The sequence below is a fragment of the Rhizobium sp. 10PS4 genome (genome assembly GCF_032464805.1).
GTDB classification, from domain to species: Bacteria; Pseudomonadota; Alphaproteobacteria; order Rhizobiales; family Rhizobiaceae; genus Rhizobium; species Rhizobium laguerreae.
Window position 1 is genome coordinate 1 of record NZ_JAWDIW010000017.1, and the last position, 57,671, is coordinate 57,671.

Sequence of the window (57,671 nt, forward strand, 5' to 3'; positions counted from 1 at the left end):
TTCGGCTTGCATTTTTGTCGGTCGCTATTATCCACAGGGCGCCCCTTCGGGACGGATTGCCGAAAATTCCTTTACCGGCTGGTCAAAAATCCATCGCAACGCCGTTCTCAACGACCGAAATATAGCGAGAAAACAGGATCTTGCGCGAAATTATGGTTAACGGAGGATTAAAGCGCCTCCGACCGGCAAGCTTTAAATTTCCGTCACAAATCAGCGGCTGAGATTTCGGAACCTATCACCGAGTTGGGTGTTGTCTTTCCCATTGAAGGAAGGAGACCAACATGGCTGCCAATACCGATGATATCAGAGCATCTGTCAGCAAGGACATCGCCGCACTCCAGCAGGAAGTCTCGCGCCTGCAGAAGATGATTTCCGCTCAAGGCGCCGAAGCCTATTACGAAGTGCGCGGCCGCGCCGGCAAGGCTTATGACGAAGCCCTGCCCCGGGCAAAGAACGCCGTCGCCCAGATCCGGGCCGAAGGTGTGGCTGCCGCCGACGCCGCCCGCGAGCATCCGACCGCAACGACCACTGCCCTGGTGCTTGCAGGCGCCATTGGCTTCCTTGCCGGATACCTGCTTTCCGGCAGTCCGCAGCCGCAGCCTCGCCATTGGTGGCGCTGAACACGCCATATCACTCATAAACCAGCTTTTTGCGCACCCGCCGATCCGTTTTTCGGCAGGGTGCGTAAATGCTTATGTCTTAGAAAAACCAATTTTTAATGCCAGCTATGGGAACATAAAAAACGAAGGGAGGACTACCATGGAAAACAAGAGGGCCAACTGCATTATCGAAGTCAGTGTCGACAGCGCCGATGGCCGCTATGCGGTCGGCATCATGAATATGCGCCAGGCACTCGATCTGCCGGAAATGCCTAGTCTGTCCTATACACATCCGGACCCGGTCAAGGCCGCCGCCGGCATCGTCGTCAGCCGCAAGGAACTGGCCGGCTTCATGGCCTGCCGCTGAGGCAGCGCCACCCTAACAAAGCCGCGACGGCGCTTTGTCCAAAGCGCTGAGCGCTTTTTGCAGCGCCTGTTGTTCCCCTCGTTTTTTATTCACGCTGCTGGCATCCTTCTGTCGTTCATGCCAAGAAAACGGCATCAAAAGCAGGATAAGGATGACAGATGAGGGAGCGGCGCCCACCGCACAAGACGCGTGAACGGACAAAGCCCGCCGATAACGCCGCGGCCAAAAGGGTTACCCTTCCCCGTGCCCTTTCCAAGCTCGGTTATTGCTCCCGCACGCAGGCCGAACGCCTGATCGCCGAAAATCGTGTTGCGGTTGACGGTCGTATCGTCAACGATACCTCCGCATGGGTCGATCTTGCCACGGCAAGCATCAGCATCGACGGCCTCGTCATCGCGGCCGAAGCGAAAATCTATCTGATGCTCAACAAGCCTCGCGGTCTTGTCACCACCCGCCACGATCCCGAAGGCCGGCCGACGGTCTATGATTGCCTCAGGGATTTCGACATCCCGCATCTCTCTCCGGTCGGCCGGCTCGACAAGGCAAGCGAGGGCCTGCTGCTTTTCACCAATGACACCGAATTCGCCCAGATCCTGCTCGATCCGGTCACGCATGTGACGAAGACCTATCATGTCCAGATCGATCGCATCATGGACGACGAGGACATTGCCGCCATGACATCGGGCATCCGCCACGACGGCGAGCTGCTGACGGCAACCGCCGCGCGGCGCCTGCGCCAGGGCGACAGGAATTCATGGATCGAGGTCGAGCTCGACGAGGGCCGCAACCGCCAGATCCGCCGCATGCTGGAGGCGCTCGGAACCGAATGCCTGCGCCTCGTGCGCGTCGCAATCGGCGGGCTCGAACTCGGCGAACTGCCGAAAGGCGCCGTGCGTGCGCTGAGCGAATCGGAATTGCAGGCACTGCGCCGGAAAACCGGCATGGAAAGGACGAGACGCAATTGACTGCTGTGACGGAGATGGCGCCGCACGATTTCTGGCAGGAGCTTCACCCGCCCGGCACCTTTGCCGGCGATGGGGAATTTACCTCCTTCTATGTCGCCGTGCTCGAAGATGGCCGTCAGCTTCGCCTGCCGATCCGCGAGCTGGCGGATGGCGATCACGCCCTCGCCTCGCTGATCGTCAACCAGGCGAGCTTCGCCGTGCTTGATGCGCTCGCCGAAAGCCTCGCCGAAAAGATCAGGCCCATGCGCATTGACGTCGTCGCCGGCCTGCCGACGCTCGGCCTGACGCTGGCCGCTGCCGTGGCGCAGAAGCTCGGCCATAGCCGATACATTCCGCTCGGCACCTCGCGCAAATTCTGGTATCGCGACGAGCTCTCCGTCGCCCTGTCTTCGATCACCACGCCGACACAGCAGAAACGTCTCTATATCGATCCGCGCATGCTGCCGCTGCTGCAGGGACGACGCGTCGCACTCATCGATGACGTCATTTCCAGCGGCGCCTCGATCGTCGCGGGTCTTCATCTGCTGACAGGCTGCGGCATCGAACCCGTCGTCATCGGTGCCGCCATGCTGCAATCGGAGCGCTGGCGCGAAAGCCTCGCAGCCACCGGGCCGCAATGGAGCGCGCGAACCGTCGGCGTCTTCGCAACCCCCATTCTGGAGCGGAACGCCAGAGGCCGGTGGCAGGCACCACCAGCCTGGCGCGCGATATGAGGATTGTTCAATCTTTGGCTGAAGGCGCCTCTGTACAGCTTATGAGGAACGATTACAGTCCCGCCTGATCGATGAAACAAGGGACCCGCCCATGTCGTTCGAGCAAGCATCCCTGCTGATCCTTCTGCTGGCGATGCTCATTCTCTTCTCGTGCGATCGCATCCGCATCGAGGTAGTCTCGATCGCCGGCCTGCTTGGCGGCCATGCGCTCGGCCTTTATCCCGCCGAGCAGATCTTCACGGGTTTCGCCAGTCCCGTCGTCATCACTGTCGTCGAGATCCTGCTGATCGTTCAGGTGCTGGCGCGCGCCAGGCTCTTCGACAGTCTCGCCGCCCGTTTCGCGGCTGCAAGACCTTCGGGCTTCAAGGTCATATCAGGCACTTCCGCGCTCGCCGGCTTGATGTCCATCTTTATGAACAATATCGGCGCCTTTGCGATCACCTTGCCGGTCGCGCTACGCTTGGGCACGGTCCTGACGATCCCCCGCCGCCAGCTCGTGATGCCGGTCTCGTTCGCGGCCCTGCTCGGCGGCCTCGTTTCGCTGATCGGCACGCCGGCCAACCTGCTCGTCAGCGATGCACTCGCCAAGGCGACCGGAACCGGCTTTCACTTCTTCGATTTCGCCTATGTCGGCCTGCCGGTGGCCATCGCCGGCATTCTGCTCATCGCCTATCACGTGCAGCACCTGTTTCCGGAACCGGACGAAACACCCGCAACGATCTCCCCGGCGACGCGGCGCATCGTCGTCGAGCGTCGCATCCCTGACGTCTCACCGCTGATCGGCGTGCGGCTTTCCGATTGCCCGGCACGGTTCGCCATCAAGCCGTACGCGCTGATCCGTGACGACAACTTTGCGTTCGGTCCGCTCGACCAGTTGGTGATCGAACCCGGCGACGTGCTGCTTGTCGAAGGCGCCGATGCGACCTTTGCCGATCTTGCCGCCACACGGGCGCTGATGGCCGACGCCCACGCGCTTGGTCTGCAGCCGGATTTCACCCGTATCGAAGCCGTGGTCATGCCGGAAAGCACGCTGGTCGGTTCGCGCGTTCGCTCGCTTGAAGTCTTCCATTCTCGCGGCGTTGCTGTCACCGCCCTTTCCATGCGCGCGCCACGCATCGAAGGCCGCTTCCTCGACCTGCAATTGTCGATCGGCGATATATTGACGCTGGAGGGACCGCGCATTGCAATCGGCGAAGCGTTGGAGGAAAGCGAGTGCCTGCCGCTCGCCTCGACAACACCGAGCGAACCGGCGCTCCTATCCTGGCGGCCCTTCGCGCTCTTTGCCTGCGGCGTCGCCGCCTCGGCGGCCGGCCTGCGTCCCGACGTCGCTTTTGCCGGCGTCGTGCTCGTGCTCGCTCTGCTCAATCACCTCAATATCCGTCATGCGATGGCCGATCTCAATTGGCCGATCATCATCATGCTCGCGGCGATGATCCCGATCGGCCAGGCGGTGGCAAGCACCGGAGCGGCCGAAACCATTGCCGGCTGGCTCAGCCTCGTCGTGCCGATCACCCACCCGCTCTTCGGCATCGCCCTCATCCTCTTCCTCGCCATGGCATTGACGCCTTTTGTCAACAACGCGACGGTCGCAATCGTCCTGACCCCGATCGCACTGGAATTTGCAAGAGCCGGCAGGCATGCGCCGGACGCCTATCTGATCGCGGTGGCCGCCGGAGCGTCGCTCGATTTCCTGACGCCCTTCGGCCATCACAACAACACGCTGGCAATGGGCATCGGCGGCTACCGCTTCCGTGACTTCATGCGCGCCGGCTGGCCGCTTGCCGTCGCAAGTTATGGTCTCGCCCTGCTTCTTACCGGTCTGTTCTGGCTGTGATGCGATACTCGATCGGCTTGACTTCCCCAGCAATGAAACTAGAGCAGGAAGTCTTCACCCAATAATTAAGGACAGTCGAGCGCCGTGCGAATTCTTTCCGAAGCCCATTTCCCGGAATTGCCGAACTATTATCGCGGCAAGGTGCGCGAGAATTACGATCTTCCGGACGGACGCCGCATTATTATCAGCACCGACCGGCTGAGCGCTTTCGACCGCATCCTCACCTGCATCCCCTACAAGGGCGAGGTACTGACGCAGACGGCGCGCTACTGGTTCGAGGCGACGAAGGACATCTGCCCGAACCACGTTCTCGACTATCCCGATCCGAATGTCGTCATCGGCAAGCGGCTCGACATCCTGCCGGTCGAGATCGTCGTGCGCGGTTATCTCGCTGGCACCACCGGCACCTCGATCCTGACGCTTTATAAGAAGGGCGAACGCGAGATGTACGGCATGCGTCTGCCCGATGGCATGCGCGACAATCAGATCCTGCCGGAACCCGTCATCACGCCGACCAGCAAGGAATTCGACGGCGGCCACGATGAGCCGCTGACACCCACCGAAATCGTCACGCGTGGCCTTCTGACGAAAGAGCAATGGCAGACGCTGTCGACATATGCGCTCGCCCTCTTTGCCCGTGGCCAGGAGATGGCGGCGAAAAACGGGCTGATCCTGGTCGATACCAAATACGAGTTCGGCACCGATGGTGACGGAAACATTATCCTCGCCGACGAGATCCACACGCCGGACAGCAGTCGCTACTGGCTGGCCGAAAGTTATCCGGCAAGCTTTGCCGCCGGAAAACGCCCGGAAAGTTTCGACAAGGATTTCGTCCGCGCCTGGGTGGCGGAGCGCTGCGACCCCTATAAGGACGAGATCCCGGAAATCCCAGCCGAACTGATCGAGCAGACCTCAGCCGTCTACATCAAAGCCTACGAAGCGATCACCGGCGAGCGCTTCGTTCCCGATGATAGCGGCGAGACCCCGCTTGCCCGTGTCCGAAACAACCTCGCTCCCTATTTTCCTTGAAAAGGCGACAAGCGAAAGCCGCCTGCCCGATCATCAGCTTGCGGCATTCCTTCCAATCGCGTTAGAGCGCCGCGCGTCCAACAGGACGCGCTAAGGACGCTCTATCACTTTGAATTGGCGCATAATCCTTTCCGAAAATCGATTCCGATTTTCGGGGTTATGCGCTAGCATCGAAAAAAAGGGGTATCGGGCTCAGCCCGGCGGGGAACAGATGGTAAGAAGGCCAAGACGCAAGGCCGAGGAAACGCGGGAAGACATTCTTTCCATGGCGGAGATGCTGTTTCGCGAGCGCGGCTTTGTCGCGGTGTCGATCGCCGATATCGCCGGTGCGCTCCACATGTCGCCCGCCAATGTCTTCAAGCATTTCCGTTCCAAGGTCGCGCTGGTCGATGCGATCGCCGGACGCCATCTCGACGATGCCGCCGAGCGCTTCGCCGCCTTCGATGAGAAGCTGCCGCCGAAGGAACAACTGCTCCGCTTCATCCTGCGCCTGCTGGAAAGCCACCTGCAGGACATCCAGAAGAACCCTTATATCTTCGAAATGGTGCTTTCGACGATCGAAGCCAAACTCGAGGCCGGCAATCGTTATCGCGCTCGCATCGAGGCAAAGCTCGGCGAGATCATCCGCGAGGGCGTGGCGGAGGGAAGTTATCATTGCCGCGATCCCGAGAGCGCGGCGCGTACCGTTGCAGATGTCCTGGCCTGCGTGCTGCACCCTGTCCTGATCACTCGCGACGACAAGGAGACCCTTGTGCACCGCGCCGAAAAAATCGTGTGTTTCGTCGATGCCGCACTGCAAAATAGCGCTTGCTAAGTGATGATTGCTGAATTACGTCACTTCGTAAAGCTTTTCTTAATTCGGATAACGGCATTTGAAGCCAACCCAATCCTGACGCTTATATCAGCCTGCGCTCGATCAAGCCGAGCCCGCACGCCCGAGCTCGTGGATTGAACGGCGATTGCCACCGCACAGGAATTCAGCATGATACGGCGTGCCCTCCTCATCTCCTCGGCCCTGGCATTCGCAGCCCTTCTCGCCGCCTGCAGCGACAGTGGCTCCAAGCCCGCCGGCAATGCAGGCGCGGCGCAGCAGGCTGCCCCCGTCGGCGTCATCACGCTGACGAAGGGCAGCTTCCCGATCACCACGATCCTGCCCGGCCGCGCCGAGACATTTCAGACCGCCGATATCCGGCCGCAGGTTAGCGGCCTGATCCGCGAGGTCGCCTTTAAGGACGGCGGTGAGATCAAGAAGGGCGACCTTCTATACCAGATCGAGGATGCGCCCTATATCGCTGCCGTCGAGCAGGCCAAGGCAGCGATCTCCAAGGCTGAGGCCAGCGTGCCGAGCGCTGAAAGCAATCTCGACCGCTACCAGCGCCTCGTCGGCAGCGGCGCCACCCAGATCGAATTCGAAACGGCCAAGACGACGCTGCTCCAGGCCAAGGCCGAAGTCGAGTCGGCGAAGGCCGCGCTTTCCGCTGCACAGATCGACCTCGACCACACCAAGATCGTCGCCCCTTTCGATGGCATCATCGACCAGACGGCCGTTAATGTCGGCAACGTCGTCTCTGCCAACCAGACGGCGGCGCTGACGACGATCCGCCAGCTCGATCCGATCTACATCTCGCTGACGGAATCGAGCACCAACCTCTTGAAGCTGCGTGATGCGATGGCCGCCGGCGACATCAAGGGCGAAGCCAATGTCGTCTTCCATCTGATCCTCGAAAACGGCAAGGAATACAATCAGCAGGGCAAGCTCGACATGTCGAAGCAGGTGGTCAGCGAGACGACCGGCACCTTCATCATCCGCGTGCTCTTTCCCAATCCAGACCGTATCGTGCTGCCCGGCATGTATGTCCGCGCAACCGTCGAGCTCGGCGCCGAGGCCGGTTATGCGCTGCCGCAGCTGGCGACGAGCCGTGACGCCAACGGCCGGCTGACGGCACAGTTCGTTTCAGCCGACGGCAAGGTCGAAACCCGCGCCTTCGAGAACAGCTCGCCCTCCAACAATTTTTGGCTCGTGACCGAAGGCATCAAGGACGGCGATCAACTGATCGTCAGCGGCCTGCAATCGATCACCTCAGGCATGCCGGTGAAGCCGGTCCCGATGAAGATCAACGACACCGGCGTGGTCGTGCCTGCCGAGCAGCCCGCGGCCGGTGACGCGCAGAAGCCCGCAGCGAAATAATCGCCGCAGGCCCGCATCGTCACCGTCTCAGCCGCACAGGAACAACCGATGGCTAAGTTTTTCATCCGACGTCCGATTTTCGCCTGGGTCATTGCGATCACCATCATGCTCGCCGGCCTGCTGGCGATTTTCACGCTGTCGATCTCGCAATATCCCGACATCGCCCCGACGACGGTTCGCATCAACGCCACCTATCGCGGCGCCAGCGCCGAGACTGTCGAGAAATCGGTGACGACGATCATCGAGGACGGCATGACCGGCCTCGACGACCTCACCTACATGACCTCGACCTCATCGACGGGTTCGGCCAGCATCCAGCTCACCTTCGGGACAAGCGCCGACCCCGATATCGCCCAGGTGCAGGTGCAGAACAAGCTGCAGCTGGTTCAGTCGCAGCTCCCAAGCGATGTCATCGATGCCGGTATCAGCGTCACCCGCTCGACCTCGAGCATCCTTCTCGTCGGCTCGCTCGTCTCCACCGACGGCAAGCGCAATTCTGTCGACCTCGGCAATATCATGTCGACCTCGATCGAGGATCAGATTCAGCGCCTGGAAGGCGTCGGCAGCATCAATGTCTTCGGTTCGGGATACGCTATGCGCGTCTGGCTCGATCCGTTCAAGCTCTTGAAATACCAGTTGACACCGAGCGACGTGACATCTGCCATCCAGGCGCAGAACACCCAGGTTTCCGTCGGTTCGCTCGGTGCCCAGCCGACGATCCCCGGTCAGCAGCTCAACGTCACCATCACCGCCCAGAGCCAGCTGACCACCGTCGCCGATTTCGAGCACATCATCCTGAAGGTCGAAAAGGACGGCGCGACGGTGCGCTTGAGCGACGTCTCGCGCATCGAGATCGGTCAGGAAAGCTACGGCGGCAGTTCGCGGTACAACGGCCAGCCCTCGACCGGTTTCGCCGTTAACCTTGCAATCGGCGCCAACGCCATCGATACCGCCGCCCGCGTGCGCTCCGCGCTCGAGGTTATCGGCCGCGGTCTGCCGGCAGGTGTCGAGATCACCTACCCCTACGACACCACGCCCTTCGTGGAACTATCGATCGAGAAGGTGGTGCACACGCTGATTGAGGCGATCGTGCTCGTCTTCGTGGTGCTGCTTGTCTTCCTGCAGAATCTCCGTGCGACGCTGATTCCGACGATTGCCGTTCCCGTGGTGCTGCTCGGCACCTTCGGTGTGCTGGCGGCCACCGGCTATTCGATCAATACCTTGACGATGTTCGCCATGGTGCTGGCGATCGGTCTTCTCGTCGACGACGCCATCGTCGTCGTCGAAAACGTCGAACGCATCATGTCCGAAGAAAAGCTTTCGCCGCTCGAAGCGACGGAAAAATCGATGGGCGAGATCACCGGCGCCATTGTGGGCATCGCGCTCGTCCTCACCGCCGTCTTCATTCCGATGGCCTTCTTCGGCGGTTCGACCGGCATCATCTATCGCCAGTTCTCGATCACCATCGTCTCGGCCATGCTGCTGTCGGCGCTCGTCGCCCTCGTACTGACGCCCGCACTTTGCGCCACGATGCTGAAGCCGGTCGGCGAACACAGGAAGCACCGCGTCGGCGACTGGTTCAACCGCAACTTCACGCGCTCGACCAACGGCTATATCAGCGCCATCGGCTATCTGCTGAAGCGGCCGATCCGCGTCATGCTGGTCTTCCTTCTGGTCGGCGCCGGCTGCGCCTATCTCTTCACCCGCCTGCCGAGCTCCTTCCTGCCGCAGGAAGACCAGGGCGTGCTGCTGACCATTGTCACCACGCCGCCGGGCTCGACCACGCAGCAGACCCAGGCAGTCGTCGAAAAGGTCGAGAAATATTATCGTGAAAACGAGAAGGACGCCGTTGATTCAGTGTTCGGCGCGCTCGGCTTCGGTTTCAGCGGTTCCGGCCAGAACAGCGCCATCGTCTTCACCAAGCTCAAGGATTTCTCGCTGCGCACCGATCCGGCGCTGAGCGCCCAGTCGGTCGTCAACCGGGCGCTTGGCAATTTCTTTGCGATCCGCGAGGCGCAGGTCTTCGCGCTGCTGCCGCCGGCGATCCAGGGTCTCGGCGTGTCGAGCGGCTTCTCCATGTATCTCGTCGATACCGGCGGGCATGGCAACGACGCCCTGACGGCCGCCTCCAAGCGGCTGATCCAGATGGGCAATAGCTCGGGCCAGATCGTGGCGCTGCGCAGCAGCAATAAGGAAGTCGAGCCGCAGATGCGCATCGTGCTCGATCAGGAAAAGATCGGCGCCATGGGCGTCGACATCGCCTCGGTCAATTCGATGCTGTCGATCATCTTCACCGGCCGCGACGTCAACGACTTCACGCTGAACGGCGAAATCAAGCCGGTCTATGTCGAAGGCGATGCGCCCTTCCGCATGCAGCCGAGCGATCTCAACCACTGGTACGCCCGCAACAATGACGGCGAAATGGTGCCCTTCTCCGCCTTTACCCGGACGGAGTGGGTGAAGGGCGCGCCCTCACTTGCCCGCTTCAACGCCGTCAGCGCCATTCCGCTCGACGGCGCTTCCGCACCCGGGGTTTCCTCCGGCGATGCGATGAACGAAATGGAAGCACTCACCAATCAGCTCGGCGGCGGTTATACAGTCGCCTGGCAGGGCATCTCCTATCAGGAGCGGCTGTCCGGTTCGCAGGCACCAATGCTTTACGCGATCTCGGTTCTGGTTGTCTTCCTCTGCCTGGCAGCGCTTTATGAAAGCTGGTCGATCCCCTTCTCGGTGATCATGGCAGTGCCTGTCGGTATTCTCGGCGCGCTGACGGCGGCAACCCTCTTCGGCCAGGCGAACGACGTCTATTTCAAGGTCGGCTTGCTCACAACCATAGGGTTGGCGGCCAAAAACGCCATCCTGATCGTCGAATTCGCCAAGGATCGTATGGAAAGCGGCATGGGGCTCTACGAGGCGACATTGGAAGCCGCAAGATTGCGGCTGCGGCCGATCATCATGACATCGCTTGCCTTTATCCTCGGCGTCGTCCCGCTGGCGATCGCGACAGGCGCGGGCTCGGCGGCGCAGAATGCCATCGGTATCGGCGTTCTCGGCGGCATGCTGGCGGCCACAATGCTTGGAATTTTCTTCGTGCCGTCGTTTTTCGTCGTCATTCGACGCATCTTTGCCACACGCGGCAAAAATGCGGCAGGGCTGTGATATAAATGCACTGTGATAATGCAGTTCCCGTTGCTACATTGCGCCCGACTGCTTCGGTGTGTTTTTTTGGTATGACGAGGCGCGGCGGCGATAGTGAAGCATGAAGCTTCGGACAAGAATTGACTTGCTCGAGTACAGGATGAAATGAATGGTATCTCTTCGTTTTGCCACACCGGCATTATTATTATTGTTGTCGGGCTGTGTCGTAGGCCCGGATCATGCTCCTCCTGAAATGCCGCTGCCCGCCAAATTCGGAGAAGGCGGAACGAAGAGTGTAGGCGACGTCGCAACCGCAGCCTGGTGGACCGCCTTTAGCGATCCCAAACTGAATGGCTATGTCCAGGCCGGACTCGATCAGAACCTGACCGTCCAGCAGGCGATCGAACGCATCAATTCGGCTTCCGCCAACGTCATCGCCGCCGGCGCCGGCGGCCTGCCGAACCTGAACGTCGGCGCTTCGCACACGATCAGCGGCCAGAAGGGCGAGCTACGCAACCAGTTCGACACGCGCAACACCAGTGCCGGCGACGTCCAGCTGAGCTGGCTGCTCGACCTCTTCGGCCTCTACAAGCGCAGCACCGAGAGCGCGCTTGCGTCGCTCGATTCAGCATACGCATCAGCTGATGTCGCCAAGCTGACCCTCGTGCAGGATCTCGTCTCGAGCTATATCGACGTTCGCTATTATCAGCAGCGCCTGGCGCTTTCGAGGGCCAACCTGAAGTCTCGTCAGGAAACCTACGAACTGACCAAGTTCCAGCTTGAAGCCGGCGCCGCCTCGCGTCTCGACGTAGTTCAGGCCGAAGGCCTGGTGCAGTCGACGCTCGCCGAAATTCCCGGCCTGGAAACCAACATCCGCATATCGGCCCATCACATCGCCACGCTGCTCGGCCTGCCGGCCTCGGCTCTCGTCGATGAATTGCTGAAGGGCCGTGGCCAGCCGGTATTCCGCGGTGGCATCACCTCCGGCATTCCGGCAGATCTGATCCGCAACCGTCCCGACATTCGCGTAGCGGAGCGTGATCTCGCCGCCGCAACGGCCAATATCGGCGTTGCCCAGGCGCAGCTTTATCCGAGCATCTCGCTCAGCGGCTCGATCTCGCCGTCCTACATCAACCAGCGCGGCGTCCATGGCGGCCTGACCGGCTGGTCCTTCGGCCCAACCCTCAACCTGCCGATTTTCGACGGCGGCACCCTGCGCGCCAACGTCAAGACGGCACAGTCCAATGCCGCCAATGCCTATCTCAACTGGAAGTCGACGGTGCTGTCCGCCGTCGAACAGGTCGAGAATGCACTTTCGGCCGTCCGGCGTGACGCCCGCACGGTCGCAGCACTTCAGGCCCAAGTGAAGACCACGCAGGAAACGCTTGAGCTTTCCACAGCATCCTACAAGGACGGCGCCTCTTCGCTGCTCGACGTTCTCGACGCCCAGCGCCAGGTTTCGCTCGCCCAGGCAAGCCTTGCCGCAGCCGTCCAGCAGATGGCCAAGGACTATGTCTCGCTGAACATCGCAATCGGCGGCGGTTTCGCCCCCGGCGGCAAGACCACCGCACCGACTGTGAAAGCTGTAGCCGTCAAGAGCTGATCTGCGTTTCGCCCTTCTGGGAAATACAGAGCCCCGCGATCATCTCGCGGGGCTTTTTCGTAGGTGCCGCGTGCCGCCACCGATAACTGCGCATAAGATGAATTTGGATTCGACAAGCTTCGATCTGCCGGTTGCCGGCGCGGCAAACCTCAAACGGTTCGGGTGAAATCATGGGCGTCTGGATCGACACGGACATGGGCTTCGACGACATCGCCGCCATTCTGGTGGTGGGACAGTCGGAATTCGAGATCGACGGAATATCACTGGTCTTCGGCAATACGCCGCTGCCGCAGGTGAGGATAAACGCCGCCGGCGCCGCCAGCGCCTTCGGCTGGACGTTCCCGATCCACACCGGCCGAGCCATGCCCGTGCTCGGCAAGCTCGAAACCGCTCAGGCGATCCTCGGCGAAACCGGCATCCCGACATCAGGCAGGAGCCTGCCGCAGGCGGCTGCCCTTGCCGAAAGCGATGCCTTCGCAGCACTCTGCCGCTGGCTGGAGCGCAAAGGCCAGCACCGCATCCTGGCGCTTGGCCCGCTCACCAACATCGCCGCCGTGGCGCTTGCCCGGCCCGATCTTGCCGCCCGCATCACCGAACTCGTCTGGATGGGCGGCGGCGTCACCAGTGGCAACCATACGGCCTCCGCCGAGTTCAACGCGCTCGCCGATCCCGAGGCCCTCTCGATCGTCATCGCCCATGGCCTGCCGCTGCGCATGGTCGATCTCGACCTCTGCCGCAAGGTGCTGGCCAGGCCCGAAGACGCTGAGCCGGTGCGCAATGCCGGCGGCGCCAATGCCGAACTGATCGCTGACATGTTTTCGGGTTATATCCACATCGGCACCAGCCGCGGCCGGCCGGCCATGGCGATCTACGATCCCACGGCCGCCGTCGCCTTTGTGACCTCCGACGTCGTGAGCTTCCACCCTGCCCGTATCGACGTCGAGCTGCAGGGCGCCCTCACCCGTGGCCGTACCGTCGTCGAGACCCGTGCCACGCATGCGACCTTCAATGCTCAATTCGCCGCCGACATCGATGCCGACATGGCGCGTGTCATCATTCTCGCTGCCCTTGTTAACGAGGCCCGCAAATGAACGCCGTACCTCATCAGGAACCCGCCGATCTCAACGATCCTGCCTTGCGCGCCCGCGCCGTCACTGCTGCGCGCGGCGATGCCCCTTTCGACATGCTGATCACCGGCGGCCGGCTGCTCGATACGGTGACGGGCCTGATCCGGCAAGCCGATATCGGCCTCGTCGGCGCGCTGATATCAAGCGTTCATGCCCCGGCGAGCCGCACCGATGCCGCCGAGATCATCGATGCAGCGGGCAGTATCCTGACGCCCGGCCTGATCGACACGCACATGCATATCGAAAGTTCGATGGTGACACCCGCCGAATATACGAGCGCGGTCTTGCCACGCGGCGTCACCACGATCGTGTGGGATCCGCATGAATTCGGCAATGTCCATGGGCTCGACGGCGTGCGCTGGGCGATCGAGGCGGCGCGCAGCCTGCCGCTGCGTATGATCCTTCTCGCGCCCTCCTGCGTGCCCTCCGCGCCGGGCCTGGAACTTGCCGGCGCCGATTTCGATGCCTCCATGATCACCGAGATGCTGCACTCCTCCGCCGTCGGCGGCGTCGCCGAAGTGATGAATATGCGCGGCGTCATCGACGGCGATCCGCGCATGACTGCTATCGTCAATGCCGGCCTTGCCGCCGGCAAGCTCGTCTGCGGCCATGCACGCGGCCTCGAAGGCGCCGATCTCAACGCCTTCATGGCATCGGGTATCACCTCCGACCACGAACTTACCTCCGGTGCCGATCTCCTCGCCAAGCTTTCCGCCGGCCTGACGATCGAGCTGCGCGGCTCTCACGACCATCTGCTGCAGGAGTTCGTCGAGGTGCTGAACGGTCTCGGCCACCTGCCTGCGACCGTCACGCTCTGCACCGACGACGTCTTTCCCGACGAACTCCAGGAAGGCGGCGGCCTCGACGACGTCATCAGGCGCCTGGTGCGCTACGGCATGAAGCCGGAATGGGCCATCCGTGCCGCGACCTTCAACGCCGCACAACGTCTGAAGCGCTCCGATCTCGGCCTCGTCGCCGCCGGCCGCCGCGCCGACATCGTGCTCTTCGAAGACCTCGCGGAATTCCGGGCGCGGCTCGTCATATCAGCCGGCCGCATAATTGCCCGCAACGGCAGCATGCAGGTTGCCGTCCAGCAGATCGATACTGCACCGCTTGTCAATTCGGTGAAGCTGCCGCCGCTGACCGAGAATGATTTTCGCATTCCGGCGAAGGGCGAGCGCGTCCGCGTCGCTACCATCAACCGCCCGCGCTTCACGCAATGGGGCGAGGCCGAAACCGAGGTCAGGGACGGTTTCGTCGTACCGCCGGCCGGTAGCGCCATGATTTCAGTCGCCCATCGCCACGGAAAGGCCGACAGCGCCCCGCGCATCGGCTTCCTCACCGGCTGGGGCGAATGGAATGGCGCTTTCTGTACCACCGTTTCGCATGACAGCCACAACCTCACCGTCTTCGGCGGCAATGCCGGCGACATGGCGCTCGCCGCCAACGCAGTCATCGCGGCAGGCGGCGGCATGGCTGTCGCCAAGGACGGCCGGATCGAGGCGATGTTGCCGCTGCCGCTCTCCGGCCTGGTGACCGATGCCTCGCTGAAGGACACGGCCCTGGCCTTTGCCGGCATCCGCAAGGCGATGGAAAAGATCGTAACGTGGAAGCCGCCCTATCTGGTCTTCAAGGCCTGCTTCGGCGCTACGCTCGCCTGCAATGTCGGCCCGCATCAGACCGATCGGGGGATTGCCGATGTTGTAACGGGCAAGGTGCTGGAAAACCCGGTACTGGCTGTTTGGTAGATCGAGGAAAGCGCGGCTCCGCCAGAAGGCGCGCCGTGTGCTCCTCAAACATCTAACCGATCGAAGCATATCCCGGTATGCGTTGTTCGATGAGGTTGGCCAGCCCGTCGAGCCCTGCTGTCATCTTTTTCGACCTCTCGTTCGGATCATTGTTGCAATTCATTCTTAATTGCACAATAGTCGAAGCAAGGGTCGTCAAGTATTTTTCGCAAATCATTCCGAATCGCAACTTGTTCGACTTTCCATAGCTTTTGCAATTCGGTCGCAATAGCAGCAAGAGGAGAAACATATGCTCTATAGGGAGAGACGGTCGGTTTTGGCCGGAATGATAGGGGTGGCATTCGCAGCCGTGCTGGTTGCCTTTCCCGCCGCTGCCCAACAGACAACCAATTCGAAGTTCAAGGTGGTGACGACCTTCACAGTAATTGCCGACATGGCAAAAAACGTGGCCGGTGATGCCGCGATCGTGGAATCGATCACCAAGCCGGGCGCGGAGATCCACAACTATGCGCCGACGCCGGGTGACATCCAGCGAGCACAAGGTGCACAGCTCATTCTCTGGAACGGCCTCAATCTGGAGCGCTGGTTCGAAAAGTTCTTCCAGAACCTGCACGATGTCCCCGGTGCCGTCGTCTCCGATGGCATTGAACCGATGGGCATCTCGGAAGGCCCCTACGAAGGCAAGCCCAACCCCCACGCCTGGATGTCGCCGAAGAACGCCCTGATCTACGTCGACAATATCCGTGATGCTTTCGCAAAGTATGATCCGGCGAATGCGGAGACCTACAAGGCCAACGCCGAGGCCTACAAGCAGAAGATCGAAGCGACGATCACTCCGATCCGCGCCACCCTCGAAAAAATTCCCGAGGACAAGCGCTGGCTGGTGTCAAGCGAGGGCGCCTTTTCCTATCTCGCACGCGATTTCGGGCTGAAGGAACTCTATCTCTGGCCAATCAATGCCGACCAGCAGGGCACGCCCCAGCAGGTCCGCAAGGTGATCGATGCGGTGAAGGAAAACCAGATTCCTACCGTCTTCAGCGAAAGCACCGTTTCCGATAAACCGGCCCGGCAGGTGGCGCGCGAAACCGGCGCGCATTATGGCGGCGTCCTCTATGTCGACTCGCTGAGCGAAGCCGACGGCCCGGTGCCAACCTATATCGATCTTCTGCGCGTGACCTCCGATACCGTCGCCAAGGGTCTTGCCGATGGGTTGTCGCAATGACCGTGCTGCTTGGCAATCTTGTCCGTCCCGCATCCTCGGATGCGGGATCGGGGATCACGGTAAAGGATGCGACCGTCACTTACCGCAACGGACATACCGCCCTGAGGGACGCGAGTTTCCAGATCCCCACGGGCACGATCGCCGCGCTGGTCGGTGTCAACGGTTCCGGCAAGTCGACGCTCTTCAAGTCGATCATGGGTTTCGTGCGTCTCGCCAGGGGCCACATTCGCGTGCTTGGCATGCCAGTCGAAGAGGCGCTGCGCAAGAACCTCGTCGCCTATGTGCCGCAATCGGAAGAAGTCGACTGGAACTTCCCGGTGCTGGTCGAGGATGTCGTGATGATGGGCCGCTACGGTCACATGGGCATGATGCGCATCCCGAAGGCCGCCGACCACGAGGCAGTTGCCTCCGCGCTCGCCCGTGTCGCCATGAGCGAGTTCCGCAAGCGCCAGATCGGCGAACTCTCCGGCGGCCAGAGGAAGCGGGTCTTTTTGGCGCGAGCCCTGGCGCAGGACGGCCGGGTCATTCTGCTCGATGAACCCTTTACCGGCGTCGACGTAAAGACCGAGGACCAGATCATCAGGCTCCTGCGCGAACTGCGGGATGAAGGTCGTGTCATGCTGGTCTCCACCCATAATCTCGGCTCCGTGCCGGAGTTCTGCGACCGGACCATTCTGATCAAGGGCACGGTGCTCGCCTACGGCCCGACCGTCGAGACTTTTACGCAGGAAAATCTGGAAAAGACCTTTGGCGGCGTGCTGCGTCATTTCGTGTTCAGCGAAGCGCAGAGCGGCAGGCCAACGTCGATCGGCGTCATAACCGATGATGAGCGCCCCCTGATCATGCAGGGTGGCAAAGCGACCGCCCGGAGGCCCGATAGTGGCAATGGGGGCCGGGAATGATAGCCGACCTCCTGCAGCCCTTCACCTATGAATACATGCTCAATGCCATGTGGGTGTCCGCCCTTGTCGGCGGCGTCTGCGCTTTCCTCTCCTGTTATCTGATGCTGAAAGGCTGGTCGCTGATCGGCGACGCGCTCTCGCACGCGATCGTTCCCGGCGTCGCCGGCGCCTATATGCTCGGACTTCCCTTTTCGATCGGGGCCTTCTTTTCCGGAGGGCTCGCTGCCGCAGCGATGCTTTTCCTCAACCAGCGCACCAAGCTGAAGGAAGATGCCATCATCGGCCTGATCTTCTCCTCCTTCTTCGGGCTGGGCCTGTTCATGGTTTCGCTCCAGCCTATGGCGGTCAACATCCAGACGATCGTGCTCGGCAACATTCTCGCCATCACGCCCGAGGATACGCTGCAACTCGCCATCATCGGCTTCGTGTCGCTGGCTGTCCTGCTCGTCAAATGGAAGGACCTGATGGTCACCTTCTTCGACGAGAGCCATGCCCGATCGATCGGTCTAAATCCGACCGTTCTCAAGGTCATTTTCTTCACGCTGCTGTCTGCCTCCACCGTCGCGGCGCTGCAGACAGTCGGTGCATTCCTCGTCATCTGCATGGTGGTGACGCCCGGCGCGACCGCCTATCTGCTGACAGACCGCTTCCCGCGGCTGCTTGTGATTGCGGTCATCATCGGATCGATGACCAGTTTCGTCGGCGCTTATGCGAGTTACTTCCTCGATGGCGCAACAGGCGGCATCATCGTCGTGCTACAGACGGCAATCTTCCTGATCGCGTTCTTCTTCGCACCCAAACACGGCATGCTGGCGGCGCGCAGACGCGCCGCGCAGGCGCTGGAGGCAGCGCCATGAACATGGTCGACACGCTTCTTTCGCCTTTCCAGTTCGGCTTCATGGTCAATGCGCTGGTGATCTCGGTGCTGGTCGCAATCCCGATGGCGCTGTTGTCCTGCTTCCTGGTTCTGAAAGGCTGGTCGCTGATGGGAGACGCCATCAGCCACGCCGTCTTCCCCGGCGTGGTCATTGCCTATATCGTCGGCATACCCTTCGCGGTCGGCGCCTTCGTGGCCGGCATGTTTTGCGCTATCGCCACCGGTTTCCTCAAAGATAACAGCCGCATCAAACAGGATACTGTGATGGGCATCGTTTTCTCCGGCATGTTCGGGCTCGGCCTGGTTCTTTATGTCAAGATCCAGTCCGACGTGCATCTCGATCACATCCTGTTCGGCGACATGCTCGGTGTCTCCTGGCGCGACATCGGGCAGTCGGCTGTCATCGCGGCGATCACGGCTGTCATTCTTGGTGTGAAGTGGAAGGACTTCCTGCTGCACGCCTTCGACCCTGCCCAGGCAAGGGCGGTGGGCCTCAGGATCAACCTGCTGCATTACGGCCTTCTCGCCCTCATCTCGCTGACGATCGTCGGTGCCTTGCAGGCGGTAGGCATCATCCTTTCGATCGCCATGCTGATTGCGCCGGGAGCCATCGCCTTCCTGCTCACCCGCAGGTTCAGCACCATGCTGCTCCTCTCCGTCGCCATTGCGGTGATCGGTTCCTTTGTCGGCGTCTACCTGTCCTTCTTCATCGACAGCGCGCCGGCGCCGACCATCGTGCTAGTGCTGGCGATCGGCTTCGTGCTCGCCTTCATCCATGCCACGCACGGGACGGCCCGGGTCGAGGAATCGCCGACAGACTGATGGACTTTGACGAAGTCGCTGTACGGAGGGCAATTGTTGCCAATGCAGAATGCAGAGAGGCGCGTAACGGTCGCTTTTGAATTGCTGCCTAATTCCTAAACTCGATTCCGGTTTGGGCAATTGGGCAGAAGATAATCAAACCTTCAACTCCCGCTCGACCAGCGCCACCCAATAGGCCGCCCCATATCCAAGCGCTTCATCGTTGAAATCATAGGCCGTGTTGTGATGCAGAGCCCCGTCCACCGCCGGACCGTTGCCGAGCCAGACATAGCAGCCCGGCGCGTTCTGGGCGAAGAAGGCGAAATCGTCGCCTGCCGTCGACGGCGGAAAGCTTGTCTGCACCTTGCCGCCGAAGACCGAGCCGGCCACGGCCAGCGCCCGCGCGGTCGCATCCGCGTCATTGATGACAGGCGGAATCCGCCGCTCGAATGCATAGTCCACTGCAATGCCGTACATGGCCGCAGTGCCATGCGCCAATCGCCCGATCTCGGTCTCCAACTGGTCGCGCACATTGGGTGAATAGGCCCGCGCCGTCCCACCGATCTCGACGATATCTGGAATGACGTTCAGCGCCTTCGAGTCGCCCGCCTGCAGGAAACAGGCGCTGACGACGGCCGGCTGCAGCGGATCGACCACCCGTCCGACGATCGTCTGCAGCGATGACAGGAAAGTCCCGGCCGCCGTGATCGGATCGCGGCCGAGATGCGGCTTGGCGCCGTGCGTTCCGGTCCCACGGAAGGTCATGCGCCAGCTGTCGGAGGAGGCAAGCTGCGGCCCCTCGACCACGGCGATCTCATCGACCGCAAGCCCAGGCATGTTATGCAGCCCATAAACGGCATCGCAGGGGAAAAGCTTGAACAGCCCCTCCTCGACCATGCGCCTTGCTCCGCCCCGCCCTTCTTCAGCCGGCTGGAAGATGAAATGCACCGTGCCGGAAAAATCCCGCGTTGCCGCAAGATGCCGCGCGGCGCCGATGAGCATCGCCGTATGACCGTCATGGCCGCAGGCATGCATTTTTCCGGGCACGGTCGATTTATAGGGCCGCTTCGCCATTTCAGGCATGGCGAGCGCATCCATGTCGGCGCGCAGCCCGATCCTGCGTGTGCCGCTGCCGAGCCGCAGCGTGCCGACCACGCCGGTGCCGCCGAGACCGCGATGCACAGTGATGCCTGCTTCTTCGAGAAGCCTCGCGACGATGCCGCCGGTGCGCTCCTCCTCGAAACCGAGTTCGGGATGGGCGTGCAGGTCGCGGCGCAGAGAGGTCAGAAACGGCAGATCGTCCTTGATCCGGGCGGGAATGCTCATCGGGCAATGCTCCTGGGGCCTGGATATCCCGTCATGCGAAACGGGCGCCCAACCGGCGCCCGCATCAGATCATTCTTTGTTCATCAAACGGCCTACAAGTTCAACCCCCTCAGGCCTCCTCGACGAACACCTCCTCGCGCTTCTTCTTGACACTCGGCAGGAAGACGACGATCAGCACGGCGACCGCAATGGCCAGAAGAATGGCGCTGATTGGCCGCGTGACGAAGGTGGTCGGATCGCCGCGCGACAGGATCATGGCGCGCCGGAGGTTCTCCTCGAGCAATGGCCCGAGCACGAAGCCGAGCAGAAGCGGCGCCGGCTCACAGCGAAGCTTCGCCAGCACATAGCCGATGAGCCCGAAGAAGGCCACGGCGTAGAGATCGTAGACGTTGGCGTTGACGCTGTAGACCCCGATGGAGCAGAAGGCCATGATGATGGGGAAGAGCACGTAGTAAGGCACGGTCAAGAGCTTCACCCAGAGCCCGATCAGCGGCAGGTTAAGGATGACCAGCATCAGGTTGCCGATCCACATCGAGGCGATGATTCCCCAGAACAGCGCCGGCTGCTCGGTGGCGACGTTCGGACCGGGTACGATGCCCTGGATGATCATCGCGCCGACCATCAGCGCCATGACGGGATTGGCCGGAATGCCAAGCGTCAGCAGCGGAATGAAAGAAGTCTGCGCGCCGGCATTGTTCGCCGATTCCGGTCCCGCAACGCCGGCGATCGCGCCCTTACCGAATTCCTCCGGCGTCTTCGACATCCGCTTTTCCACCGTGTAGGAGGCGAAGGCCGCGAGAATGGCGCCACCACCCGGCAGGATGCCAAGCGCCGAGCCGATCGCCGTACCGCGAATGACCGGCGCAATCATCTCCTTGAATTCCTGGCGGGACGGCAAAAGGCCGGTGACCTTGGCCATCAGCACCGTGCGTGTTGACTCGCCCTCGAGGTTGCGCAGGATTTCCGCCACGCCGAAGACGCCGACGGCAAGCGCCACAAAGTTCAGCCCGTCCGCATATTCACGGATGCCGAGCGTGAAGCGTGGCGTGCCCGTGTAGATGTCGGTGCCGACGAGGCCGAGCAGCAGCCCGAGCGCCACCATGGCCAGCGCTTTGACGACCGAGCCATGCGCGAGCGCGATCGAGGAGACGAGGCCGACGATCATCAGCGAGAAATATTCCGCCGAGCCGAATTGCAGCGCGATTGCGGTCAGCGGCGGTGCGAAGATCGCGACGAGGAAGGTCGAGACCGTGCCGGCAAAGAACGAGCCGAGCGCCGCGATCGCGAGCGCTGCGCCGGCCCGGCCCTTGCGGGCCATCTGGTAGCCGTCGATCGCGGTGACGGCCGAGGAGGATTCGCCCGGCATGTTGATCAGGATCGCCGTCGTCGAGCCGCCGTACTGCGCGCCGTAATAGATGCCGGCGAGCATGATCAGCGAGGAAACCGGTTCAAGCTGGAAGGTGATCGGCAAGAGCATGGCGATCGTCGCCGTGGCGCCGATCCCGGGCAGCACGCCGATCAGCGTGCCGAGCAGCACGCCGATCAGGCAGAAGAGCAGGTTTTCCGGAGTGCCGGCTGTTGCAAAGCCGAGCGCGAGATTGCTGAAAAGATCCATCATCGTCTCCTAGAACCGGACCCAGGGGCCGAAGCGCTCGAACGGCAGGCCGAGCCCGTAGCTGAAGACCGCAACCGAAAAGATCGTCAGCAGCAGCGACAGGATGATCGCGAAGAACACGTTCATCTTTTGCGATGCGAAGCAGGCGATGAAGGCGGTGAGGAACAGTGACGGTGCAAATCCGAGCCCGCGCACCGTCAGCCCGAAGAACACCGGTGCCGGCAGGATGAAGAGCATGCCGCGCCAGGCAAACGGGTCGATCGGCTCGCCCTCGACCCGCAGCGCCTGAATGAAGATGATCGCGCCGAGAAGCACGAGCACGGCGGCAAGCACCAGCGGGAAATAACCAGGCCCCATGCGCACTGACGTGCCGAGGTCGAGCCCCAGCGACTGGATGGCGAAGAAAGCGCCGGTCGCGACGAAAAGCGCGCCGCAAATCGCATTGGTGGTATCGAAACTGATGGATTTCATGGTGTCTCCTGGGGAGATGGTTCGTGACGCACTGCTGCTGCGATTGCCCTCATCCGCCTGCCGGCACCTTCTCACCGCATGCGGGGAGAAGGGAAATAGCTGCAAGCCCTTCGCCCTTTGCCGCCGTTGAGTGACGCAAGTCCCCTCTCCCCGTTCACGGGGAGAGGGTTAGGGTGAGGGGCTCTTTCGGCATGCCTGGACGAGGATAACCCTCAGTCGGCATATTCGCCAGCGGCCTCGATCACCGGCTTCCAACGGGCGATCTCGCTTTCGAGTTTGGCCTTCAGCGCAGCCGGCGTCGCATCGGCGTCGGAGGATGGCGCCGTGCCGAGCTCGGCGAAGCGGGCGCCGACATTCGGATCCTTCAGCGCCACCTGCAGCGCCTTCGACAGACGTTCGTTGATTTCAGCCGGCGTGCCCTTCGGCGTATAGATGCCGTGCCAGATGCCGACTTCAAAACCCGGCAGACCCGCTTCGACTGCCGTCGGAATGTCCTTCATCACCTCGAGCCGCTTGGGCGAGGTCACGGCATAGGCCTTGATCGTGCCGCCTTGGATCTGCTTCGTCGTGTTGGTCGTCTGGTCGCACATGACGTCGACCTGACCGCCGAGAAGATCGGTCATGGCAGGGCCGGTGCCCTTATAGGGAACGGTCGTCAGCGGCGTCTGGATGGCGCTCATGAACATCATGCCGCAGAGATGCGAGGCCGCACCGATGCCGGCATTGGCGACCGTCACCTTGTCCTTGTTGGCCTTGATATAATCGATCAGCCCCTTGAGGTCGGCCGGCTCCATGTCCTTGCGGGCGACGATCGTCATCGGCACCTCGGTGACGAGGCCGACATAGTCGAAGGCGCCAAGCGTGTCATAGGCGAGCTTGCGATAAAGCGTGGCGCTGGTCGCCATGCCGATATGGTGCAGCAGGACGGTGTAACCGTCGGGATCGGCATTCGCCACGCGGCCGGCGCCGAGCGTGCCGCCGGCGCCGCCGACATTTTCGACGACGATCTGCTGGCCGAGATCCTTCGACATGGATTCGGCGACCAGGCGCGCGACGGTATCGGTCGGGCCGCCGGCCGCAAAGGGCACGACCATGGTGATGGTGCGTTCGGGATAGGTCTGCGCCGAAGCGGCGCCGGCGAGAAGAGAGACCGCGGCAGCCGCGGTCAGGCCGAGCATGGCCTTCAGAATTTTCATCGTTTCCTCCCTGATGAAATAAGCGAACCCGCCGACACATCCTCCGCGCCGGTTCGGATAACCTATTTGCCGCCTGGAAAAATCGACCCGCAATCATTGCAGTCGCTTTCGAAAGACGATTTTATGACAGTGCGATGCAGCATGGGTCGATTTGGAAACAAACGGCTCTGTCGGCGGGTGGAAATCCACCCATCGTACCGCGAAAATTGCAGCGCTGCCCCAGCACCCGGCTAGCTTTCGGTGGTGAGCATGCGCTTGTCGAGACCATATTTCTGCATCTTTTCGTAGAGGGTCTTCCGGGAAATGCCGAGCGACTCATAGACCGGCCTGAGGCTGCCGCCATGCGCCACCAGCGCGCTGGCAATGACCCCGCGTTCGAATTCGGCGACGCGCTCCGCAAGCCCGGTTGCCTCCTCGGCTTGCCGCCCGCCATTGTCGAGACCGAGGACCAGGCGGTCGGCGGCATTCCTCAGCTCACGCACATTGCCGGGCCAGTCGCGCTGAGCAATGTCGGAAATCACGTCGGGCGGCACGGTCATCTCGTCGCGGCCGTAGCGGGCCGCCGCCTCCCGCACCAGCTGCAGGAAAAGCAGCGGAACATCCGCCCGCCGCTGCGACAAAGACGGCACGTGCAGCGTCGCGACGTTCAGCCGATAGAAGAGGTCGGCGCGGAAGCGCCCCGCCGCCACCTCCGCCTCCAGATCGACCTTGCTTGTCGCGATGAAGCGCACGTCGAGCGCCACCACCTCATTCGAACCGAGCCTGGAGATCACCCGCTCCTGCAGCACCCGCAGAAACTTGGCCTGCAGGTCGAACGGCATGGAGCCGATCTCGTCGAGCAGGATCGTGCCGCCGCGCCCATGTTCGAACTTTCCGTAGCGCGGCCTCACCGCGCCCGGAAAGGCACCCGCCTCGTGGCCGAAGAGTTCGCTCTCGATCAGGTTCGCCGGCAGTGCGGCACAATTGATCGCGATGAACGGCCGGCTCGCCCGGGCGCTGATGTCGTGGAGCGCCCGCGCCACCACCTCCTTGCCGGCCCCGGTTTCGCCGACGATCAGCGTATCGGCATCGCTCGCCCCGATCGCCCGGATGCGGTAGCGCAGATCCACCATCACCTGCGTGCGCCCCGGCAGCCGCGCCTCGATATCGTCGCGCTTGCCGGCCACCGCCTTCAGCAGCCGGTTTTCGAGCACCAGGCCGCGCCGCTCCATCGCCCGGCGGATGACGCCGGCAAGCATCTCCGGCGTGAACGGCTTCTCGATGAAATCATAGGCCCCTTCGCGCATCGCCTTTACCGCAAGCTGAACGTCGCCGTGGCCGGTAACAAGAATGACCGGCACCTCCGGGTCGAGCTCGCGGATCTTCTGCATCAGCGTCATGCCGTCGATGCCGGGCATGCGGATATCGCTGACGACGACGCCGGGAAAGCTGTAGCCGATCAGCTCCAGCACGTGGTCGCCGTTCGAATAGGTTTCGACACTGAAGCCGGAGAGCTCCAGCGCCTGCGCCGTCGAGCGGCGCAGTTCCTCCTCGTCGTCAACCAGCAGGATCTTCGCATTCATTCCGCTGCCTCCGGCATCAGCCCTGCCGCCGACTGCAGCTCGATGCGGAACACTGCGCCCCCTTCGGGATGATTAGCAGCAGTAAGGCTGCCGCCGAAATCCTTGATGATGTTGTAGGAGATCGAAAGCCCGAGGCCGAGCCCCTTGCCGACGCCCTTCGTCGTGAAGAAGGGATCGAAGATACGCTCGGCGATCGCCGCCGGCACGCCCGGTCCATGGTCCCGCACAGTCAGCACCACCTTGCCGGCCTCCTCGAAGGCCGAAACCTCGATGCGCCGGTCATTCAGCCCTTCCACCGCATCGGCCGCATTCGAAATCACGTTCACCAGCACCTGCTGTAGACGCACCGAACCGGCGCGCACCATCGGCGGACGCGGCCCGAGAGCGAGAAGCAGTTCGGCATCCGCCGCCTTCAGTCGCCAGGCGATGATCTCGAGCGTATCGCGCATCGCCTCGTCGAGGGAAACGGGACCGAGCTTCTCGTTCGGCTTGCGGGCGAAGTTGCGCAGGTGCCGGCTGATCGCAGCCATACGGTCGATCAGCCCGCCGATACGCCGGATATTGTCCCGCGCCTCCTCCGTCCGCCCACGGTCGATGAGAACGGAGGCGCTATCCGTATAGGTCTTGGCGGCGGCGAGCGGCTGGTTGAACTCGTGCGAAAGGGCCGCCGACATCTGCCCCAGCCCGGCAAGCTTGCCCGCCTGGATCAGATCGGCCTGTGTCTGTCGCAGCTGCTGCTCGGTCAGCCGCCGTTCGGCGATTTCTTCTTCTATGCGGCTGTTGACGCGGGCAAGATCGGCTGTGCGCTCCTCGACGCGCCGTTCCAGCTCGTTGCGGGCTTCAGCTTGCATCTGCATGCGCTCGGCAAGTCGCGCCCGCCTCTGACGCAGAACCGCGACCGCGAGCCCGGTGATGCAGAGGAAGAGAAACACTGCCACAAGCGCCGTGCGTGCCTGGGCACGGATGGAACTCGTCTCCATCAGCACGTTCACCGTCCAGTCCTCGGCTGGCATATAATGCGAGAGCACCAGAAATTCGCTCGAACCGCGCTCGCCGGCCAGCGTCATCAGCTCATGCTGCTCGAAGTGGTGACGCGTCACCGGCAGCGCCGCCAGCCTGGCATTGGCATAACGCCGCGACGCCTCGGTGCGGGCGACACGGTCGGCCGTCAGCGGCAGGATCGCACCATAGAGCCATTCCGAGCTGCCGGACATGAAGATGATGCCCTCCGGATCGGAGACGAAAATCTTGTATTCGCCGCCGCCCCAGGAGGATTCGATCATGTCGATATCGACCTTGAAGACGATGACGCCACGAATATCCGCGCCGGTCCGGATCGGTGCGGCAAAATAATAGCCGCGCTTCAGCGAGGTGGTGCCGAGCGCGTAAAACCGTGCCTGCCGGCCTTCGATCGCATCCTGGAAATAGGGCCTGTAGCTGAAATTCTGTCCGACGAAACTTGCAGGCCCATCGTAATTGCTGGCCGCGATCGTCTCTCCGTCTGGCTTGACCACATAGATATCGGAGGATTTCAGCAGCCCGTTGATCTCCTTGAGATAGAGATTGGCTGCATCGCGCAACGCCGCATCTTCAGGCGCGCTCACCAGTTCCTTGATGTCGTCGTGATCGGCGATCAGCGCCGGCAGCGCCTCGTAGCGGTTGAGATGGCCGCTGAGTGCCGAAACGGCAAGGCGCAGCGCCGTTCCCGCCTGCGCCGAGGCTTCCTCCATATAGGCGCGCGTCGCAATCGCGCTCCCATAGGTGAAGAAGGCGAAGATGATCAGCGGCACCACCAGCAACGCCGCTATCGCACGATATCTAGAAGACAGAACCGGCTCCTCCCCTTTTCTGCCTCCACTCCCCAGCGAGGCATACCCAACGGACCGAGTTTAGAGGGGTGGGTAGGGATTTCCAAGGGGCCGCCGAAACTTGACACCCGGCAGGGGCCGATGTCCTATTGCTGCACCGCAAGGAGGCCCCGCCCATGAGCGACGACCAGACGCCCGCCGACAGCAAACTCACCACATCCAAGCGCCGCTGGGCGGCTGAGGGCAAGTTCCTGACCGGCCGTATCAGCCGTCCCGAAGCCGAGCGCCTGCCGCCCGGCCAGCACCTTGTCAAGAACTGGCCGGTACTCGACCTCGGCCAGCAGCCTGTCATCTCGACCGAAACCTGGCGGCTCGAGGTGCGCGGCCTCGTCGAAACGACGCTCACCCTCACCTGGGCCGACTTCCAGGCGATCGAACAGAGCACGGGGGTGAGCGATATCCACTGCGTCACCACCTGGTCGCGCTACGACAACAAATGGAAGGGCGTTTCGACGCGCGTTCTGCTCGACCTTGCCATGCCGAAGCCGGAGGCAGCTTACGTCATGCTGACGAGCTACGACGGCTATACCACGAACCTGCCGCTCGCCGATTTCGCCGCCGAGGATGCGATCCTCGCCACCGCCTGGGAAGGCCTGCCGCTGACGCCGGAGCATGGCGGCCCGATGCGCCTCGTCGTGCCGCATCTCTATTTCTGGAAAAGCGCCAAATGGCTGCGCCGCATCGAGCTGATGCCCGCCGATCAGGCCGGCTTCTGGGAAAAGAACGGCTACCACATCTATGGCGATCCGTGGCGCGAGCAGCGCTATTCCGACGACTGAACTTTCGGCCGCGAGAAACGGCGAAGCGCAAACACGCCAAGGCCGAACAAAGAGGCAAGCCCCGTCAGCGACGCCATGCTGGCGGCATGGAATGGGATCCCGCTCCAGCGCGGCTTGACGATATCGGCGGTGTTGAAGGCTTCGCCGCTGAAGCGGCAGGTGATGAGCGCAAGCCCGCGCCGCACCATGTCGGCGTCGACCGCGGAAATGATTTCACCCGCCGCAGCAGCCTCCCGCGGCATCTCGCGCATCGAAAGCAAGACCGCCTTGGTCGCGGCGAGATAGGCATGGGCGCATTCGTTGAACGGGCTTGCCTCATCCGTCACGCTGCCCGGCATCCGGCCCCAGAGACAGTAGGAATACTGGATCTCGGCATAGTTCAGCACACGCCGGAACGGCTCGTTCGTATCGACGGCGCGGGATGCAAGATTAATGATCCGAACGCGATAGTCAGACATGACAGCCATCTCGCCATGGGAAATCTCCGGGATATCCAGTCCGGCATGGCTGCCGCCGTAGCTGCGGCTATGGGCAAAAGCGCTTCCAGCGACCACACAAAACGCGGCGGCAGAAAACGCCGTCAGCAGCAGTGGTCTGGCTCTGTCGTTTTTCATAATCGCCCGAAAAGTTCAGGGCGCCGGCAAAGCGGCGCCCTTCGATGCGTTCAGTGAAATGCCGTGGCCGGCCGGCTACGTTGCCCGCCCTTAACCGCAAGCCGCTTTTCCGCCAGCGCCCCGAAGGCGAGGCCGAGCGTTGCCCAGAGGATCGCATGCATGCCGAGCGAGGTCGTGCGGAAGCCCCAGAGCACCATCGCCGAAAAGTTCTCCGGCACCTCGTTGATCGGCGGCAGCAGATAGAGCACGAAGCCGATGAAGACGAGATAGGCGATGCCGGCGATGGTCGCACCGTTCCAGGGACCGAAGCGCTCGGAGAGACGACGTGACAGCGCCACCGCGGCAATGAGTGCGGCAAGCGAAACGACGATCATCAGGAAGAACAACTCGGTCCTGACGCCGATCGTGTCGGGATTGCCGACCGCCGGCGGAGTGGCGGGATATTTGATGCTGGGAACAAGCACGACCGCCACGAAGGCGGCAATGGCGATGACGGCCGAGGTGCCGCGCGCCGAAAGGCGGCTGAAGCGACCATGCACGAAGGCGAAGGCGAGCGCGAAGAGCCCGCCGACGGCGACGCTATAGGCCATGACGCCGGTGAAAAGGCCGAGACCGGCCTGCGTGGCGCGGCTGACGATTTCAGGTTCGGCAGCTTCGCCGGCCGCCTGGGCGCTCACCTCTTCGAAGGCGATCGCCGCATCGACGAGCGGCTCGCCGAACGTATGGGCGAAAGCGAAAACGAGGATGCCGGCAATCAGGCCCGCGAGCATGCCGCGAAGCAGAAGGTTTCCAACCATGTCAGGAACTCCGATCGCGAAGCGCTTTAGTGGCAGGGAAAGCCGAGGAGATGGCGGCCGTCATGCACGAATTCGTGCACATACATGCCGTTGAACAGCGCCATCGCGCCTTCCTCGGTGCCGACAAAATAGATAGCGATGAGCATCAGCAGGCCGCCGAAGATCGCCCAGGGCAAGATTTCGCCTACAGGGATCGGCGCCGGTACTGCAACGGGCGCGAAAGTGGTGTCAGACATGTATTCCTCCGGGAATGACGCGTTCAGTCGAAAGAGTGCTTGTGCAGTAGGTCTGACTTCCAGCGCGAAGAGCTTTCGACACGCTGGTCACAGTGGCGCGACCGCGCCGGACTTACACCGGCTTCCAAACCCGCAACAGCACGGTTATATCTGCACGCCGAAGAGACTGTCAACGAAACTTCACAAGCCGGCGAAGGACGCTGTCGCCGCATTCCCGGAGACAAGAACGACCGTGAACACGCGCCTCACCTGGATCTGCCATGGCGCGACGGCAGCAAGCCGCAAGGCCCTGTTCCCGCTCGACGAACCGCTGGAGGACAAGGCAGTGGAGGAAGCCGGCAGGATAATCGCCCCGCCCCGCGCCGACCGTATTGCCACGAGCCCCGCCTTGCGCGCCCGTCAGACTGCTGACGCGCTCGGCCTCGAAGCCCAAATAGATCAGGCGCTTTGCGACTGCGACCATGGCCGCTGGGCCGGCAGGTCGATCACGGCGATCGGGACCGAAGAGCCGGAGAACCTCATGGGGTGGATGAGCGATCCGGAAGCGGCCCCGCATGGCGGCGAGAGCCTTCTTGATCTGCGCACGCGCATCGCCGGCTGGATGGATGGCCTGACCGTCCTCGACGGCCACGTCATTGCAATCAGCCATCCGGCCGTCATCCGGACAGCGATCGTGCATGTGCTGCAGGCGCCGCTCTCCTCCTTTTGGCTGAGCGACGTCGAGCCACTTTCCATCATCCGCATGACCAGCAACGGACAGCGCTGGTCTCTGCGCTTCCAGCATTAGAGACTGCTGATCTTATCCAGCTTTGCACAAGCAAATCGCGTCATCTTTGTTGAACCCGGCTTTGCGGGGACTACTTCCTTGTCCCAAGGAGATGGAAGAATGACATATGATTGGAGTGGCGAGCGCACGCGACGCCTGCGTTTCATGCGTGTCGCCACAGTCACGGTTCTGGTCGGTCTCATCGTCAGCGTTCCGCTGCTGATCGTCACCGCCTGAAGCACTGGAAAGGGCGAGCGATGCGATGAGCACGCTCGCCTTCGTTCTTTTCCGGTGGCTGCCGGTCTCCCGAACCACGAAGGGATCACGCTGACAGCGCCGCCCTGGTTTGCCACAGGCTCCGTCAGTCTCTCAGCGGCACAGCAACAGGCTGCCGCCTCCGATAATTCGCCTTCTGGTTTCAACAAACATTTCAGACTTTCGTGATATTTCCGCGAAGGTGGAAATGGAGAAGGCATAATGCCAGTGTTTTTCCAAAGCAGGGCCGGACGGCAATTCGTGTCGATCGTGGTCTCTGGCGTGACACTCTGGCTTCTCGGCACGCTGCTGCAGCTCGACGACAGCTTGGTCGCCTTCATGACCGGTTTCGGCGAGTACGGCGCCGACAGGCTCGTTCTGGGGCTCGGCATCGCCGGCGCCATGAGCTTTATCTATTCGGTGCTGCGCATCGCCGACCTGCGCAAGGAAATGGACCTGCGCGCGGCCGCCCAGACAAAAGCCGATTGGACCGCGACCCACGACCATCTGACCAAGCTGCCGAACCGCTACGCCTTCGAGCGCAAGATCCTCTCACGGCCGATCGAGGACGACCAGGCCGAGATCGAGGAGTGGGACCGCAACGTCACTATCTTCTCTGTCGACCTAGATGGTTTCAAGAAGGTCAACGATCTTGTCGGCCACAAGGGCGGCGACATCCTGTTGATCGAGGTTGCCAGACGCATCTGCGCGCTCGGCAATGCCGACTGCGTCTATCGCTTCGGCGGCGACGAATTCATCATCGTCGCCTTCGCCCTGTCGGCGCAGCGCGAGGAGCGTTTTGCCAAGCTGCTGATCCAGGCCGTCACCCGACCGATCCATATCGATGGCTTTGCCGTCGAAGTCGGCGCCAGCGTCGGCTATGACCGCTGGGCCGAGGGAGCCGAACCGCTGGAAGATGCCGCCCACCGTGCCGACCTCGCCATGTACGAGGCGAAATCACGTGGACCCAACCACTATTTCGTTTTCGAAGCCTCAATGCAGAACAAGGTAACGGAACGCGCCGCGCTGGAAACCAGGCTGCGCGCTGCAATCTCCAACAAGGCAATCAAACCCTTCTATCAGCCGCTGATCGATCTGAAGACCGGCCAGCTCTGTGGCTTCGAGGCCTTAGCGCGTTGGATCGGTGAGGACGGCGCCAACATCCCGCCTCCGGTCTTCATCGGCATCGCTGAGGAAAACGGTATGATCACCGCATTGTTCGAGGATCTTCTTGCCCAGGCCTGCTGCGACGCCCTCACCTGGCCGGAGCATGTGATGTTGTGCTTCAACGTCTCGCCGGTGCAGATGGAAGACAAATTGCTGACCTCCCGCATCCTTAAGGTCCTTTCGGCAAGCCGGCTGTCACCGCAGCGCCTGGAAGTGGAGATCACCGAAAATGCGCTGATTCAGGATCCCGCCGCGGCCGCGGCCATTCTCGATGAACTGCATGCAGCCGGCATCCAGATCGCACTCGACGATTTCGGTACGGGCTATTCGAGCCTCGCCCAGCTCGCCCGCTACCGTTTCGACAAGATCAAGATCGACAAAAGCTTCATCGACACCTATCGCGACGACGAGCGGCAGGAAAAGATCGTCCGCGCCATGCTCGGCCTCGGCAGGAGTCTCAACATCAAGACGACTGCGGAAGGTATCGAAGAGCACGGCCAGCTCGCCTTCCTGCTTCAGCTCGGCTGCGACGTCGGCCAGGGTTATCTTTTCGGCAAGGCGATGCCCGCCACCGAGGCGAGCATCTTTATCAGTGATCGCAAGACCCGTCTGGCCTTCACGGCCTGACGAAGCGCTCTAACCTTTTGTTTGGACGCAATTCCCGGCAAAACCACTTCACGCTTTGCCGGGAATTTCCTCTAAAAAGCCTGGCGCAGGATGCGTGGTCGAAACCGGCAGGCCGAGATGATCGGCCGAAACGACTGTGACCATCGCCACGACTTCGGCTGCCGCGCCCTGACCATAGATCAGATGCGTCGTGCGATCTTTTCACCGACGGTGACGACGATGCGCTTCCAGCCCAGCGACAAACCCACGGGTGGGTGAATAAATACCTTTCCGTCAGAAGCCCCGGCACTAAGTTCGGCTATCGTCACGCCCGCAAGGAGTCTTGAAAACATGGCATCGACCGACCTGCTGCTGACCTTCAATGCCGGTTCCTCGACGGTCAAGATCGGCATCTTCGCGATCGACGGCGCACGACGAGGGCATCAAGCGCTACGGCTTCCACGGTAGGGCAGTTGCGCCCCGCAACCCTTGCGGATGGCCTATACACCTTCAAGCCGAACCTTCTCCTTTATGCGCCAAACCCGCGGCGTTTCTCCGGTGTATTTAACGAAGAAGCGCGAGAAATAGGCGGGGTCGGCAAAGCCGAGCCGAAATCCGATCTCCTGAACGCTGCCCAGCGTAAAAACCAGCTGGCGTTTCGCCTCTTCGACGAGTTTGCCGGCGATCAATTCATGAGGAGTATTGCCGGTCATCGACCGGACGATACGGGTAAGATGTGTCGGCGAAAGCCCAAGCTCCCTGGCGTAGAAGGACGCGGGCTTGTGTGATCGGAAATGTTGCTGGATGAGCTCGCTCAGCATTTCCATCCGCCGCTCGTTCTCGTTTTCCGGAAGCTCGTGCGCATTCCCCTCATGGGAAATCCTCGCCGTCAGCCGCAGCGCCAAGGCGACATAGGCCGCCAAGGCCTCGTTGCGGCCGCTGCGGCGGTTTTCGAATTCGTCGCCCAGCCGCCTCAACGTCTGCATGACATAGGCAGCCTCGGCATTATCGGGATCGAGCGGCGTCAGATGCGGCGTCGCAAACCATTCGCCGAGGTGGCTTCGGTCGCCGGGCGGATGGCTGAGATGGGATCTCAACAGCGTGATCACCAAGCCGTCGATATCGCGTGAAAAACGAAAGCCGTGATTGAGCCCAGGCGGCACAGTGATGATTGCCGGCGGACGGATGGCATGGCTGTTTTCGCCGAGGATCGCATCGCCCGAACCGCCTTCGATGTACAATATCTGAAAGAAACTCTCGTGTCGGTGCGGGCGAATCTCCCATTGATGCAAGCTGCTGCGGGAGCGAATTGTTTCGCAATGCAACCAAAAATCGGGCTTTCGCCCGGTATTCTCACCGTAGAGTTCGTAGGTAGGGACATGTCTGCTCATCGGGCTCCTCCCGCACCAATGTTCGATTAGTGCAATTTTTTGGTTGGGATGTCCATTGCTGCGGCGGGGACGACACGGCAGAATCTGGCAAAACGCAAAAATGCAGGGAGGAAGCAGTTGCGAACGCAGGTCGCCATCATTGGTTCGGGACCATCCGGCCTGCTGCTCGGCCAGCTCCTGACCGAAGCCGGCATCGACAATGTCATTCTCGATCGTGTGAACAAGGATTACATCCTCGGCCGGGTTCGTGCCGGCGTTCTGGAGGAAGGCACCGTCGGGCTGCTGGATCGGGCAAAAGCCGGGACGCGCCTGCACGCCGAAGGCCTGCCGCATGACGGCTTCTCATTGGCCTTTGACGGACGCGACCATCGCATCGACCTCCACGAATTGACCGGCGGCAGACGCGTGACGGTTTACGGACAGACCGAGGTGACGCGCGATCTCATGGAGCGGCGTGAAGAAAGCGGCTCCCTGTCGATCTACGATGCCGTCGATGTCGCGCCGCATGATTTCGACGGCCATTCTCCCTTCGTCACCTATCTGAAAGACGGTGTTTCCAAGCGCATCGATTGCGACTTCATCGCCGGCTGCGACGGATTTCACGGCGTCAGCCGCAAGGCCGTCCCGGAACGGGCGATCAGGAGTTTCGAGAAGGTCTATCCCTTCGGCTGGCTGGGGGTGCTTGCCGATGTGGCGCCCGTCAGCCATGAACTGATCTACGCCAACCATCCAAGGGGCTTTGCGCTCTGTTCGATGCGCTCGGCGACCCGCAGCCGCTACTACATCCAATGCGCGCTCGACGAGAAGGTCGAGGACTGGAGCGACGACCGATTCTGGGACGAGTTGAGACGGCGTCTGCCGGTGCATCACGCCGAGGCCTTGGCGACCGCGCCGTCCTTCGAGAAATCGATCGCGCCGCTGCGCTCCTTCGTCACTGAGCCGATGCGTTTCGGCCGACTTTTCCTGGTCGGCGACGCCGCCCATATCGTCCCGCCGACCGGCGCCAAGGGATTGAACCTTGCCGCCAGCGACGTTCATTATCTTTTCTCCGGGCTGATCGAGCATTACCGCGAGGGATCGGATGGCGGCATCGACGCCTACTCGCAAAAGGCGCTCGCCCGCGTGTGGAAAGCCGTACGGTTTTCCTGGTGGATGACGACGATGATGCATCGTTTTCCGGATACCGGGGATTTCGACCAGAAGATCCAGGAGGCGGAACTCGACTATCTGACGCATTCACGCGCCGCCTCGACGGCGCTTGCAGAAAACTACGTCGGATTGCCGTTCTGATATGAAGATCTGAGACTGAGGCGAGCCATGAAGGCCGCATTTTAAAGTGGAGGAAACTAACATGAAAAAGCTTGTATTCGCCGCCGTTGCGGCGGTGCTGCTCAGCAGCACGGCCTATGCCGACACCATCAAGGTCGGCGTCATCGGCCCGTTCTCCGGTCCGTTCGCGCTGCAAGGCAAGAATTTCAAGGCCGGTATCGACGCCTATATGGCGGTCAACGGCAACACGGTCGGCAGCGATTCGGTGGAAATCGTCTATCGCGACGTGCCGCAGGCCGATCCCGCCCAATCCAAGGCGCTCGCCCAGGAACTGATCGTCAAGGAAAAGGTCCAGTATCTCGCCGGCTTTTATTTCACGCCCGATGCCATGGCGGTGACGCCGATCCTGAAACAGGGCAATGTGCCGATGGTCATCATGAACGCCGCCACCTCGGCGATCGTGACCAAGAGCCCGCTCGTCGTCCGCACCTCGTTTACCACCTGGCAGACCTCGACGCCGATCGCCAAGGTCGCCTTCGACGCCGGCGTCAAGAAGGTGATTTCCGTCGTCAGCGATTACGGCCCCGGCATCGATGCCGAGAACGCTTTCAAGGCCGGCTTCGAAAAGGCCGGCGGCCAGGTGGTCGAGGCAATCCGCATGCCGCTTGCGACCAACGATTTCAGCCCGATCATGCAGCGTATCAAGGATTCCGGCGCTGAGGGCGTGTTCGCCTTCCTGCCGTCCGGCCCGACGACGCTCGGCTTCGTCAAGGCTTATAACGACAATGGCCTGAAGGCTGCCGGCATCAAGTTCTTCGCGCCGGGCGATCTGACCCAGGAATCCGATCTGCCGGCGCTCGGCGATGCGGCACTCGGCATCCAGACGACCTTCCACTACGCCGTGTCGCACGATTCCCCCGAGAACAAGGCTTTTGTCGAGGCGGCGGCCAAAGCGATCGGCAACAAGGCCGAACTCTCCTTCCCCGCAGTCAGCGCCTATGACGGCATGCATGTCATCTACAAGATGATCGAGGCGACGGGCGGCAAACAGGATGCCGAGAAGGCCGTCGATGCGGTCAAGGGCCTTGCCTGGACGAGCCCGCGCGGCCCGGTTTCGGTCGATCCGGAAAGCCGTCACATCACGCAGAACATCTATCTGCGCGAAGTCGTCAAGGCCGATGACGGGACCTACATCAACAAGGAGGTCCAGACTTTCGAGAAGCAGGGCGATCCGGGTCTGGCGGCCGTCAAGTAACATAGAGCGTCAAGACAGGCGACGGACTTTGCCTGCGATCAGGCCGAGCCCGTCGCTTGGAAGCAAGGTATTTTCATGCAGACAGTCTTCAGCATAGCCGTCGACGCCCTTGCCTATGGCATGGTGCTCTTCGTGATCTCGATCGGCCTTTCGGTGACCATGGGGCTGATGCGCGTCGTCAACCTCGCCCATGGCGCCTTCGCGATGATCGGCGGCTATATCGCCTCCTATGTGGCACGCGATCTTGGCCTCGGTTATGCCGCGGCGGTCATCGCTGCCGTTGTCATCACCATCATCGTCGCCATTCCGATCGAGCGGTTTCTCTACCGCCGGATCTATGGCGCGCCGGAACTGACCCAGGTGCTGATGACCATCGGCATCACCTTCTGCGTCATCGGCATCGCCAATTATGTCATGGGGCCGACGCTGAAGACCATACCGCTTGCCGGTGCGCTGCAGGGGTCAGCCGATCTCGGCTTCCGCACCATTCCCGTTCACCGGCTTTTCGTCATCCTCTGCGGCCTCGTCGTGGCGCTCGCCCTCTGGTTTACGATCGACAGGACCAGCTTCGGCGTCAAGCTGCGTGCCTCCGTCGACGATGCTGCAATGGCTGCGGCACTCGGCGTGCGCACTGAGATCATCTATGCGGTGAGCTTTGCCGTTGCCGTCGGTCTTGCCGCCTTCGGCGGCGTGGTCGGGGCCGAACTCCTGCCCGTCGAACCCTATTACGCGCTACGCTACATGGTGACCTTCCTGGTCGTCGTCTCCGTCGGCGGCGCGGGCTCCATTCCAGGCGCGCTCATCGCCTGCCTGCTGCTGGGCGCGATCGATACGACAGGGCGGTATCTGATGCCGGAATTCGGCGAATTCTTCTTCTATCTCGCCGTAATCGCAATCATCTGCGTCTTCCCGCGCGGCCTTGCCGGAAGGGCGAAATAAGATGGCGCTTGTCATGAATGACGAAACCGAAGCTCTCCAGCATCGTCGCAGGTTCATCGGCCGCGATCTTATCGGAATAGCGGTCATCATAGCCATTGCCGCGATCGGCTATTTCGCCTTCCCCGATAATCTCGCCCTTCTGACCCGGATGATCACGATCGCGCTGCTCGTCCTGTCGCTCGATCTCGTGACCGGTTATTGCGGCGTCGCGACCCTCGGCCATGCAGCGCTTTTCGGCTCCGGCGCCTATGCCGCCGGGATCCTGTCGGCGCATTACGGCATCAATGACCCGCTGCTGATGATGCTGGCCGGCATATCAGGCGGCGCTGCTGCCGGGCTACTCTGCGGCGCCATCATCCTGCGTGCGCATGGACTGCCGCAGCTGGTGCTGTCGATTGCGCTGATCAACCTCTTCCATGAATTCGCCAACAAGGCCTCGTCCTGGACAGGCGGCAGCGATGGACTGTCCGGCATCGCGCCGGATCCGGTCTTCGGCCTCTTCGAATTCGATCTCTATGGTCACACCGCCTTCTTCTTCGGAATGGCGCTGCTGCTGATCGTCTTCGTGCTGCTACGGTTCCTGGTCCGCTCGCCCTTCGGCATGCTCTGCCGCGCCATCAAGCAGGACCCGCTGCGCATCCGCGCCATGGGCGCTTCGCCGAAGGCAGCTCTCATCAGGATGTACGCAATATCAGGCGCCGTTGCCGGTGTCGGCGGCGCCTTGAACGCGATTTCGACACAGGTCGTCGGCCTCGACAGCCTGTCTTTCACGCAGTCGGCCGAAGCGCTTGTCATGCTGGTGCTCGGCGGCACCGGTTCTCTCTTCGGCGCGCTCTCCGGCACTGTTATCTTCATGCTCTTCGAAGACTATGTCTCAGCCGCCAATCCCTTCCACTGGCTGACCATGGTCGGCGCGCTGCTGATCGCCGTTGTGCTCTTTGCGCCGAAAGGTCTCTATGGCACAGCCGCAGCCTTCGTTGGCCGCCGCAGGGAGCAGCGCTCATGAGCCCGGTCTTCGAAGTCGCCAATCTCAAGAAAGCCTTCGGCGGCCTTGCCGTCACCAATAATGTCTCGCTCACGATGTCGCCTGGCGATCGCATCGCGCTGATCGGCCCGAACGGCGCCGGCAAGACCACCTTCGTCAACCTCGTGACCGGCAATCTATCGCCCGACTCCGGCGAGGTTCGCCTTGGCGGCGAGCTGGTGACGAAGGTCGATGCGATCGGCAGGGTCAGACGCGGTCTTGTCCGCTCGTTTCAGGTGACGCGGCTCTTCCAGGACATGACGCCGGCCGAACATGTGGGACTTGCCGTCCTTCAGCGCGATGGAAAGACCGGGCATATGTTCGGCAATTTCCTGCGTATGCCCGATGTCATGGCGGAAGTCGACGATCTCCTTGGAAAACTCGGGCTGGCTTTCCTGATGCATCGCAAGGTCAGCGAAATCGCCTATGGCCAGCAACGGCTTCTCGAGATCGCCGTGGCGCTGGCGCTGAAGCCGAAGGTGCTGCTACTCGACGAACCCGCAGCCGGCGTGCCGCAAAGCGATACCGGCCGCATCGAGCAGGCGCTGGCCGATCTGCCCGCCGATCTCGCCGTGCTGATGATCGAACACGACATGGATCTCGTCTTCCGTTTTGCCAAACGCGTCATCGTGCTTGCATCAGGCACGATCATCTTCGACGGCCTGCCGGAAGACGTCACCAAGGATGCGCGTGTGCGCGAGGCCTATCTCGGGAGCTATGCCAATGCCAGCCATATCGCTTGAGGTCGAGAATCTGTCGGCCGGATATGGGCCGACGAGAGTGCTCGAAGGTATTTCCTTCACCGTGCCGGCGGGTGCCCGGCTTGCCGTGCTCGGCCGCAACGGCATGGGCAAGACCACGCTGCTCGCGACGCTTGCCGGGCAGACCAGGCGATACGAGGGCAGCATCCGCCTCGGCGATTCGGATGTCACGACGGCACCGAGTGCTGCACGCGCGCACAAGGGCCTCGGATATGTGCCGCAGGCACGCTGCGTCTTCCCGACGCTGACAGTCGAAGAAAACCTCTTCGTCGGCTTGAAGGCGCGACCGAAGACGGCGCTGGAGGAAGCCTATGCGATGTTCCCGCGCCTGAAGGAGCGCCGCGGCAACCTCGGCAGCCAGCTCTCCGGCGGCGAGCAGCAGATGCTCTCCACCGCCCGCACCATTCTCGGCCGCCCCTCCGTCCTGCTGCTCGACGAACCGCTGGAGGGCCTTGCGCCCGTTATTTGCGAGGAACTGATGGCGGCCTTCACCGACCTCGCCAAGACGGGAGACATGACCATCCTGCTGGTCGAGCAGCGCATCCAGAGCGCGCTCGATTTCGCCGATCAAGTCGTCATTCTCGAACGAGGACGACTGGCCTGGACCGGAACGCCGGAAAATCTCACCAGGGATCACGAGGCTGTCGAGAGCCTGCTCGGGGTCGGCGGCCTGCATTGATGGGATGGCCGGCGGAATCATCGGCGTTTCCGGATCCCTCGCTTCCTCCTGAAAGTTACGCTTGGCACGCCGAGCAATTCATGCAGTATATCGTCATTATGACGTCATCGTTGACCTGTCATTATTATGCTGTCGGGAACGTTTTCTGCCGGCGAAAGTGATAATCGTCTGAAGAGGCCGGAAATGCCATGACCGACGAGGCGACGGCGGCGTAAGACAGGCGTAAAATCTTGGATGATAGGCAGGATCGGCGTCGATTCCGGCCTTTTTACTTGGATGTTGGAGTTATAGCCAATCGGAATTTGCTGGCCTTGATGGGTTGGAATTATCCGATGCTCCATCGATTTCTGTTGTCAAGACACTCGATAAAGTTGCACACTGAAACCGCCTATCAAACGGGGGGATAGAAATGGCAAACCACAAGCCGGTCGCAGGTGATGTATACCAGCCTATTTTCAACATCGACAACCCGATCGACGGCAACATCCTGGACAATACTAGTTCGGTGGATGCCGACGGAGATCAGGTGCGTCTCAACTTCGTCAATGGGCAGCGAATTCCGCAACCGGCCGATCCGAACGGGCCTGCCACGACCACCACAGTCGAGGGAAATTACGGCACTCTAACCGTCTATTCCAATGGTAACTACAGCTATGAGCTCGATCACACCAACCCGGTGGTATCAGCGCTCGGCCCGGGAGACCAACTCGTCGACCAGTTCAATTTCAAGATCTCGGATGGCAAAGGCGCGACCGACTTCGGCTTGCTCAACATCGCGGTCGACCTGCCGGAACGCGGCGACGTCTTCGTGAATTTCGAGGATGTCGGCAACCACGACTTCCCGACGGGCTACAAAGGCTTCGATTGGGGCGCTTGGTACGATGGTGACGACGCGACTGTGCGGGAGGAGGCGGATGGCAACCACTATCTGGGAGGAGGCGTGTTCTGGACACCCATCCAAGCCGCCGATGGCGGCAACTTTCAGATCGAGCAATTCAGTGTCGCAAACGGCACATCGGACTATGACAACGTTCTGACGATCGAAGGTAAGCTGGACGGCGATACCGTATTCTTGGTCACGGTCAACGTCACCGCCGACAGCATTCATGACCCGCAAGTGATCGATCTCAGCGCCTACGGCGAAATCGACCAACTCGTGCTCGACACCGAACCCGTCATCAACGAAACGAGCGGCCCGGATTATTACGGCGCGCAATACGACAACTTTCATTTCATCGTTTGATTGATGGGGAAAGGGCGCCGCATCACCAAAGTCTGTGCACCTTCACCGACTGCGTTCTGCGGCGCCTATCTAGGTACCAATTTCTTGCGATAGCTGACGGGCCTGCATCTTGCTAGCATTGGATCGTTCGAGGGGGCACGATTATGCTGGGATGGAGGAAATGATGCAGCCAGTCGGGATCAGGTTAGCGGCGGTCGTGTTCTCGCTCGCCGTATGGACTATCATTATCGCTGTCGCATCCCACCTTTGGGCGACGAAGATGCCTCTGTTGCTTCTGACGCTCTACAGATAGGCCTGTCCTCGCCGTTGGCGCGAATCCTGCAGATCAGGGCCGGACTGGTTTTGTCCCTCGCCGCCACGTTGGCGATGCGACCAAGGTGCTGCCAAGGCCGCCGGAACCGGCTCAAAATCGAGCCGCAAAAATCGCCAATTCTGCAATGAAAAGATGGTAGCGGAGGAGGGATTTGAACCCCCGACACAAGGATTATGATTCCTCTGCTCTGACCTACTGAGCTACTCCGCCACTGGTCAACGATACCCGCTCGCGAAGCGATGCCGGTTCGTGGGATGAGCGGCTTATAAGGTGCGCTTCGGCTTTGTGTCAAGCGCATGATCGAGAAAAACGGTGGGCTTTGCCGGCCGTCGTTACCTATGGGTTTCAGGCGGCGACGGGGCTGGCCAGAAGGGCCTTCAGGCAGGCTTCCGCCGAAGGTTCGCGCTCGGAGCGTTCGATGAAGCCGCCGCCGAAGACGCGGGCGTTGTCGCCGGGCGCGGAATAAAGCGCGCAGGCCTGGCCGGGCGCGATACCCGCCTCGCCGACCGTCAGGTCGACATAGGTGCCAGTTGTATCGACATGCAGGACGGCGGGTGCCGGCGCCCGTGTCGAGCGGACCTTGGCGTAGCAGGCAAAGCCCTTGCCGGACGCGGCTTCCTGAAGTGTTTCGTCGCCCAGCCAGTTGATGTCGCGCAGGTAGACGCGGTGCGTTTCCAGCGCCTCCTTCGGTCCGACGATGACGCGGCGCGAACGAGCGTCGAGAAAGACGACGTAGAGCGGCTCGCCGGTAGCGATGCCGATGCCGCGGCGTTGGCCGATGGTGAAGTGCAGGATGCCCTCATGGGTTCCGAGCACGCGGCCATCGAGATGGACGATCTCGCCGGCAAGCGCCGCATTCGGCTTCAGCTTGGTGATGACGTCGGAATATTTACCCTGCGGCACGAAGCAGATGTCCTGGCTGTCGGCCTTCTTGGCAACGACGAGGCCCATCTCTTCGGCGAGCCTGCGGGTCTCGGCCTTCGGCAGGCCGCCCAGGGGAAAGCGGAGATAATCGATCTGTTCCTGCGTCGTGGCGAAGAGGAAATAGCTTTGGTCGCGGTCGGCATCGGCCGGGCGGAAAAGCGCGCGGCGGCCGGGATTGTCCGGCGAGGGGTTCAGTCCCGAGCGGATATAGTGACCGGTCGCCAGCGCATCGGCGCCAAGTTCCTTGGCGGTCGCCAGCAGATCGGCGAATTTGACAGTCTGGTTGCAGGAAACGCAAGGGATCGGCGTTTCGCCCGCCACATAGCTCTCGGCGAAGGGATTGATCACCGTCTCGCGGAAGCGCTTTTCGTAATCGAGCACGTAATGCGGGATGCCGAGCGTTTCGCAGACGCGGCGCGCATCGTCGATATCCTGGCCGGCGCAGCAGGAACCGGCGCGGTGAACGGCGGCGCCATGATCGTAAAGCTGCAGCGTAATGCCGAGCACATCGTAACCCTGTTGCTTGAGAAGGCCGGCGACGACGGATGAATCGACGCCGCCCGACATGGCAACGACGACACGGGTCTCTTCCGGCTTCTTGTCAAAATCCAGTGTGTTCAACGATGGTGCCAATTCTGCGCGGTCACGATCCGCCTTTGCGCTGCAATTGCGGCGGATTGCTGATCTCCGGCGGGATCGACCGCCGTCTCTCGATGAGGCACCGATATAGAAAGGATTGTCGCGGGACGCAAGGGGCGGCATCGGCGCCTGAGTGTTTTGCATTCCCGCACCAAAGAAAGGCGCAGCCGAAGCCGCGCCCTGGAGCGGGGGGTGCGGCTCAAGTGCCGATCAGCTTGTTGCAGGCGAATGCGATGCCCGGATTGGTGACAATGGCGGTTACAAGCGCCAGTCCGATCATCGAGAATGAATAGCGTTTCATAGACATCCTCCTTTCCAGCCCGCGACAATTATGCCGCTTCTGCCGCCGTTCTCAAAATGACGAATGCTTGATGGCATCAGGCGGCATGCCTCTGCCGGACGGCTGATCCCAGCTGCCGCGCAAGCACGCCTATCTACGAGACTTAGCAGCCCTCAGCGCGCGGCCGTGGATCAGCGCCTCCGCCTCGTGCTGCGGCATCGGCCGGCCGAGCAGATAGCCCTGCACCTCACTGAAGCCTTCGGCGCGCAGCTTCTGCAACTGCTCCTCCGTCTCGATCCCTTCGGCCAGCGTCGTCGCATTGAAGCCGGAGCCGATACCGACGACGGCACGCACGATGGCGAGATTGCCCGCATCCGTCTCGATGCCCGAAACAAAGCTGCGGTCGAGCTTGATCTTGTCGAAGGGGAAGGACCGGAGATAACTCAGCGACGAATAACCGGTGCCGAAATCGTCGATGGCGATACGGAGGCCGAGTTCCTTCAATGCGCGTAGCCGCGGCAGGCTTTGGTCGGCATCGGTCAGGAATACGGACTCGGTGATCTCGAGTTCAAGCCGGTCGGCATTGAGGCCGGTCTCGTCGAGCGCCGCGACCACGGTCGAAAGCAGGCTCGCATGCCGGAACTGGCTGACGGAGAGATTGACGGCGATCCTCAGATGGGCGGGCCAGCCGGCGGCCGCGCGGCAGGCTTCCCGGATCACCCAGTCGCCGATCGGCACGATAAGGCCGGTTTCCTCGGCAAGCGGAATGAATTCCATCGGCGCCACCAGCCCGCGCTTGGGATGGCGCCAGCGGATCAGCGCCTCAAAGCCGCCGATGTCGTCATTGTCGAGCTGTACGATCGGCTGGTAATGTAGCTCGAACTGGCGCTTCTCCAGCGCTTCCCACAGCTCGGCGGTCATCACGTGCCGGCGCTCGGCGGCAAGCCGCATCTCCGTCTCGTAGAAACGATAGGTCGAGCGCCCGTTCTCCTTGGCGGCATAGAGCGCCAGATCCGCATGCCGCATCAGCACATCCGCGTCGCCGGCATGATCGGGCGCCAAGGCGATGCCGATACTGCAGGTGACATGCTCCCGGGCGCCGTCGAGATCGAAGGCACGGCTCAGCGCCTTGAGCAGCCGCTGCGCAAAACGTCCGGCCCGCTCCGATCCGTCGAGCTCCAGCACGACGGCGAATTCGTCGCCGCCGAGACGGGCGACGAGATCGCCCTCCTCCGCCAGCTGCAGCAGCCGCTCCGACACCTGGCAAAGCAGCGCGTCGCCGGCGGCATGTCCCTTGCTGTCGTTGATGTGCTTGAAATGATCGACGTCGATATAGAGCAGCGCGATCGGGCTGTCGGTGGTCGCTTCGACCGCCCGCTGGTTGATACGCCTGGAAAATGCCGCCCGGTTCGGCAGGCCGGTGAGCGAATCGTGCATGGCGAGATGGGCAAGCTTTGCCTCGACGGTCCGCTCCTCCGTCACGTCCTGCGAGATGCCGAGCAGATAACGCGGCGCATGGCCCTCCGGCGTCGGCAGGGCGCGCTTGACGGTGCGCAGGATGCGCGGCACGCCATCGGCGCGCAGCATCGTCTCCTCGAAGCTGATTGCCGTATTGGTTTCGAAGGCGCGGCGATCCTGCTCGCGGAAGGCCCCTGTCTGGCCGGCGGGAAACAGCGCTCGGTCGGTTCGGCCGACCACGTGCTCCGCCCTCATGCCGACGATATCGCCGCAGGCCTCGTTGAAGAGAACGTAGAGCCCGTCCGCTTCCATGTCCTTGACGAAGACGCCGACCGGCAGGTTGTCGACGATGCTGTCGAGAAGCGAGCGGGTATCGCTCATCTGGCGTCTGGCCGCATTGACCTCGGTGCGATCCTGCACGATCGCCAGGATTGCGGCCCGGCCCTCGAAACGCACTTCTCGACCATAGGTTAGCACGTCGAAGGTCTCGCCGTTCGCCTTGAGGTGAACCCAGCGCTCTGCCTTTTCCATGTCGGTACGGCCGCTGACGGCGTCGATCATCCGCTCCCGTTCATGCTCGGGGCGGATCTCCAGAACCGTCATGCGCTGGTACTCGTCCGCGCCGTAGCCGTAAAGTACTGCCGCCGCCTCGTTGACGATGAGAAAGCGCAGCGTTACCGGATCATAGACCCACATCGGCGACGGATGCGTTGCAAACAATGACCGGAAGTCGTCGTTTAATGCTTGGGTCTGCTCGGTCTTCTGCAAGAGGGCCATGGAAATTCGCGTGCGGTTGATGCCGATCTCAGCTCTATACCGGGAAAAGTTAAATAAAATCAGAATCATAATCAGGGCTAAACTTTAGGCTTCCGCCTTCAGAATGTGCAAAAGCGGCGATCTGCCATCGCGATCTCGGGCCTCGATAAAATAATTGAGGCACCATGGAACAATTCTCTCGATCGTGCATTCCTGGGCATCGAAGTCGCAAGCCAGTTGCTGAGGAGGGTTTCATGGGCAGGTTCGGCACGACGACGGATTACAGCAGGATCAGACACTGGATCGAAGAACGTGGTGGCCATCCCGCCCGCATCAAGGACGCGAGCGATAGCGAAACTGTCCGCGTCGATTTTTCCTCGGAAACACAGGAAGAAATTTCCTGGGACGAATTCTTTCAGGGCCTCGACGGCAGCAGGCTCGCCTTCCTTCACCGCACCAAGGCTGAAGACGATGTCGCCCGTTTCGGCAGGCTCGTCCGCCGGAAACGCCGGCACCGTTAATTTGTCTGTTCTCTGAAACAGCAAAAACCCGGCGCCGTTTCCAGCGCCGGGTTTTTCATTTCCTTGGGAGGAAAAACTCAGTCGATATTGAAGGTCAGCGGTTTTGCCTGGCGTACTGCCTGGTGGGCGGTCAACTCAGCAAGCACGGCGTCATCAACCTTGCCGTCGACATAGAGCAGTGCGATGGCGTCGCCGCCCTGCTTGTCACGGCCGAGCTGGAAGTTGGCAATGTTGACGCCGGCAGCACCAAGCGTCGTGCCGATGAAGCCGATCATGCCGGGAACGTCGGTATTGGTGATATAGATCATGTGCGAGCCGACATCGGCATCGAGGTTGATGCCCTTGATCTGGATGAAGCGCGGCTTGCCGTCCGAAAACACCGTGCCGGCGACCGAGCGCGTCATGCTTTCGGTCGTCACCGTCAGCTTGATATAGCCGTCGAAGACGCCGGTTTTGTCGCGCTTGACCTCGGAGAGCACGATGCCCTTTTCCTTGATCATGATTGGCGCCGAAACCATGTTGACGTCGGCGACCTGCGGGCGGATGAGGCCGGCGAGCACAGCACTCGTCAGTGCCCGCGTGTTCATGTTGGCAGTGATGCCGTCATAGAGGATTTCGATTTCCTTGATCGGCTCTTCGGTGACCTGGCCGACGAAGGCGCCGAGAACGTCGGCAAGGCGGATGAAGGGCCTAAGGATTGGCGCTTCTTCAGCCGTGATCGACGGCATGTTGATGGCGTTGGAGACGGCACCGTTGACAAGGTAATCCGCCATCTGTTCGGCCACCTGCAAAGCGACGTTTTCCTGCGCCTCGGTCGTCGAGGCACCAAGATGCGGCGTGCAGACGACGTTCGGCAGGCCGAAGAGCGGGCTTTCCTTGGCGGGCTCGACCTCGAAGACGTCGAAGGCGGCACCGGCGACATGACCCGACTTGATGGCCTCGGCAAGCGCGGCCTCATCGACCAGGCCGCCGCGGGCGCAGTTGATGATGCGCACGCCGGGCTTGGTCTTCGCCAGCGCTTCCTTGTTAAGGATGCCGCGCGTCTTGTCGGTCATCGGCACATGCAGCGTGATGAAGTCGGCGCGGGCGAAAAGCTCTTCCAGCTCGACCTTGGTGACGCCCATCTCTTCGGCGCGCTCCTTGGAGAGGAACGGGTCGTAGGCGACGACGTGCATCTTGAGGCCAATGGCCCGGGCGCAGACGATCGAGCCGATATTGCCGGCGCCGATGACGCCGAGCGTCTTGCCGGTGATCTCGACGCCCATGAACTTCGACTTCTCCCACTTGCCGGCCTGCGTCGAGGTATCGGCTGCCGGAAGCTGGCGGGCGACGGCGAACATCAGCGCGATCGCATGTTCGGCCGTCGTGATCGAGTTGCCGAAGGGCGTGTTCATGACGATGATGCCGCGGCGCGAGGCGGCCGGGATATCGACATTGTCGACGCCGATGCCGGCACGGCCGACGACCTTGAGGTTCGTCGCCCCCTCGATGATCTTTTCAGTCACCTTGGTAGCGGAGCGGATGGCCAGGCCATCATACTTGCCGATGACTTCGAGCAGACGGTCTTTGTCCTTGCCGAGCTGCGGTTCGAAATCGACTTCGACGCCGCGGTCGCGAAAAATCTGGACGGCGGTTTCCGACAACTCGTCGGATACGAGAACGCGAGGTGCCATGAGGGCCTCCTTCAAAAGTGTTCAGCGATGAATGAATCAGGAATAGGCTCCGCCCTATGGCGGAGCCGGATGCGATCACCTCAGGCGGCGGCCTGAGCGAGCTGCGCCTTCTGTGTTTCGAAGGCCCAGGAAAGCCACGGCATCAGCTTCTGCATGTCGGATGCCTCGATCGTGGCGCCAGCCCAGATGCGCAGGCCCGACGGCGCGTCGCGGTAGTGGCCGACGTCATAGGCGACACCTTCCTTTTCCAGGAGGCCGACCAAGCCCTTGGCGAAATTCGCCTGGCTGTCGTCATCAAGCGCTGCGATGTCCTTGTCGACGATCTTCAGGCAGACGGAAGTGTTGGAGGCCGTTTCCGCCTTGACCGCGAGATTGGCGATCCAATCGTTTGCCGCGACGAAATCGTGGATGACCTTGGCATTGGCATCGGCACGCGCGATCAGCCCCTTGAGGCCGCCGAGGCCCTTCGCCCAGACAAGCGCATCGATATAGTCCTCGACGCAGAGCATCGACGGGGTGTTGATCGTCTCGCCCTGGAAGATGCCCTCCGTCAGCTTGCCGCCCGAGGTCATGCGGAAGATCTTCGGCAGCGGCCAGGCCGGCGTGTAGGTCACCAGACGCTCGACGGCACGCGGCGAAAGAATGATGACGCCATGGGCGCCCTCGCCGCCCAGAACCTTCTGCCAGGAGAAGGTGACGACGTCGAGCTTGGCGAAATCGAGTGCCTGCGCGAAAGCGGCCGAGGTGGCGTCGCAGATCGTCAGGCCCTTGCGGTCGGCTGGGATGAAATCGGCGTTCGGCACGCGCACGCCGGAGGTGGTGCCGTTCCAGGTGAAGACGACGTCGCGGTCGAAATCGACGGCGGAGAGATCGGGAAGCTCGCCGTAACCGGCTTCGAGCTTGCGCACATCCTTGAGCTTCAGCTGCTTGACGACATCAGTGACCCAGCCGGCGCCGAAGCTTTCCCAGGCGAGCATATCGACGCCGCGTTCGCCGAGCAGCGACCAGAGCGCCATTTCGACGGCGCCTGTGTCGGACGCCGGAACGATGCCGATGCGGTAATCCGCCGGCACTTCGAGAATTTCACGGGTAAGGTCGATGGCCTGCTTGAGCTTGGCCTTGCCGACCTTCGCGCGGTGCGAACGGCCAAGGGCCGCGTCGGAAAGGGCTTCGAGCGACCAACCGGGGCGCTTCGAGCAGGGGCCAGAAGAAAAATGGGTATTGAGCGGACGGATGTCCGGCTTTGCGGTCTTCGCCATGATGCTATCCTCTCAGATAGAAAGCCCTTCGTTGGGGAAGGGTGTCCCGCCGCGGTGTGTATGGATCCGGCGCGTCATAGTCAAGATCGAAGTGTCGCGGCGGGAACATATTTTGCCGCAGAGCAGTAGGGCCGCAATACGAAAAGCCGCCCGGTTGGGGGCGGCTTCTGGTGTCAGGGAGATCGGACTTACTTGTAGACAGGCTGCTGCAGCGGGATTTCCGGCGGCGGTTCGTAGCTCGCCTGGGCGCAGCCCCCGAAGAGATAGCGGGCACCGACGCGGGCTTCGTGAACGCTGAGACCCTTGTCGCGACCCGGGCCGCCATTGTCGGCATAGCCGAACATGTTGCCGCCGTCGATATGCAGGTAGCGATAGCCGACATCGGCCTTGACGTTGCAGGTCACGTCGATCGAGGCGCCGGCCATCAGGGCGTAAGTGAAACGCCAGGAGCCCTTGCCGCCATGCGTGACCTGGTCGTCGCAGAAGCTGCCGTCATCGGCGCAGGCAACGTTGCGCAGGTTCTTCCACTTCACGTAGGAACCACCGATACCAGCACCGACATAAGGCGTGACGTAGCCATAGGTGCCGAGATCGACATAGGCATTGGCGAGCAGTGTATAGGCCGTCAGCGAAGAGCGGTCGCTCGAGGTGCAATCCACCAGAGGAAAGCCGCACTGCCCAACCGTCGAACCCTTGAAATCCGCCTGGGTGAGATAGTCGAAGGTCAGATCGGTGCGCAGATAGCTGTTGATCTGATAACCGACACCGCCGCCGATCGTCCATGCGTCATCGAGATCAGCGTCGTCGAAATCGACTTCCGTGGCGTTGCTGCCCTGAAAATAGCGGGCGCCGCGCAGATCGGTAAAGGCATAACCGACGTCACCGCGCAGATACCAGCCGGTCGCTTCGGTGACCGTTACCTCAGGCGGCTGCTCCGGGATAGGTTCGGCAGGGGCGAAGTCCGCGGAATAGGCATTTGTCGCGATCAACAATGCGGCGAAGATGCCGGACAAGCTTCTTTTCATGGATCCCACTCCAAAATCTCGTTGCGTCGGCAGGCTCAATCGCCGCCAATCTGGTACGCTTCGTATGGATAATGAATTGGAAACGTTAAAAGCTGCTTAACTATAAATGGGAAGAAACGCTAAGAGAGAGATTGGCGGCGAGTTCCTCGCTATCGTGGAGTTAGGTTCAGGCTGGCAGCCGCCGGACTCACCGAAGACCGCCAACTGCAAAGCCCAAGAACCCCGCCCCGTCAAATCGCCAGGTCGGTTTCCTTCGCCGTCAGATCCATCGGCTGCTCCAATCGACAAATCTTGCTGTTACTTCCATTGCGTCGCGTTTTCGGCAGCGCAGCCGTATGGTGGCAAGGAGGTGCCAAAGGTCGTTTTGAGCTTGGCACAACCCCAGGCATTGATCGGGCCCGGCATGGCATTGTTGAGCGTGATGCCGATTTCATCGTAAGGGCTGTCGGTGTTGGTGATGTAGCGATACCAGCGGAAACCGGTAAAGACGACGAATGCCAGAGCGATCGTCAGCAGCAGGCGCACCAATTTTTTCATGATATTTCCCTTGAATGCAAATGCCGCCGTGTAGCATCCACGTGTGGAGGTTGACAGCGTTGTCACCAAGGCATCGGCAAATTTCCGTGGATGCCGTCTCAGTGCTCACTGCGCTCCGACATGCTGCGATTGCCGAGGCTTGCTCCCTACCGGAAGCCAAGCTGGCAAGTCACTGACATCTTGTCTTCGGAAGGGCGGAGACGGTCCCGGCGGGAAGTCGATCCGGAGTAAATCTTCGAACCGAAGGCACCAATAACGAAAAGCCGGTACTTCCGTACCGGCTTTTGACATTTCATCCCGAAAAAATCAGGCGGCTGTCCGGACGTTCGAGATCGTACCGATCAGCTCGTTGACGATGCGTTCGATCTGGGCGCGGTCGTCGCCCTCGGCCATGACGCGGATCAGCGGCTCGGTGCCCGAGGGGCGGATGACGAGGCGGCCGTTCCTCGCAAGCTCGGCTTCGGCATCGGCGATCGCCTTCCGCACCTGGATATCCTCCAGCGGCTTGCCACCGCTGATGCGGACATTGCGTAGCAGCTGCGGCACTGGCTCGAAGCGACGGCAGACCTCGCTGACGGTCCGGCCGGTGCGTTTGACCGCGGCCAGGATCTGCAGCGCCGCCACGAGACCGTCGCCGGTCGTGCCGTAATCCGAAAGCACGATGTGGCCGGACTGCTCGCCGCCGACATTGTAATTATGCTGGCGCATATGCTCGACGACGTAACGGTCACCGACCTTCGTCCGGGCAAGGCCGAGGCCCTTGTCATCGAGGAAACGCTCGAGGCCGAGATTGGACATGACGGTCGCAACGATACCATTGCCGCGCAGCTGCTGGCTCTCGGCCCAGCTCTCGGCGATGACGGCCATCAGCTGGTCGCCGTCGACGATCGAGCCGTTCTCGTCGACGATGATGACGCGATCCGCATCGCCATCGAGCGCGATGCCGATATCGGCGCGCACCTCGTCGACCTTCTTCTGCAACGCGACGGGGCTGGTGGAACCACAATTGAGGTTGATGTTGATGCCGCTCGGCTCGTTGCCGATAGTGACGACCTCAGCACCGAGTTCCCAGAGCACGGCGGGCGCCACCTTGTAGGCGGCACCGTTGGCGCAATCGATGGCGATCCGGAGACCCTGCAGCGTGACGTCGCGCGGCAGCGTGCGTTTGACATGCTCGAGATAGCGATAGATATCGCCATCGACGCGCTTGGCTCGGCCGATTTCCTCAGCCTTGGCAAGCTGCCCCGATAGATCCTTCTCGAGCAGATCCTCGATCTGCGCTTCGATGTCATCGGAGAGCTTGTAGCCGTCCGGACCGAAAAGTTTGATACCATTGTCTTGGAACGGATTGTGCGAGGCCGAAATCATCACCCCAATGTCGCATCGCAGGGAACGCGTCAGCATGGCAACCGCAGGTGTCGGAATAGGGCCGAGAAGGAACACGTCCAGTCCAGCCGCGGTAAAACCGGCCACGAGGGCATTCTCCAGCATGTATCCTGACAGGCGCGTGTCCTTGCCGATCACCACACGATGACGGTGGGCGCCGTTACGGAAAATCGTTCCTGCGGCGATGCCAACCCGCATCGCAAGGTCCGGCGTCATCGGGAAGACGTTGGCCTGGCCGCGAATGCCGTCCGTACCGAAATAGCGTCTTTTCATCTGCACTCCTGCGCTTTCCGCGCGCCATTCAAGGCAGCGCATCGTTCCAAGCGAATCCGGCTTCAGTGGAATGTCGTCAATCCAGGAGCGTGATTCATGCTTGCCTCAATTCAGCGGAATGCCACAAAATGCGGCGATCAGCACGTAAATTAGCAAGAAAAATGATTATATCCCGTTACCAATGGAAAAGGCCGGATCTCCCACTTCGGAAATCCGGCCTTGTTCAAGGGAGTGCCGCTGTTCAATGCGGCTGCGGTTCGAGGCCAGCTTCGGGCTCGTCACCCTTGGTGGCAGGCCGTGCGCCGGCCTTCGGAACGGCTGAGCCGCGGCTTGGCGGCGAATCATCACCGAGATCGCGGGAAGGCTTTTCGCCGCGGATCAGCGCCTTGATCTCTTCGCCGGTCAGGGTCTCGTATTCGAGCAGACCTTCGGCAAGGGCGACGAATTCATCGTGCTTTTCCGTCAGGATCGTGCGGGCCTGCGTATAGGCCTCGTCGATCAGCCGGCGCACTTCATTGTCGATCTTCTGCGCGGTTGCTTCCGAAACATTCTTCGACTGCGAAACCGAGTGGCCGAGGAAGACTTCCTGCTGGTTCTCGCCATAGGCGACCTGACCGAGTTGATCGGAAAAGCCCCACTGCGTGACCATGGCGCGGGCAAGTTTGGTCGCCTGCTCGATGTCGGAGGAGGCACCCGAAGTGATGTTCTCCTTGCCGAAGGTGAGCTCTTCGGCGACGCGGCCGCCCATCATGATGCAGAGGCGCGAGACCATCCACTTGTAGCTCATCGAGTAGCGGTCGCCCTCGGGAAGCTGCATGACCATGCCGAGCGCACGGCCGCGCGGAATGATCGTCGCCTTGTGCAGCGGATCGGCGACGGCGACATTGAGCGCGGTGATGGCGTGTCCGGCCTCATGGTAAGCGGTGAGCTTCTTTTCCGCCTCGGTCATCGCCGAGGAACGGCGCTCGGCGCCCATCATGATCTTGTCCTTGGCGTCCTCGAATTCCTGCATGGTGACGACGCGCTTGTTGCGGCGGGCGGCCATGAGAGCGGCTTCGTTGACAAGGTTCATCAGGTCGGCGCCGGAAAAACCGGGCGTACCGCGGGCGAGGATCTTGAGATCGACATTCGGCGCCAGCGGAACGTTGCGGGCATGCACCTTGAGAATGCGCTCGCGGCCGACGATGTCGGGGTTCGGCACCACGACCTGACGGTCGAAACGGCCGGGACGCAGCAACGCCGGATCAAGAACGTCGGGACGGTTGGTCGCAGCGATCAGGATCACGCCTTCATTCGCCTCGAAGCCGTCCATTTCGACCAGCAGCTGGTTCAGCGTCTGCTCGCGTTCGTCATTGCCGCCGCCGAGACCGGCGCCGCGATGACGGCCGACGGCATCGATTTCGTCGATGAAGATGATGCAGGGCGCATTCTTCTTGGCCTGCTCGAACATATCGCGCACGCGGCTTGCACCGACGCCGACGAACATTTCGACGAAGTCGGAGCCCGAAATGGTGAAGAAGGGCACGTTGGCTTCGCCGGCAACCGAGCGGGCGAGCAGTGTCTTGCCAGTGCCCGGAGGGCCGACGAGCAATACGCCGCGCGGGATCTTGCCGCCGAGACGCTGAAACTTCTGCGGATCACGCAGGAATTCGACGATTTCTTCGAGATCCTGCTTGGCCTCGTCGACACCGGCGACGTCTTCGAACGTCACGCGGCCATGCGCTTCGGTGAGCAGCTTGGCTTTGGATTTGCCGAAGCCCATCGCCCCGCGTGAACCGCCCTGCATCTGCCGCATGAAGAACAGCCAGACGCCGAGAATCAGAAGCATCGGCAGCAGTGTTCCGAGATAGCTCAGAAAGCCGGAAGAACCATCAGTCTCCGGACGCGCGGTGACGGCCACGTTCTTGGCCTGCAGGCGGTCGAGCAGACTGTCGTCGATCACAGGCGAATAGGTCTGGAAGGTATTGTTGTTCTCCAGATATGTCCCGGTCAACCGGTTACCGGTGACCACGACATCCTTCACCCGGCCCGCATCCACCTCACGCAGGAACTGCGAATAAGGGACTTCACGGGAGCCCGTTTGCACTGGCGCCGTCTGAAACATACTGAAAAGGGCGATCAGCAGAAGCGCTATGATCGCCCACAAGGCGAAATTTCGTAAGTTAGGGTTCATTGAACTCCCCAGCATGGAACAGCCGCCTCATGGCGACCGTCTTATTCCTCTCTAACATAGGGTTGCGCCGTGCGATTGCCAAGGCGACACCCCAGGTCAGATGGTTTTTCCGTCAATACTTCTTAAAGGCAGCCTCGCATAGGGCGCCGTCGCGAAAACCGCCGAAAGCCTATTGGCAAAGATGAAGTCAAATCGTGTCAAAAAGCGGTCGAAGGGTGCGAAATAGGGTGTTAGTTCGACCATGCGGGCGGATTCCTCAGATAAAGGGGCTCCTTCGGCAGATAAAACCGGCGCCGCAGCCATGGCGCGCTTCCATGCACCCTTGGGAAGGCGCCCGTCCGACCCTCCCTCATTCCTGTCCTCGGACTTGATCCGAGGGATGTCGCAGGAATCCAGCGCGCCCAAGTCCTTGGGCGCGGGAGACTCTTCAAGCATTATTGAGTCATTCACCGCGCCGACGCGCGGTGGCTGGATTCCTGTGACGAGCACAGGAATGAGGGAGTGTCCGGCCTGGGCTTCCACCCCTATAATCGTTCCAGACCTATTTACAGCCCCGAACCTGCCATCCCAAACCCCAGCCTCTCCCGGCCGCAGAACCAGGGGCAATATCCCCCGGCTCTCGCGCGCCAGATGAAGCCCGTCACGTCTGAGATCGAACACTACCCTGCCAGCGGTCATTCGTCCAAGCCTGCTGCCGGTGACAAATGTAAGAACCCGGTCCATCTGTGCCCTGCCCGGCACGAAAGGTTGCCCACCGAAGATGGCTGTCAGACGGCCGAGTGCATAATCAAGGACTGCCCGATCCTGCCGCAACCCGTCAGGCGTCACCTGTCCGAGCAGACCTCCGTGAAGCGTGAAATGACGATCCAGCCAATCTGCTCCCCTAGCCGAAAGAGCCAGCCGTGCTTCCCAAGCCGCGCGGATATTCCTCTCGGCACCTGCATCGGCCGAAAGCTTCCGGCGTGTCCGCACGCGCTCGTAAGTCACATCTTCGTTGCTCGGATCATCGATCCACGGCACGCCCCGCTCTTTGAGGAAAGCGCGGATATCTGCCCGGTTGGAAAAGAGAAGCGGCCGTAAAATCCAGAAGCGCCGGTTGAAGAGCACCGCATCCGCAATGCCGGTCGAAATCTGCTCCGTTCGCATCCCACGCATCTGCAGTGTTTCGCGCTGGTCGTCGAACGTATGGCCAGTGACGATGAGATCGGCTTCGAAACTTTCGGCCGCCGCCGCAAGCATGCCATAACGTGCCTCTCGGGCCGCAGCCATGATACCGGTTTTCGGCTTGTCGCCCTGCCAGATCATGATGATGTGGGGAATGCCGAGCGATGCGCAAAGGGCTGCGACTTCACGCGCCTCGTCTGCGGAGCCGGCGCGCAACGCATGATCGACGGTCGCAGCGCAAAGAGAAATCTTGAGATGGGGCGCGGCCTTCACGGCTTCATCGAGCAGAAGAAGCAGGCCGGTGGAATCGCTGCCGCCTGATATCGCGACGAGAATGCGCGCGGGGCTTTGAAGCGACGTGAGAAACTGGAGGATCGCCCGTTGAGGCGATGCGGCATCCGGAGACATTCCGGAAGGCCTTAGCAGGAGAGGCGCTTCTGTTCGCTCGCAACCTTGCTTATGACGGCACGCGAGGCCTTCGGATAACGCTTCGACACTTCGCGCAGCGTTGCACAGGCCGTCTCGGTATTGTCGAGGGCTGCAAGCGACATGCCGAGCTTCAGCAGCATTTCCGGCGCCTTTTCCGATGTGCCGTATTTCTGATGCGCGTTGAGGAAGGTCTTGGCCGCCTCATTGTACTTGCCCTGCGAATAGAGCGCTTCGCCGAGCCAGAAATTGGCGTCCGCCGCCCGCGCGCTGCTCGGGTATTGGGTGATGTACTGCGTGAATTCCCGTTCGGCCGTGCTGTAATCACCGGATAGCACGTGGCCGTAGGCGGCCTTGTACTGGTCGGCCTCGCTGCCGAGCGAGGCGGTCTGCTGCGGCGTTTTGCTATTGGCATCGGGAAGTGGCCCGGAACCGATCGTGGCATTTTCGTCGACGCTTCCGCCGATCGGATTGCCGTTCTGATCGAAATCGATCGAGCCGAGCTCCTTCGGCGGCTGGCCGAGGCCGCTATTCTCCGGCACGCTCGTGGAGGGAGCCGTTTCGGCTCCCTGCGGTGCTTGGATCACCTTGGCAATGTCGTCGCCGCCGGAGGCTGCCGGAGCGGCATCGGTCTCGCTCTTCTTGACAGGGGCCTTGACGGCACCGCCGGCACCCGTCTTTTCGAGCTGCTGGAAGCGGAACTCATTGTCTTCCTGCTGCTTGCGGATCGTCTCCTGCATCTGCAGAAGCTGAAAGCTCATCTCCTCGATCCGGCCGTTCAACTGCCGCAACTGCTCTTCGAGCTGCTGCACGCGAACCTCCGCATCGCCGCTCTGCACTTTGACGACGGGCGGCGCCGCCTGGTTTTCCGCGGATCGGCCGCCGAGATGTAGCCCGAAGAACGAGGCCGAATAGGCCGCCCGTTCGCTTCCGGTCACAGCCGCCAGGCACAGCATGCCTGCCACGACAAATTTCTTCATATGTATCGTCCTGTCCCAGTGATTCTTCGCACCTCGATGGCACGAACAGGAGATTTTTCCAATTGCTTTCAAAAAGCAACGGAGTCTGGCCAAAGTGTGGTCAAAAAGAAAAGGCGGCCCCTGGGGGACCGCCTTTCGAAAAAGCCAATTGTTGCTCGGCAATTACATGCCGGCGCCGCCAAGCACGGTAACCGCGCGGCGGTTCTGCGACCAGCAGGAAATATCGTCGCAGACGGCGACCGGACGTTCCTTGCCGTAGGAGATCGTCTTCAGGCGCTGCGCCGGGACACCACGCGAAGCGAGATAGTCTTTGGCGGCAGCCGCACGGCGGGCGCCGAGCGCGAGGTTGTATTCGCGCGTGCCGCGTTCGTCGGCATGGCCTTCGACGGTGATCTGGTAGTTCGGGTAGCGGCCAAGCCACTGGGCCTGACGGTCGAGCGTCTGCGAGGCATCGGCGCGGATCGACGAGGAGTCGGTGTCGAAGAAGATGCGGTCGCCGACATTGACCGTGAAGTCCTGGGCAGAGCCCGGCGTTGCGGCGCCAGCACCGCTGCCGAGGCCGAGGTCGCCGGCGCTGTTCGGCGGCTTCTTGGCGCAGCTTGCGAGCGCGAGGCCGGCGATAAGCGCGATCATGACGGGGTTGCGGGCGAAATTCTGCATGCGGCTCATTGCCGGGGTATGAATTCGGCTCATGGCCGGTCTCCTTGCGATTTCATCAGGGTTTCCGGACAGTAACCGCACTCGGTTAACCGCCCCTCAAAGATTATGGTTAACAATTTGCCACTTTGTCCCTTGGCCGCTCGGTTCCATGACTTTGGGGCGACAAGAAGGCAGCAGCGCATCGCCTACTCCATAAGCGGCGACCAGGCCGGGTCGGAGCCGTAGGTCGGCGTCTTCACGAGCTGCTCGTTGTAACCGGTCAGATCGATCGAATAGAGCTGCGGACCGCCCG

At 61.6% G+C, this 57,671-nt stretch carries 49 protein-coding genes, 1 tRNA gene and 1 pseudogene (1 of these 51 running past the window's edge); 27 read left to right on the forward strand and 24 right to left on the reverse strand.

The window, feature by feature from the left end:
* Positions 1 to 281 precede the first annotated feature (281 nt).
* From RWJ89_RS28275 to RWJ89_RS28350, 16 genes are all read left to right on the forward strand, one after another.
* Positions 282 to 620, forward strand: a complete 339-nt coding sequence (locus RWJ89_RS28275) for a hypothetical protein (RefSeq protein WP_020051470.1) — start codon at positions 282 to 284, stop codon at positions 618 to 620.
* A 139-nt stretch (positions 621 to 759) separates the two neighbouring features.
* Positions 760 to 966, forward strand: coding sequence for a hypothetical protein (locus RWJ89_RS28280; RefSeq protein ID WP_011653303.1), 207 nt, complete (start codon positions 760 to 762; stop codon positions 964 to 966).
* A gap of 158 nt (positions 967 to 1,124) precedes the next feature.
* On the forward strand, positions 1,125 to 1,931 hold the full coding sequence (locus RWJ89_RS28285) for a pseudouridine synthase (RefSeq protein ID WP_316031811.1): 807 nt from the start codon (positions 1,125 to 1,127) through the stop codon (positions 1,929 to 1,931).
* A 14-nt stretch (positions 1,932 to 1,945) separates the two neighbouring features.
* Positions 1,946 to 2,644: a phosphoribosyltransferase gene (locus RWJ89_RS28290; protein ID WP_131665558.1), complete on the forward strand. Its 699-nt coding sequence runs from the start codon at positions 1,946 to 1,948 to the stop codon at positions 2,642 to 2,644.
* Between the two features lie 91 nt (positions 2,645 to 2,735).
* On the forward strand, positions 2,736 to 4,478 hold the full coding sequence (locus RWJ89_RS28295; RefSeq protein WP_168284657.1) for an SLC13 family permease: 1,743 nt from the start codon (positions 2,736 to 2,738) through the stop codon (positions 4,476 to 4,478).
* 84 nt (positions 4,479 to 4,562) lie between these two features.
* Positions 4,563 to 5,507 (forward strand): phosphoribosylaminoimidazolesuccinocarboxamide synthase, encoded by a 945-nt coding sequence (locus RWJ89_RS28300; protein WP_020051474.1) that lies wholly within the window; start codon positions 4,563 to 4,565, stop codon positions 5,505 to 5,507.
* Positions 5,508 to 5,718: 211 nt separating this feature from the next.
* Entirely contained in the window at positions 5,719 to 6,321 is a 603-nt protein-coding gene (locus RWJ89_RS28305; RefSeq protein ID WP_316031812.1) for a TetR family transcriptional regulator, read from the forward strand.
* Between the two features lie 168 nt (positions 6,322 to 6,489).
* Positions 6,490 to 7,695 carry an efflux RND transporter periplasmic adaptor subunit gene (locus RWJ89_RS28310; protein WP_131665465.1) on the forward strand — a complete coding sequence of 402 codons (1,206 nt, stop codon included), beginning with the start codon at positions 6,490 to 6,492 and terminating at the stop codon, positions 7,693 to 7,695.
* A 48-nt stretch (positions 7,696 to 7,743) separates the two neighbouring features.
* The gene (locus RWJ89_RS28315; RefSeq protein ID WP_131665466.1) at positions 7,744 to 10,854 is read left to right on the forward strand and encodes an efflux RND transporter permease subunit; all 3,111 of its coding nucleotides are present in this window, start codon (positions 7,744 to 7,746) and stop codon (positions 10,852 to 10,854) included.
* Between the two features lie 148 nt (positions 10,855 to 11,002).
* Positions 11,003 to 12,436, forward strand: a complete 1,434-nt coding sequence (locus tag RWJ89_RS28320) for an efflux transporter outer membrane subunit (RefSeq protein ID WP_131665467.1) — start codon at positions 11,003 to 11,005, stop codon at positions 12,434 to 12,436.
* A gap of 170 nt (positions 12,437 to 12,606) precedes the next feature.
* Positions 12,607 to 13,527 (forward strand): nucleoside hydrolase, encoded by a 921-nt coding sequence (locus RWJ89_RS28325; RefSeq protein WP_168284659.1) that lies wholly within the window; start codon positions 12,607 to 12,609, stop codon positions 13,525 to 13,527.
* Positions 13,524 to 15,311: an adenine deaminase gene (locus RWJ89_RS28330; RefSeq protein ID WP_316031813.1), complete on the forward strand. Its 1,788-nt coding sequence runs from the start codon at positions 13,524 to 13,526 to the stop codon at positions 15,309 to 15,311. Before RWJ89_RS28325 ends, RWJ89_RS28330 begins: the two co-directional genes overlap by 4 nt.
* A 289-nt stretch (positions 15,312 to 15,600) precedes the next feature.
* A complete protein-coding gene (locus RWJ89_RS28335; protein WP_316029576.1) occupies positions 15,601 to 16,533 on the forward strand; it encodes a metal ABC transporter substrate-binding protein in 933 nt (310 codons plus the stop codon).
* Positions 16,530 to 17,435, forward strand: coding sequence for a manganese/iron ABC transporter ATP-binding protein (locus RWJ89_RS28340; RefSeq protein ID WP_316029575.1), 906 nt, complete (start codon positions 16,530 to 16,532; stop codon positions 17,433 to 17,435). The genes RWJ89_RS28335 and RWJ89_RS28340 overlap by 4 nt, the downstream gene beginning before the upstream one ends.
* Positions 17,432 to 18,292, forward strand: a complete 861-nt coding sequence (sitC, locus tag RWJ89_RS28345; protein WP_017995053.1) for an iron/manganese ABC transporter permease subunit SitC — start codon at positions 17,432 to 17,434, stop codon at positions 18,290 to 18,292. The genes RWJ89_RS28340 and sitC overlap by 4 nt, the downstream gene beginning before the upstream one ends.
* Positions 18,289 to 19,134: a metal ABC transporter permease gene (locus tag RWJ89_RS28350; protein ID WP_316031814.1), complete on the forward strand. Its 846-nt coding sequence runs from the start codon at positions 18,289 to 18,291 to the stop codon at positions 19,132 to 19,134. Before sitC ends, RWJ89_RS28350 begins: the two co-directional genes overlap by 4 nt.
* Positions 19,135 to 19,269: 135 nt before the next feature.
* On the opposite strand, the gene RWJ89_RS28355 is transcribed toward RWJ89_RS28350, so the two are convergent.
* The 6 genes from RWJ89_RS28355 to RWJ89_RS28380 form a co-directional block, all read right to left on the reverse strand.
* The gene (locus RWJ89_RS28355) at positions 19,270 to 20,439 is read right to left on the reverse strand and encodes a M20 aminoacylase family protein (protein ID WP_316031815.1); all 1,170 of its coding nucleotides are present in this window, start codon (positions 20,437 to 20,439) and stop codon (positions 19,270 to 19,272) included.
* A 109-nt stretch (positions 20,440 to 20,548) separates the two neighbouring features.
* Positions 20,549 to 22,054 carry a tripartite tricarboxylate transporter permease gene (locus RWJ89_RS28360; RefSeq protein ID WP_020051484.1) on the reverse strand — a complete coding sequence of 502 codons (1,506 nt, stop codon included), beginning with the start codon at positions 22,052 to 22,054 and terminating at the stop codon, positions 20,549 to 20,551.
* A gap of 9 nt (positions 22,055 to 22,063) precedes the next feature.
* On the reverse strand, positions 22,064 to 22,525 hold the full coding sequence (locus tag RWJ89_RS28365; RefSeq protein ID WP_316029572.1) for a tripartite tricarboxylate transporter TctB family protein: 462 nt from the start codon (positions 22,523 to 22,525) through the stop codon (positions 22,064 to 22,066).
* 212 nt (positions 22,526 to 22,737) lie between these two features.
* Positions 22,738 to 23,721, reverse strand: a complete 984-nt coding sequence (locus RWJ89_RS28370) for a tripartite tricarboxylate transporter substrate-binding protein (RefSeq protein WP_316029571.1) — start codon at positions 23,719 to 23,721, stop codon at positions 22,738 to 22,740.
* A gap of 230 nt (positions 23,722 to 23,951) precedes the next feature.
* Positions 23,952 to 25,283 (reverse strand): sigma-54-dependent transcriptional regulator, encoded by a 1,332-nt coding sequence (locus tag RWJ89_RS28375; protein ID WP_316031816.1) that lies wholly within the window; start codon positions 25,281 to 25,283, stop codon positions 23,952 to 23,954.
* Positions 25,280 to 27,082, reverse strand: a complete 1,803-nt coding sequence (locus RWJ89_RS28380; protein WP_222062544.1) for a sensor histidine kinase — start codon at positions 27,080 to 27,082, stop codon at positions 25,280 to 25,282. The genes RWJ89_RS28375 and RWJ89_RS28380 overlap by 4 nt, the downstream gene beginning before the upstream one ends.
* A 185-nt stretch (positions 27,083 to 27,267) precedes the next feature.
* Here RWJ89_RS28380 and RWJ89_RS28385 point away from each other — a divergent pair, with 185 nt between their 5' ends.
* On the forward strand, positions 27,268 to 27,930 hold the full coding sequence (locus tag RWJ89_RS28385) for a sulfite oxidase-like oxidoreductase (RefSeq protein WP_316031817.1): 663 nt from the start codon (positions 27,268 to 27,270) through the stop codon (positions 27,928 to 27,930).
* On the opposite strand, the gene RWJ89_RS28390 is transcribed toward RWJ89_RS28385, so the two are convergent.
* The 3 genes from RWJ89_RS28390 to RWJ89_RS28400 are packed head-to-tail and all read right to left on the reverse strand — an operon-like array spanning position 27,915 to position 29,577.
* A complete protein-coding gene (locus tag RWJ89_RS28390) occupies positions 27,915 to 28,544 on the reverse strand; it encodes a hypothetical protein (protein ID WP_316031818.1) in 630 nt (209 codons plus the stop codon). The genes RWJ89_RS28385 and RWJ89_RS28390 overlap by 16 nt on opposite strands.
* A gap of 50 nt (positions 28,545 to 28,594) precedes the next feature.
* On the reverse strand, positions 28,595 to 29,341 hold the full coding sequence (locus RWJ89_RS28395; protein ID WP_316031819.1) for a CbtA family protein: 747 nt from the start codon (positions 29,339 to 29,341) through the stop codon (positions 28,595 to 28,597).
* Positions 29,342 to 29,367: 26 nt separating this feature from the next.
* A complete protein-coding gene (locus RWJ89_RS28400; protein ID WP_131665481.1) occupies positions 29,368 to 29,577 on the reverse strand; it encodes a CbtB domain-containing protein in 210 nt (69 codons plus the stop codon).
* Positions 29,578 to 29,809: 232 nt separating this feature from the next.
* Between RWJ89_RS28400 and RWJ89_RS28405 the strand changes: the two genes are divergently transcribed.
* A complete protein-coding gene (locus tag RWJ89_RS28405; protein WP_131665482.1) occupies positions 29,810 to 30,364 on the forward strand; it encodes a histidine phosphatase family protein in 555 nt (184 codons plus the stop codon).
* A gap of 456 nt (positions 30,365 to 30,820) precedes the next feature.
* Complete coding sequence (locus RWJ89_RS28410; RefSeq protein WP_131665483.1) at positions 30,821 to 32,392, forward strand: putative bifunctional diguanylate cyclase/phosphodiesterase; 1,572 nt, start codon at positions 30,821 to 30,823, stop codon at positions 32,390 to 32,392.
* Between the two features lie 90 nt (positions 32,393 to 32,482).
* Here the strand turns inward: RWJ89_RS28410 and RWJ89_RS28415 are convergent.
* Positions 32,483 to 32,640: pseudogene (locus RWJ89_RS28415) on the reverse strand (inorganic phosphate transporter); the annotation flags it as partial.
* A 231-nt stretch (positions 32,641 to 32,871) separates the two neighbouring features.
* A complete protein-coding gene (locus tag RWJ89_RS28420; protein WP_222011937.1) occupies positions 32,872 to 33,762 on the reverse strand; it encodes a helix-turn-helix domain-containing protein in 891 nt (296 codons plus the stop codon).
* Positions 33,763 to 33,879: 117 nt separating this feature from the next.
* Here RWJ89_RS28420 and pobA point away from each other — a divergent pair, with 117 nt between their 5' ends.
* From pobA to RWJ89_RS28455, 7 genes are all read left to right on the forward strand, one after another.
* Positions 33,880 to 35,052 carry a 4-hydroxybenzoate 3-monooxygenase gene (pobA, locus tag RWJ89_RS28425; RefSeq protein ID WP_222011936.1) on the forward strand — a complete coding sequence of 391 codons (1,173 nt, stop codon included), beginning with the start codon at positions 33,880 to 33,882 and terminating at the stop codon, positions 35,050 to 35,052.
* A 61-nt stretch (positions 35,053 to 35,113) separates the two neighbouring features.
* Complete coding sequence (locus RWJ89_RS28430; RefSeq protein ID WP_316031820.1) at positions 35,114 to 36,286, forward strand: ABC transporter substrate-binding protein; 1,173 nt, start codon at positions 35,114 to 35,116, stop codon at positions 36,284 to 36,286.
* 75 nt (positions 36,287 to 36,361) lie between these two features.
* Complete coding sequence (locus RWJ89_RS28435; protein WP_316031821.1) at positions 36,362 to 37,225, forward strand: branched-chain amino acid ABC transporter permease; 864 nt, start codon at positions 36,362 to 36,364, stop codon at positions 37,223 to 37,225.
* A gap of 1 nt (position 37,226) precedes the next feature.
* Entirely contained in the window at positions 37,227 to 38,231 is a 1,005-nt protein-coding gene (locus RWJ89_RS28440) for a branched-chain amino acid ABC transporter permease (RefSeq protein WP_316031822.1), read from the forward strand.
* Complete coding sequence (locus RWJ89_RS28445) at positions 38,228 to 38,992, forward strand: ABC transporter ATP-binding protein (RefSeq protein ID WP_316031823.1); 765 nt, start codon at positions 38,228 to 38,230, stop codon at positions 38,990 to 38,992. The genes RWJ89_RS28440 and RWJ89_RS28445 overlap by 4 nt, the downstream gene beginning before the upstream one ends.
* Positions 38,973 to 39,689: an ABC transporter ATP-binding protein gene (locus RWJ89_RS28450; RefSeq protein WP_316031824.1), complete on the forward strand. Its 717-nt coding sequence runs from the start codon at positions 38,973 to 38,975 to the stop codon at positions 39,687 to 39,689. The genes RWJ89_RS28445 and RWJ89_RS28450 overlap by 20 nt, the downstream gene beginning before the upstream one ends.
* A 409-nt stretch (positions 39,690 to 40,098) precedes the next feature.
* Positions 40,099 to 40,932, forward strand: coding sequence for a VCBS domain-containing protein (locus RWJ89_RS28455; RefSeq protein ID WP_316031825.1), 834 nt, complete (start codon positions 40,099 to 40,101; stop codon positions 40,930 to 40,932).
* A 446-nt stretch (positions 40,933 to 41,378) separates the two neighbouring features.
* On the opposite strand, the gene RWJ89_RS28460 is transcribed toward RWJ89_RS28455, so the two are convergent.
* The 3 genes from RWJ89_RS28460 to RWJ89_RS28470 form a co-directional block, all read right to left on the reverse strand.
* Positions 41,379 to 41,455, reverse strand: a tRNA-Met gene (locus RWJ89_RS28460).
* Between the two features lie 135 nt (positions 41,456 to 41,590).
* Positions 41,591 to 42,790, reverse strand: coding sequence for a tRNA 2-thiouridine(34) synthase MnmA (mnmA, locus tag RWJ89_RS28465; protein ID WP_020051509.1), 1,200 nt, complete (start codon positions 42,788 to 42,790; stop codon positions 41,591 to 41,593).
* Between the two features lie 448 nt (positions 42,791 to 43,238).
* Complete coding sequence (locus RWJ89_RS28470; protein WP_316029563.1) at positions 43,239 to 45,392, reverse strand: putative bifunctional diguanylate cyclase/phosphodiesterase; 2,154 nt, start codon at positions 45,390 to 45,392, stop codon at positions 43,239 to 43,241.
* A 164-nt stretch (positions 45,393 to 45,556) separates the two neighbouring features.
* On the opposite strand from RWJ89_RS28470, the gene RWJ89_RS28475 reads away from it, so the two are divergent.
* A complete protein-coding gene (locus RWJ89_RS28475) occupies positions 45,557 to 45,823 on the forward strand; it encodes a hypothetical protein (protein WP_077979586.1) in 267 nt (88 codons plus the stop codon).
* A gap of 77 nt (positions 45,824 to 45,900) precedes the next feature.
* Here RWJ89_RS28475 and serA read toward each other — a convergent pair whose 3' ends face one another.
* The 10 genes from serA to tolB form a co-directional block, all read right to left on the reverse strand.
* Entirely contained in the window at positions 45,901 to 47,496 is a 1,596-nt protein-coding gene (gene serA / locus RWJ89_RS28480) for a phosphoglycerate dehydrogenase (RefSeq protein WP_316029562.1), read from the reverse strand.
* Positions 47,497 to 47,576: 80 nt separating this feature from the next.
* Positions 47,577 to 48,755, reverse strand: a complete 1,179-nt coding sequence (locus RWJ89_RS28485; protein WP_316029561.1) for a phosphoserine transaminase — start codon at positions 48,753 to 48,755, stop codon at positions 47,577 to 47,579.
* 188 nt (positions 48,756 to 48,943) lie between these two features.
* On the reverse strand, positions 48,944 to 49,780 hold the full coding sequence (locus RWJ89_RS28490; protein WP_316031826.1) for an outer membrane protein: 837 nt from the start codon (positions 49,778 to 49,780) through the stop codon (positions 48,944 to 48,946).
* 297 nt (positions 49,781 to 50,077) lie between these two features.
* Complete coding sequence (locus tag RWJ89_RS28495) at positions 50,078 to 50,317, reverse strand: hypothetical protein (protein WP_062945198.1); 240 nt, start codon at positions 50,315 to 50,317, stop codon at positions 50,078 to 50,080.
* Between the two features lie 306 nt (positions 50,318 to 50,623).
* Positions 50,624 to 51,976 carry a phosphoglucosamine mutase gene (gene glmM, locus RWJ89_RS28500; protein ID WP_168271558.1) on the reverse strand — a complete coding sequence of 451 codons (1,353 nt, stop codon included), beginning with the start codon at positions 51,974 to 51,976 and terminating at the stop codon, positions 50,624 to 50,626.
* 241 nt (positions 51,977 to 52,217) lie between these two features.
* Positions 52,218 to 54,149 (reverse strand): ATP-dependent zinc metalloprotease FtsH, encoded by a 1,932-nt coding sequence (gene ftsH / locus RWJ89_RS28505; RefSeq protein ID WP_020051516.1) that lies wholly within the window; start codon positions 54,147 to 54,149, stop codon positions 52,218 to 52,220.
* A 96-nt stretch (positions 54,150 to 54,245) separates the two neighbouring features.
* Positions 54,246 to 55,721: a tRNA lysidine(34) synthetase TilS gene (gene tilS / locus RWJ89_RS28510; protein WP_316031827.1), complete on the reverse strand. Its 1,476-nt coding sequence runs from the start codon at positions 55,719 to 55,721 to the stop codon at positions 54,246 to 54,248.
* A gap of 11 nt (positions 55,722 to 55,732) precedes the next feature.
* A complete protein-coding gene (ybgF, locus tag RWJ89_RS28515) occupies positions 55,733 to 56,719 on the reverse strand; it encodes a tol-pal system protein YbgF (protein ID WP_316031828.1) in 987 nt (328 codons plus the stop codon).
* A gap of 162 nt (positions 56,720 to 56,881) precedes the next feature.
* Entirely contained in the window at positions 56,882 to 57,412 is a 531-nt protein-coding gene (gene pal, locus RWJ89_RS28520) for a peptidoglycan-associated lipoprotein Pal (protein WP_020051519.1), read from the reverse strand.
* A gap of 152 nt (positions 57,413 to 57,564) precedes the next feature.
* Positions 57,565 to 57,671 carry the 3' portion of a Tol-Pal system beta propeller repeat protein TolB gene (gene tolB, locus RWJ89_RS28525; protein ID WP_065281168.1) on the reverse strand. Its footprint extends 1,201 nt past the window's final position, so only the last 107 of its 1,308 coding nucleotides appear in the window; its start codon lies off the right edge, out of view; it ends in the stop codon at positions 57,565 to 57,567.

Excerpts from the sequence above, each read along its gene's own strand:
- RWJ89_RS28275 (WP_020051470.1), top strand. The coding sequence starts at position 282 with ATGGCTGCCAATACCGATGATATCAGAGCATCTGTCAGCAAGGACATC.
- RWJ89_RS28280 (WP_011653303.1), top strand. The coding sequence starts at position 760 with ATGGAAAACAAGAGGGCCAACTGCATTATCGAAGTCAGTGTCGACAGC.
- RWJ89_RS28285 (WP_316031811.1), top strand. The coding sequence starts at position 1,125 with ATGAGGGAGCGGCGCCCACCGCACAAGACGCGTGAACGGACAAAGCCC.
- RWJ89_RS28290 (WP_131665558.1), top strand. The coding sequence starts at position 1,946 with ATGGCGCCGCACGATTTCTGGCAGGAGCTTCACCCGCCCGGCACCTTT.
- RWJ89_RS28295 (WP_168284657.1), top strand. The coding sequence starts at position 2,736 with ATGTCGTTCGAGCAAGCATCCCTGCTGATCCTTCTGCTGGCGATGCTC.
- RWJ89_RS28305 (WP_316031812.1), top strand. The coding sequence starts at position 5,719 with ATGGTAAGAAGGCCAAGACGCAAGGCCGAGGAAACGCGGGAAGACATT.
- RWJ89_RS28310 (WP_131665465.1), top strand. The coding sequence starts at position 6,490 with ATGATACGGCGTGCCCTCCTCATCTCCTCGGCCCTGGCATTCGCAGCC.
- RWJ89_RS28315 (WP_131665466.1), top strand. The coding sequence starts at position 7,744 with ATGGCTAAGTTTTTCATCCGACGTCCGATTTTCGCCTGGGTCATTGCG.
- RWJ89_RS28320 (WP_131665467.1), top strand. The coding sequence starts at position 11,003 with ATGGTATCTCTTCGTTTTGCCACACCGGCATTATTATTATTGTTGTCG.
- RWJ89_RS28325 (WP_168284659.1), top strand. The coding sequence starts at position 12,607 with ATGGGCGTCTGGATCGACACGGACATGGGCTTCGACGACATCGCCGCC.
- RWJ89_RS28330 (WP_316031813.1), top strand. The coding sequence starts at position 13,524 with ATGAACGCCGTACCTCATCAGGAACCCGCCGATCTCAACGATCCTGCC.
- RWJ89_RS28335 (WP_316029576.1), top strand. The coding sequence starts at position 15,601 with ATGCTCTATAGGGAGAGACGGTCGGTTTTGGCCGGAATGATAGGGGTG.
- RWJ89_RS28340 (WP_316029575.1), top strand. The coding sequence starts at position 16,530 with ATGACCGTGCTGCTTGGCAATCTTGTCCGTCCCGCATCCTCGGATGCG.
- sitC (WP_017995053.1), top strand. The coding sequence starts at position 17,432 with ATGATAGCCGACCTCCTGCAGCCCTTCACCTATGAATACATGCTCAAT.
- RWJ89_RS28350 (WP_316031814.1), top strand. The coding sequence starts at position 18,289 with ATGAACATGGTCGACACGCTTCTTTCGCCTTTCCAGTTCGGCTTCATG.
- RWJ89_RS28355 (WP_316031815.1), bottom strand. The coding sequence starts at position 20,439 with ATGAGCATTCCCGCCCGGATCAAGGACGATCTGCCGTTTCTGACCTCT.
- RWJ89_RS28360 (WP_020051484.1), bottom strand. The coding sequence starts at position 22,054 with ATGGATCTTTTCAGCAATCTCGCGCTCGGCTTTGCAACAGCCGGCACT.
- RWJ89_RS28365 (WP_316029572.1), bottom strand. The coding sequence starts at position 22,525 with ATGAAATCCATCAGTTTCGATACCACCAATGCGATTTGCGGCGCGCTT.
- RWJ89_RS28370 (WP_316029571.1), bottom strand. The coding sequence starts at position 23,721 with ATGAAAATTCTGAAGGCCATGCTCGGCCTGACCGCGGCTGCCGCGGTC.
- RWJ89_RS28375 (WP_316031816.1), bottom strand. The coding sequence starts at position 25,283 with ATGAATGCGAAGATCCTGCTGGTTGACGACGAGGAGGAACTGCGCCGC.
- RWJ89_RS28385 (WP_316031817.1), top strand. The coding sequence starts at position 27,268 with ATGAGCGACGACCAGACGCCCGCCGACAGCAAACTCACCACATCCAAG.
- RWJ89_RS28390 (WP_316031818.1), bottom strand. The coding sequence starts at position 28,544 with ATGAAAAACGACAGAGCCAGACCACTGCTGCTGACGGCGTTTTCTGCC.
- RWJ89_RS28395 (WP_316031819.1), bottom strand. The coding sequence starts at position 29,341 with ATGGTTGGAAACCTTCTGCTTCGCGGCATGCTCGCGGGCCTGATTGCC.
- RWJ89_RS28400 (WP_131665481.1), bottom strand. The coding sequence starts at position 29,577 with ATGTCTGACACCACTTTCGCGCCCGTTGCAGTACCGGCGCCGATCCCT.
- RWJ89_RS28410 (WP_131665483.1), top strand. The coding sequence starts at position 30,821 with ATGCCAGTGTTTTTCCAAAGCAGGGCCGGACGGCAATTCGTGTCGATC.
- RWJ89_RS28420 (WP_222011937.1), bottom strand. The coding sequence starts at position 33,762 with ATGAGCAGACATGTCCCTACCTACGAACTCTACGGTGAGAATACCGGG.
- RWJ89_RS28430 (WP_316031820.1), top strand. The coding sequence starts at position 35,114 with ATGAAAAAGCTTGTATTCGCCGCCGTTGCGGCGGTGCTGCTCAGCAGC.
- RWJ89_RS28435 (WP_316031821.1), top strand. The coding sequence starts at position 36,362 with ATGCAGACAGTCTTCAGCATAGCCGTCGACGCCCTTGCCTATGGCATG.
- RWJ89_RS28440 (WP_316031822.1), top strand. The coding sequence starts at position 37,227 with ATGGCGCTTGTCATGAATGACGAAACCGAAGCTCTCCAGCATCGTCGC.
- RWJ89_RS28445 (WP_316031823.1), top strand. The coding sequence starts at position 38,228 with ATGAGCCCGGTCTTCGAAGTCGCCAATCTCAAGAAAGCCTTCGGCGGC.
- RWJ89_RS28450 (WP_316031824.1), top strand. The coding sequence starts at position 38,973 with ATGCCAGCCATATCGCTTGAGGTCGAGAATCTGTCGGCCGGATATGGG.
- RWJ89_RS28455 (WP_316031825.1), top strand. The coding sequence starts at position 40,099 with ATGGCAAACCACAAGCCGGTCGCAGGTGATGTATACCAGCCTATTTTC.
- RWJ89_RS28470 (WP_316029563.1), bottom strand. The coding sequence starts at position 45,392 with ATGATTCTGATTTTATTTAACTTTTCCCGGTATAGAGCTGAGATCGGC.
- RWJ89_RS28475 (WP_077979586.1), top strand. The coding sequence starts at position 45,557 with ATGGGCAGGTTCGGCACGACGACGGATTACAGCAGGATCAGACACTGG.
- serA (WP_316029562.1), bottom strand. The coding sequence starts at position 47,496 with ATGGCACCTCGCGTTCTCGTATCCGACGAGTTGTCGGAAACCGCCGTC.
- RWJ89_RS28485 (WP_316029561.1), bottom strand. The coding sequence starts at position 48,755 with ATGGCGAAGACCGCAAAGCCGGACATCCGTCCGCTCAATACCCATTTT.
- RWJ89_RS28490 (WP_316031826.1), bottom strand. The coding sequence starts at position 49,780 with ATGAAAAGAAGCTTGTCCGGCATCTTCGCCGCATTGTTGATCGCGACA.
- RWJ89_RS28495 (WP_062945198.1), bottom strand. The coding sequence starts at position 50,317 with ATGAAAAAATTGGTGCGCCTGCTGCTGACGATCGCTCTGGCATTCGTC.
- glmM (WP_168271558.1), bottom strand. The coding sequence starts at position 51,976 with ATGAAAAGACGCTATTTCGGTACGGACGGCATTCGCGGCCAGGCCAAC.
- ftsH (WP_020051516.1), bottom strand. The coding sequence starts at position 54,149 with ATGAACCCTAACTTACGAAATTTCGCCTTGTGGGCGATCATAGCGCTT.
- tilS (WP_316031827.1), bottom strand. The coding sequence starts at position 55,721 with ATGTCTCCGGATGCCGCATCGCCTCAACGGGCGATCCTCCAGTTTCTC.
- ybgF (WP_316031828.1), bottom strand. The coding sequence starts at position 56,719 with ATGAAGAAATTTGTCGTGGCAGGCATGCTGTGCCTGGCGGCTGTGACC.
- pal (WP_020051519.1), bottom strand. The coding sequence starts at position 57,412 with ATGAGCCGAATTCATACCCCGGCAATGAGCCGCATGCAGAATTTCGCC.